We start from the raw sequence: 57,280 nt of genomic DNA, 5'->3' as shown, positions 1-57,280 counted from the left end.
CACCGCTGTGGAATCTTCATAAGCATTCTGTGCCTGGTCGACTGCGTGTGTAATCACGTGTGGATCATCAAGTGCCTCAAACTGGGCGCGTTTTTCTTCAACGTGCTGAGTCAGCGTGTCAACACGAGACGAGTAATCGCCCAGCTGCTGCTCGAGTTGTGTCTTGTGGGCATCGAGCGCTTCGAGTTCACTAAAGGCGCGACGTGATCTGCGCGTGACGTCGAGCAGTTCCTTTAATTCGCTGGCACTGTTGTCGAACGGCGAAGCCGCTTCATCGCGTTCAGCTCGAACCTTGTTGGCCAGTCGCCTGGCACGTTCATATTCGTCCCATGCGGGCCCAATTCTGTGGGCTTCCCTCATACGTTTGACGCGTTTCGCGTACTGCGAGTGCCCTTCGGGGTCGTACTTTCTTTCCACTTCACGGTGCTTGAGAAAATGTTCCGCGTCATCGCGTCTTTGGCGAAGCTCTTCCACACGTGACTCTGCCGTATCTTTACGTGATTGGGCCATGTCATTCACGCGCTGAGCAGTCTGGTATCGACTTTCCTCTTCGATGTACGCGACTGTCGCGGCAGCACCGACATTCGTCAGGGATGGGTGTGTTGAAAGCTGCCGAATGCCTGGCACGTGAGCGTTTTCTAAAAAGCGCGTGATCTTCTCAGCACGTCGCGTTCGAATTTCCGAGGTGCTTTTATTTGCCTCACTTTGCATCCGACTGAGGTTTGCGGCCACCATGCCGAACCGTTCGGTTCCAAAAAGTCGTTCAAGGATGGCTTCCCGCTCCGTGGCATTTGCTCGAAGGAACGCAGAGAAGTCTCCCTGTGGCAACATCATGACGCGCGTGAACTGATCGCCGTTCAGGCCTACGTTCTCGTGAACAATCTGAGCGACTTCCTCGTGCCTACGTGACCGGCCGATCCATTCACCCCCGATGTATTCGTGATAGCTGACACTTGCTGGCTGCGTCGTCATTCCAGTGCCACGCTGTTTGGTGCGTTCATAGGACGGCGATCGCTCGATCTTAAAGCGTTTGCTCCGTACTTCGCAGTCGAGGATTACTCGAGTTGTCGTATGCGGAGACGCGAACTGTGACCGTAGCTGTTTCACCTGGCCCCGGCCTCCCGGAACCTTTCCGTAGAGCGCAAAGCAGATGGCGTCGAGAATACTCGTTTTGCCTGCTCCTGTGGGTCCCGCAATCAGGAAAAGGCCGTCTGATGTCAGCGTTTGGAAATCGATTTCTTCCTTACTTGCGAACGGTCCAAATCCCTCGATCGTGAGGTGCAGAATTCTCATTGTTGTCCACCTCGCAGTGCTTCGTGGAAGAGTTCTAGTTCTTCCGGCGTGGGATCGTGTTGCGTGACATGTTTCATGAACGCACTGAACACGGCAGTATCAGTCGTGCGCTCTGTGTGGACGTGTTCGGCGGGTGAGCGTTGAAGATGCTCGTCCACCCAGCGCAGGTGAATGAGGTTAGGAATTTTCACTTTGAGCTTTTGAAGCGCTTGTGGAACCCGTTTTCTGTCAGTGAGTTCAAGTTCAACGAGAGCATCTTTATCAGACCAGTCGCGAGTCAGGGCTTGCTCAAAACTGCATCGAATGCTGTGGGCTCGCACGAATTGAGGAAGCTTAATCGCGTGGTACTTCACGCCGTCGGCGTCGACCTGCACCTCTTGCACGGTTTTCGGAATACGTGCTTCTTCAAATGAATAAGGGATGGGGGATCCGGAATACACAACTCCTTGAGTGATCTCTTGGGGTCGGTGTAAGTGCCCTAGAGCGGCATACGCGACTTTCGTGAAAACGCCACTGCCAACGTTGCCTACACCGCCCACTCCGATTTCGCGTTCAGACTCTGAAGGAGTCGCACCTGTCACAAACGCATGAGCAACGACAACTACCGGACGACCTGGGAAATGTTGCTCTGCATGCGCATGGATCTCTTGTACGCAATGGGAGATAACGGACTGGTGATTCCGTTGAACGTTCAGAGCCCGATGCACGAGGGCGGGTTCGAGGTAGGGGATCGCATAAATGACACAGTCGCCCATATCAATGGGCCATAGAATATCTTCCACATGTGTACGTAAGTGGATTCCTACGCGGTCCAACTGGTGACGGCTAAAACCCAGCCGATGAAACGAGTCGTGGTTGCCGCTCGATGCGATGACACGAATCCCGGCATCGGCCAAGCGGGTGATCGTGCGGTCAAACAGGTGAAGTGCATCGATAGGAGGCACCGCGCGGTCATACACATCACCGCTCACAACTACTGCATCGTACGAGCCGTCTTGGGCCAACTCGACAAAATGGTCAGCGAAGCGACTTTGCGCATCAGTGAGATCCACGCCGTGGAACGAGCGCCCCAAATGCCAATCCGATGTATGAAGAAACCGCATGCCATAAGCGTATCGAGAGGCACTGACACAGAAAGTCACGTCGCGACACCACGCACAAAGGTGCCCGGTGTCGTGTAGAACACATGTACTTTTGTAAAGTAGAAGCGTAGAAAATGGCGTGGGGCGAATCTGCCTACGTGAAACAAGGAAGGGCCTACATGTTCAAAAAGGTTCTGGTTGCCAACCGCGGTGAAATCGCGGTTCGCGCATTCCGTGCGGCATACGAATTGGGAGCGTCAACCGTCGCAGTTTTCCCATATGAGGACCGCAACTCTGAGCACCGCCTCAAAGCTGACGAAGCGTACCTGATTGGCGAAAAGGGACACCCGGTTCGCGCTTATTTGAGCGTCGAAGAGATTATCCGTGTCGCAAAGGAATCCGGCGCCGACGCGATCTACCCCGGTTACGGTTTCCTTTCCGAGAACCCGGATCTGGCACGCGCATGTGACGCTAATGGAATTACCTTCATTGGGCCCGCAGCCGAAGTTCTCCAAATGGCCGGAAACAAAGTCGACGCTCTCGACGCAGCCCGTCGCGCTGGCATTCCAACGCTTGCTTCGACCCGCCCTTCGGCAGACCTCGACAAATTGCTCGCCGAATCCGAAGAAATGGAGTTTCCGCTCTTCGTCAAGGCAGTCGCCGGTGGTGGTGGACGCGGTATGCGTCGCGTCAACTCGCGCACTGAGCTTGTCGACGCGCTTAAGGCGGCTATGCGAGAAGCTGAAGGTGCGTTTGGCGACCCGACCGTCTTCATTGAACAGGCCGTTCAGCGACCACGCCACATTGAGGTGCAGGTTCTCGCTGACAACGACTCCAATGCTGTTCACCTTTTTGAGCGCGACTGCTCGATTCAGCGTCGCCACCAGAAAGTCGTCGAGATTGCTCCCGCTCCACACCTCGACCCCGAAATCGCACAGGCTCTTCACGAAGATGCTCTGAAGTTCTCCCGGGCCTTGGGTTACCAGAACGCCGGAACGGTCGAATTCCTGCTCGAAACGGAAGGTCCACGTAAGGGCAAACACGCGTTCATCGAGATGAATCCGCGCATCCAGGTGGAACACACGGTGACTGAAGAGATCACCGACGTCGACCTCGTGCAGTCGCAGATGCGGATCGCAGCCGGAGCTTCACTCGATGAACTTGGCCTTACACAAGACAACATCCACATCAAGGGCGCTGCGCTCCAGTGCCGTATCACCACCGAGGACCCGGCGAACTCGTTCCGACCTGACACGGGAACCATCACCGCCTACCGCTCCGCCGGTGGTGCCGGTGTCCGCCTTGACGGCGGAACCGTCTATGCGGGCGCCGAGGTGTCGGCCCACTTTGACTCCATGCTGGTGAAGTGCACCACGCGCGGACGCACCTTTGAGCAGGCGGCTTCACGTGCCAACCGTGCGTTGGCTGAGTTCCGTATTCGCGGTGTAGCTACCAACATTGGGTTCCTGCGTGCCGTCCTGGCTGATCCTGCTTTCCAGGCTGGCGACCTCGCCACGACGTTTATTGATGAACGCCCGTACCTGCTTGAAGCAAAGGTCGGTGCCGACCGTGGTTCGAAGCTTCTTGAGTATCTGGCGAACGTCACCGTGAACCGTCCACACGGATCGTCTCCTGTTGCCTTGCAGCCCCGTGAGAAGCTTCCCCAATTCGACATTTCAGGTGAAGCACCTGCAGGTCACCGCCAGAAGCTACAGGAACTGGGACCTGAAAAGTGGGCACAGGCGCTGCGCCAAGAGAACGCTCTGCGCGTCACCGACACTACGTTCCGCGATGCCCACCAGTCGCTTTTGGCAACCCGTGTGCGTACCCGCGATCTCGTCGATGTCGCACCGTACGTCGCACGCATGACTCCTGAACTTCTCAGTGTCGAAGCATGGGGTGGCGCTACGTACGACGTCGCTCTGCGCTTCCTTGCAGAAGACCCGTGGGAACGTCTCGAGAAGCTGCGCGACGCCATGCCGAACCTCAACCTGCAGATGCTTCTGCGTGGTCGTAACACCGTGGGTTACACCCCGTACCCCACCAAGGTCACGGACGCGTTCGTTGACGAAGCAACACGCACTGGTGTCGACATCTTCCGTATTTTCGACGCACTCAACGACGTCAACCAGATGCGCCCAGCTATCGACGCCGTTCGCAACACGGGAACTGCGGTTGCCGAAGTAGCACTCTGCTACACTTCGGACCTCAACAACCCCAACGAGAAGCTCTACACGCTCGACTACTACCTCAACCTTGCTGAAGAGATCGTCGAGTCTGGCGCCCATGTCCTAGCAATTAAGGACATGGCCGGCCTGTTGCGCCCTGCAGCAGCCAAGAAGCTGGTCTCTGCGCTTCGTTCAAACTTCGACCTGCCGGTTCACGTCCACACCCACGACACTGCAGGTGGTCAGTTGGCGACACTCATCGCCGCTGCTGAAGCAGGGGCAGACGTCGTGGACGCAGCAAGCGCTTCGATGGCAGGAACCACCAGCCAGCCGTCGCTTTCAGCTCTGGTCGCCGCGTTTGAAAACACCGAACGCGACACCGGGCTGAACCTGCGCAACGTTGAGGACCTCGAACCTTACTGGGAGAGTGTGCGCAACGTCTACAAGCCATTCGAATCTGGGCTTCCTGGACCAACCGGACGCGTGTACAAGCACGAAATTCCGGGCGGTCAGCTGTCCAACTTGCGCCAGCAGGCAAACGCTCTAGGACTGGGTGAAAAGTTCGAAGAAATTGAAGACTTCTACGCGGCTGCCGACAAGATTCTGGGCCACCTCGTCAAGGTGACTCCTTCTTCGAAGGTCGTGGGTGACCTCGCACTGCACATGGTCGCAGTGGGAGCGGACCCACAGGACTTCGCTGAGAACCCACAGAACTACGACATCCCAGACTCTGTTGTCGGATTCCTCAGCGGCGACCTCGGGGACCCTCCGGGTGGCTGGCCAGAGCCTTTCCGCACCAAGGCGCTGGAAGGACGCACCCACAAGGCCCCTGCAAGCGAACTTTCGCCTAACGACTCCAAGCTTTTGGACGAACAGGGTGAAGTGCGTCGTGACACTCTGAACCGTCTGCTCTTCCCGCAGCCGGCCAAGGAGTTCCTCAGCATGCGCGATACCTACGGCGATCTTTCGGTCCTCAACACCACCGACTACCTGTACGGTCTGGAAGAGGGCGAAGAGCACGCCGTTGTCATCGACAAGGGTAAGGCGCTTCTTCTGGGCATCCAGGCAATCGGTGCGGCCGATGACCGCGGTATGCGCACCGTGATGTGTACTCTAAATGGTCAGCTGCGCCCGCTGTCGGTACGCGACGAATCCATCAAGGTTGACGTTGCGGCGGCCGAACGTGCCGACACCTCAAACCCTGGTCACGTGGCCAGCCCGTTCGCTGGTGTTGTCACTCTGCAGGTGAAGGAAGGCGACAAGGTCAAGGCAGGCCAGACGGTTGCCACGATCGAAGCGATGAAGATGGAAGCCTCGATCACCTCCCACATCGATGGAACGGTGTCTCGTTTGGCAATTGGCCCAGTCGCGCAGCTTGAAGGTGGCGACCTAGTCGTTGTGATCGATGGCTAATCGCGCGATTCGTACGTTTGGGGATCCGGTTCTGCGTACAACGTGTGAGCCGGTGACCCAGTTCGGAGAGTCCACCGTCGCGCTGGCACAGGATTTGTTGGACACGGCAGCGCCGAAAGGTCGCGCCGCCGTTGCCGCCCCGCAGATCGGTATCGCTGTGCGCGCCTTTGGGTATGACTTGCACGGTCGTAGGGGAGCGGTTTTCAATCCCGAGGTCGTTACAAGTGGCGAGGTTCGGGATATTGACGAGGGTTGCCTGTCAGTCCCGGGACTATTCTTCCCAACTCCTCGCTACGAGTTTGCGACAGTACGCGGGGTCGATGAACACGGTCAGGCCGTTGAGATTTCGGGTGACGGGGTGTTTGCACAGATGTTGCAACACGAAACCGATCACTTGAACGGCGTGGTGTACGTGCAGACCTTACCGTCTGACCGTCGAAAAGAGGCCATGCGCCAGATTCGACAGTCAGACTGGTTTATGAAGTAGCGAGCCCGCTCTACCCTTCGGTACGTTCTGCCACAGCCACCCGAACGCACGCAACGAGCCCCTCAATGGCTACTTCGAGCTCTTCGAGCGTGGGCATCGAAGGCGCAAGGCGAATAATTGAGTCAGTGGGATCCTCACCGTATGGGTGCGTGGACCCCGCTGGCGTGAGTTTGACTCCAGCCTGCGCGGCGAGTTCAACAACGCGGCTAGCCGTGCCTTGCGGCACCGTGAGCGTGATGAAGTAGCCACCGTGGGGCTGTGTCCACGAAACCCCTTCAACACTGCCCAGATCACGGTCCAGCACCTTTTCAACCAGCTCAAACTTGGGCTGGAGAATCGCCGCATGCGCCTGCATGTGGGCGCGCACACCGTCAGCGCTACGGAAGAACCGTGCGTGGCGAAGGTGGTTGATCTTATCGGGCCCAATGCATGTGGGGGAGAGGCACGATTCATACCACTCCATGTTCTGCTGTGAGGAGCCAATAAATGCCACGCCCGCGCCTGCCTGAGTGACCTTAGAAGTCGAGGCAAAGATCCACACGCGGTTGGGGTTGCCGGCCTTGCTGCACACATCCAGGATGTCCAGAACAGGCGCTTGGTTGTTATCACCCAAGTGGTGGAGCGCGTAAGCGTTGTCCCAGAAGAGTTTGAAGTCAGCCGACGCTGGCATCTCAGCCAGCGCTTGAGCGCGTTCAGGCGACACATTGATGCCGGTGGGGTTCGAATATGCGGGGACGACCCACATGCCTTTCACGTCATCGCGGGAAGCGTATTCAGCAACCTGCTCGAGCACAGGCCCTTCGTCGTCCATCTCAATGGGAATCAGTTCAAATCCCAGGCTCTCAGCGAGACCAAAGTGACGGTCATAGCCCGGAACAGGACATAGGATCGCGCGCTTCTTCCCGGCCCATGCGGTGCCGTCTGGTGAGTCGTGCAGTAGGTGGAACTGCAGGACTTGGCTCATGAGCACCAGCGACGAATTGCCCTGCGCGAACAGCTGTTGTGTGGGCACCTGTAGAAGGGGGGAGAAGATCTCACGGAGTTCGGTCAAACCCTTCAATCCACCGTAGTTGCGCGTGTCGGTGCCATCGGCAGCCGTAGCAGTTTCGTTGGTGACGTTCGTCAGCAAATCAGCAGAGAGGTCAAGCTGTTCGACCGATGGCTTTCCGCGTGTAATGTCGAGTGACAGGCCACGTTCTTGGAACGCCGTGTACTCGTTTTGGGCTTGTGCGAGATTCTCCATGAAAAAACCCTGACTTTCGTGATGCTCTGTATTCACTATCCTAAGCATCATGCTTGATGCGTTACGACGCCCCTCAGTGATTTTCGGTGCTGGCTTTGGGGTCCTGATCAGCTTGCTCTGTTTCTTCCCCGAAGTTTTCAGCCTTCACACCGTCACTGGATTCGTTCACTTTACTGCCATGCGACCTTTTGCGCTTGCCGTTGTGGGTGGCGCTACACTGCTGGGTCTTCTTGTGTTGGCGTTCTGGCGATCGCCCATGCTACTTGCCATGTTGGTTGTCGTAGCTCTGTTTACGGGCATCGTTGGCGTTCAGTGGGCGTCAAAAGGTTTGCGTAATTCCGCCGAGGTGGCAGCCCCCTCTGGCGACAAACTCACCGTGGTAAGTGCGAACGTTCTGATCGGTAACGATTCGTACGACAGGCTGTTTAAGCGGATTCACGATACTGATGCAGATATCGTCGCGTTGCAAGAGGCCGCTCACACGACAGTTGAGGACAAGCTTGAGAAGTTCGGGCTGTCGGATGCATATCTGGTCACACCCGAGACGCCCACTGCCTCACCCACAGACGCTGATTCTTTGGTCATGGTCAAGCACGACCTAGAGCCGGAGGTCATCGACGCGCACTCGCTCCCGTTTGCTACGGCTGGTGTACGCACCTCACTCGGCGAGTTCTATTCCATCCACGCTCATGCTCCTGTCCAGAGTGCGGTCGAACAGCGCAATTGGGCACACAGCGTCAAGACAGAGCGTGATATCTGTGAGCGTGCAACCTTGATTGCTGGTGACTTCAACGCGACAACGGATTCGCCACTGATGCGCACTGGCAGGTGCTCAGACTCAGCCGAAGAACTCAATATGGGTTCCCGAGGGAGTTGGCCATCAAAGTGGTCGAGTATGCTTGGTGCGCGCATCGATCACCACCTGTATAACCCCGAGTTGCTCACTCCGTACAAGGGTGAAATGTTCGTGATCGACGGGAGCGATCACCGCGGTCTCGAGTTTTCGTACGCGTTTCAGGACGCTGATGGTTGAACCCAAGATCAGTAACCGCCTTCATGGGCGTCACTTTGGTCAGTCTCCGCAAGCGTATGAGCGTTTTCGGCCCGGATACCCCAGAGAAGCGTTGGATATCTGTGTACACGCCGCACCTGGCCCACGGGTCGCCGATATCGGCGCGGGAACTGGAAAACTCAGCGTCGCCTTGCGCGACCGCGGACTGGACGTCACCGCGGTAGACCCTGACACCTCGGCCCTGGAACATAACCCGTGCCGCTCTTTGGTTGGGACCGCCGAAAACATTCCTTTACCCGCGGGCAGCGTCGATTTGGTGACGTTTGCGCAGTCATGGCACTGGGTCGACGCAGAGGTAACCGTCACGGAATGCGCCAGGGTTCTAACACCTGGGGGAGTAGTGGCAATTCTGATCAACCAGCTAGACGTGTCACACGAATGGGTCATGCGGATCGCACGCATCATTCACGCTGGCGATGTGTACCGGCCGGAGTGGCGTCCAAATTTGGGTGACCCGTTCGGCGAGGTTGAGGCGCATGTGAGCACGTTTACACAGAAGCTCACGTTTGACGATCTGGTGGGGCTGGCGTCGACGCGTTCGTATTGGTTGCGTTCGGGGCAACACCAGCGAGACAGAATCGTGAACAACCTTCGCGACTATCTGTTCACAGAAAATCCCATGGGGGAGACCTTGCAGCTGCCGTACGTGTGCCTTACCTATGTGGCGATGTTGAATGCATAAAAGGTCAGGCACGGAGAGTGTCCCTGCCTGACCTTTTATTGAAGGCTCTTTAGATGTGAGCCAGGTTTTCTTTAGGCCTCAGCGTTGGAGGAGCCTGCCAGTGGCGAATTGTTTGGTTCGGTGGGCGCCGAGGTGGTATTCCCGCCGTGGGAGATCGAGATTTTGCGTGGTTTAGCTTCTTCTGACACTGGGATCGTGAGTGTGAGAACACCGTCGCTGAAGTCAGCAACAATGCGGTCAACGGCGATCCGGTTGCCCAGCGTCAGCTGACGTGCCGCGGTGCCGGTTGGACGTTCGCGAGTGAGCCACTCGACACCTTCACCAGCTTCAACTTCACGTTCAGCGCGGACCGTCAGGGTGCGGTCTTCAACGTCAACGTCGATGCTTTCTGGGCGAACACCTGGCATGTCTATGCGTGCCACGTAGTTCTCTCCGTCACGGAACAGGTCCATGGGGAGTGTGGTGGAGTTGGAGCGAGTGACTTCAGAGATGAAGCGGTCGATGTCACGGATAGGGTCAAAACGAGTAGCCATAGAAGATCACCTTCCTTGTAATGAACTCTGTACATTGAGCCTAACGCACTCAACTTTAGAAAAATTCCGTTCGCACGTTAAATCTATGCAAAATCAGGAAGCACACAGAAGCGCACTTAGAAGGGGACTCAACGCTAAGTGGGGCCCACCCGAAGGTGAGCCCCACTCAACTCTACTTAACATAATGTATATTATCGGCTAATTACCCATAGATGGGCTTAACCAGGCGTGGTCAGTCGCCTTAGAGAACTTCGTACGAAACTGAAATGACACCACTGCTATATCCGCCCACGGCCTTCATAGCCGCTACGGACAGGTCCAGGCAACGTCCACCGATGTACGGACCGCGGTCGTTGATGCGAACAACGGCCGTTTTGCCGTTTGCCTTGTTGGTGACCTTCACACGGCTATTCATGGGAAGTGTCTTGTGCGCCGCGGTCATAGCGTTTGCATTGAAGCGTTCACCGCTCGCCGTTGGTCCGCCATGCGTGCCATCTCCGTTGCCGTACATGGACGCCTTGCACGTTCCGCCTTGGCCAGAAGCCTTCTTGTTGTGCGGCTTATTCGAGTCGTCAGCCGAAGTACCCTTCCCACCGGAAGACTTCGAGGACTTCGACGAGCTTGATGAACCCGCAGAGCTAGACGAACCCGACGCCGACTCCTCAGGTTCTTCCTTTGGAGCGTCCATCTTGACCGATGCCTTCGAGGCCTTGTTCTGCTTCTTGGCTTCTTCTTCGTGCTTCTTGACTTCGGCTACCTGCTCCGATTCGCCCTGTGGCAGAGCGAAATCAGGCTCATAGTAGTCATGAGCATTAGCCTGTGCTTCGACGTCAGCGTTCGACTCCCCCTGACCGTTGTTGACAACACCGGCCACCGCAATTGTCGCGATCGCTGCGGTAGGAATCGCAATAGCTGCCATCACTGGCGCACGACGGCCGGAAGCAAGAACTCCCGCAGCCGATACAGGTTCACCGTGGCGTCCCGCCGAGGCTTTCCGGCGACCAAACAAATCCTTAAGCGACCCGCGAGTCGCTGGCTTTGACGCAGAATGCTTACCCATAAACGTTCCTTAATACTCCTGATACCGCGCTCACATTAAGCGCAGGACCACTGGCCCCAGCCAGCTTTTGCTTGCAGAATTTTTGCGCGCTTGAACTGTTCGCGCGGGTGGGCGTCGATTGGGTTGCCCTTGCCTCCAACTGAGCGCCAGGTCGCCAGCTTGAACTGGAACAGACCAAAGTGCGCACGGTTGGATTTGTTGATTGCACGTGGGTTGAAGGTGGACTCACACTTGGCAATTTTGTACCAGCGCGACCCAGGCCCACCCAGCATGGCTTTGATTTCTGCCGTGGACATTGGGGAAGAATAGTCGCCACTAGCGTCACCGGCGCTCGCATCGGAGGACTCCCCCGACTTCGACGAGCTCTTCTTCTTTGAGCCCTTCTTTGACGAGCTCGAACCACTCGATGACGAACCAGAGGTTGACGAGGATGAAGATGAGGAGGACGACTCGGACGAAGAAGATTCGTCCGTCGACGTTTCAGGCATTGTCACTGAAGCGTTGCCAACAGCCGCGACATTACGCGCCTGCTCTTGGGCCTGCTGAAAGTCATCCTCGTGGTGATTGACACCCGATTCTGGTTGCTCAACGCTGATGGTTTCGGGTTGTGTGAAGGCTTCTGCCGAGGTGTCTCCACTTTGGGGTGCTCCGACAACTCCAGCGACACCGACCGCAATAATTGCGACGGTTGGCACGGCGATTGCCGCCATGACTGGTGCGCGTCGACCCGAACTCAGAACCGTCGAAGCTGACAGCTTTTTAGATTGTGCGTGACGACCCTTTTTCTTGGTACGAGAAAAGAGGTCAAGAACAGATCCCTGTGTACGCGAAGAAGTGTGCTTGCCCATACGTGATGCCTTTACAATCCCGTTACCATTCCGTGACAGTTGTAAAGCATATATAACGAACCGTTACTTTATCAAGCTACGGGGATGTGCGATGCGTTGACTTCAGTGGGCTGTTCCACACACATACGCGTGCGCGCGACCTCAATCACTACTTACGGGAGAAGAACTCCACTCCCCTGCGCGTGAAGTCGGCACCTTTCGTCACGCCAGTCGTTGTGAGGTGAGACAAGAAATCAACACCGTTGTGCAGTGCTTCTCGCACATACTCCACGCCTTCATTTAGGCGCTCTTCCGAACTGTCAACAACCTGGGCAGGCCGTACGTTACTCATGCGGACACGGGTAGCGTGCGCGGTGTTGGCTACACGTTCACGTAGCGTGCGCGAGGTGGCGTCCTGAACTTCTGGCTGAGTCGCATTCGTCATAGTTCTATTCTGTGTGCAGGCTCCGCCAGGGTCAATATGTACAGGGAATAAATGGCCACGGTACGATGTTGTGGTTACATTCCCTTCCGCTACTTTTGAAAGGATCTCGATGAGCGAACGTAGCTTGCGCGGTACACAGCTGGGATCTCGATCGTTAGAGTCTGAAGTCGGTGTTGAGCCGGCACCCCGCCAGCACGTCGAGTACGTATGCGAGGACGGGCACAGGTTCACCGTTCCCTTCTCAGTCGATGCTGAAGTACCCGCTACGTGGGACTCAGGCGCTCACGGAATTGGTGTTCGCAGTGGCGGTGAAGAACCAGACGAAGAACCAGAAAAGGCTGCACGTACCCACTGGGACATGCTTCTGGAACGCCGTAGCTTCGAGGAACTGCAGGTTCTTCTGGACGAACGCTTGGCGATTCGTCGCGGTGAGGCTACTCCGGAGATTTAGCCGACAGACGACTGACAAGAGCCTTCACTTGAGAAGTGCGACGGGCGACGCCCCATTCCGCTACTCGGGTGAAGGCTTCTTTTATGATGTTTCCATCCATCTTCGACTCGCCGAGCTCACGTTCGACAAAGGTGATCGGGACTTCAACGATCGAGAAGCCGGCCAGTGCAACGCGCATGGTCATGTCGATCTGGAAGCAGTAACCCGCCGACTCAACCTGCGAAAGATCGATTGTTTCGAGTACCTCGCGTTTGAACGCACGGAATCCTGCTGTTGCGTCGTGAACACCCAGGCCCAAAGCAACGTTGACATAAACGTTTGCGCCACGCGACAAGAAGTGGCGGTTACGTGGCCAATTGACCACCGCTCCCCCAGGGATCCAGCGTGATCCGATAGCCAAGTCTGCGCCACGCTCCACTTGTGCCAACAGCTGTGGCAAATCACGACCGCGGTGTGACCCGTCGGCATCCATTTCACAAATGACGTCATAGTCGCGCTCTAGCGCCCATGTGAAGCCCGCAATATACGCCGGACCCAGGCCGTTCTTTTCTGCGCGTTGGAGCAAAAACAGGGTCGAGCCATAGTCAGGCGACTGCTTCACCCACTCCCCTGTGCCATCAGGAGAACCGTCGTCGACAACCAGGATGTCGACGGTGTTGTACTTGCGGATCGCCTCAATGGTGATGGGTAACGATTCACGCTCGTTGTACGTGGGGATGACGACTAGTGTTTTCACTCCTGCAATGCTACACGGACTTAGGCGTCGCGTCGTAAGAACGGCCGCCTACCCATGTTGTTCGCGCATGAGGCAAAGTTGCCCCCAAATCAGGCAGGCCTGGCGTTCCCGACCGCGGGTCCGTGCTCCACGCGGCTACCCTGGGATCGGCCACCTGGACCACAAGCGAGGTTGCTGACCACCGAACCATGTCGACAGCACTTCCCGGCGCAAGAACACCACCGTCAAACTGCCCCAGCGCCCGGAACCCGAACCGCGTAGACGCGTTAAATGCCGCGCGTGCCGAAAGGCCGTTTTCAACACCTGCTCGCACGGCCTCCCACGGCTTCCCGGCCAGCGAAAAGCTCACTTGAGCACCTGCGTTGAACAGAGCGTGCAAGTCACGTGGGTAATGCGGGTTCACTGTCAGGGCAAGACCAGAGGTGCCCCACACCTCGGGGTCCACCTGGGTGTCACACGCGATCAGCACGCGCACCCCCGCGCGTTGGGCGACAGTTTTCCAAACGGGGTTGCGTACCAACTTTTCAAGCTCTGCGAGCTCATCGGCTGTGTCGACCAGAATGAAAACAGGACCAGTCAGAGTGTTGGCGTCGCGAGCCTCATCGACCTGGATGGCTCGACGACCTTCGCGCACGTCGGTCGGATAGGCCACGACGTGTGGGCCCGTCACTGCGTCGCACTGTTCCTGTGTTCCTATCACGTGGACGCTCGTAACTCCACAGGACAGATAGTCGTAACCGTCTCCACTGCGTAGATCCAGAGCAGCGTCGACGAAGCCAGGAGCCACGAAATCACCATCAAGGGGTGTTCCGGAACTCACCGCCTCATCGGATCCCACCCACACAACAGTGTCACCGTCGTACGTGATCGCTGTTGCAAACGGGTCTGCAGTCGAATAAACGTCTCCACCAAATAAAGTTTCACTCACGGGCCACACATTAACGCACTTTCAGGCGTTCACATGTAGGGTTTAGTGCGTGACCGGCCTAGTAATCATCGACATGCCCGCGCTTTACTACCGTGCGTTCTATTCCGTCCCCAGCTCACTGACGAGCGCCGACGGAACGCCCGTGAATGCGCTCCGGGGCACGCTCGACGCCATTGCGACACTGGCAAGTCGACTCAGCACAACGCGGATCATCGCAGCGAGTGACGCCGCATGGAGACCCAGCTTCCGCACAAGAATCGTTCCCGAATATAAGGCGCACCGGGAACGCGAAGACAAACCCGGCACCGAGACTCCCGACGATCTCATTCCCCAAATTCCGCTCATCTACGAAGCCTGCACACTCCTAGGTCTCCCCGTAGGGCACATTGAGGACACGGAAGCCGACGACGTGATCGGATCCGTCGTTCACCAGTGGGACGGCCCCATCACCGTCGTCTCCCCCGACCGGGACCTCTTATCACTTCTCAGCCCTGACAAGCAGATCACCCTGCTACGACCTCGGCCGCGGGGGCAGTGGGAAGAAACCACAGTCCACGACCTCCCAGACCTCTACGGAATTCCCACCGGTGAACGGTACCGGGAGCTTGCGGCTCTGCGTGGCGACCCGTCCGATGGTTTATCCGGAGCGAAAGGAATCGGCGAAAAAACCGCTGCAAAACTACTGGCCGGGTATGGCAGCCTTGACAATGTTTTTGACGCCGCGAAACGCGGAGTCAAGGACCACGGCCTGTCACCTAAGCGCAGAGACAACCTGCTCGCAGCCGAACACGCGGTGCGCAAGAACGTACAGGTCATGACCGTCCTCACCGATCTAGACGTGAGTAACCTGATCGAGTCCTCCGCCACAATCACCCCAAACGTTGCCGGTCTTGACGCATTCGCCCAGCGCTACGGGGTTGAACGATCAATCAGCCGACTCACAGAAACCTTCACGTCCCACGCACCGCAAACGGCACCGCCAACGTCCTGGGCAGACGAACCCCTTTTCGCGTTCGACTTAGAAACCACGGGTCGCGACCCCCACACGGCACACATCGTCAGCGCGGCTCTCATCGACATGCGCACCAACGAAACCTGGGAATGGCTGGTCTACCCGGAAGACGACATTCCAGCTGAAGCAACAGCCGTCCACGGGATCACCACCGAATTTGCCCGCGCCCACGGCACGCCACGAGCCCAAGCAATTGCACACATGCACGCTGTCGTCTCGGAACGCACACCTGCGTGCATTGTTGCCCACAACGCGCCGTACGACCTAACTATCTTCGCCCGCGAATGCGCACAGCAGGACCTGCGCATCCCAGACTTATTCGTCATCGACACTCTGGTCATCGACAAACAAGCCGAACAGTATCGCAAGGGACCCCGAACGTTGGACGCCGTGTGTAAGCGCTGGGGCATTTCCTTAGACAACGCGCACGACGCAACTGCCGACGCCCGCGCCTCGGGCTTGGTGGCTTTGGCGATCGCAGACGCGTTCCCCGATATCGCCCAACTGAGTGCGGAACAGATTCACCACGCGCAAAAGGACTGGAAACGCGAACAGGCGGCGCGTCTGCAAGAATATCTTCGGACTCGACGTGACCCCAACGCGGTCGTTGATCATGAGTGGCCCTTTCTAACCCGAGGAGAACGCTGATGGGACTTTTCGACAAACTCGTCAACAAACCCGGTTCGCAAGCCAAGAAGCGTATTGGCTGGTTTGAAAAGGTCCTCAAGGATTTGCCCGAGGCGGACTACGAAGACCTCGAAAACTCAGAGTTTCCGTCCACGGCTGCAAAGATCTTTGAAACCGGTGACAAGCGCGAACAGTTCACCAAGTTCGCAGCCCTGGTTCGGGTGGCTGCCCAGAAGACCCTCGAACAGCGTCCTTACGATGTGCAGCTCCGTGGTCTGGTGGCGCTTCTTGACGGCATGGTGGTCCAGATGGTCACCGGTGAGGGTAAGACCTTGGTGGGTGCCATGGCGGCCGCGGGTTACGCCCTGCAGGGACGTTATGTCCACGTGGTGAGTGTGAATGACTATCTGGCGGCCCGTGACGCTGAGTGGATGCGTCCACTGTTTGAACTCTTGGGCGTGAGTGTTTCCTCTATCCAGGAGTCTGATGATGACGCCACCCGCAGGGAAGCGTACGGCGCCGAGGTCGTCTACGGTTCCGTGCAAGAAATCGGCTTTGATCTGTTGCGCGACAGGTTCGTCGAAGATGACGCGGATACCCGGGTACCGCCTCGGGATGTTGTCATTGTTGACGAAGCCGATTCGGTTCTCATCGACGAAGCGCGAGTTCCCCTGGTTTTGGCCGGGTCCACGAACGTCGAGGAGGCGAACTTCCAGATTGCTCGGTTCGTAGAGAAGCTTGAAGATGGTGTGCATTTTGAGGTGAGCTCGGACCACAAGGCTGTTTCACTCACCGATGAGGGTGTCGATCTTACAGAAAGAACACTCGACGTTGATTTGTTCGGTGAAGATGCTGACACACTCGCTGCGATCAACCTGGCGCTGTATGCACAAGCTCTGGTTCACCGAGACGTCGACTATCTGATTGTCGACGGGGCGGTGAAACTCATTTCGGATTCCCGAGGTCGTGTTGCGCAGCTTCAAAGGTGGCCCGATGGCCTGCAAGCCGCGGTTGAGGCGAAGGAGAAACTCGAGACCAGTGAGTCCGGGGAGATCCTCGACCAGATGACTGTTGAAGAGATGATTCACGGCTACCCCACGGTGTGTGGCATGACGGGAACGGCTCTTGCAGTGGGCGATGATTTGCGCGAGTTCTACGACTTAGAGATCGCAGCGATTGAGCCGAACGTTCCAACGGTGCGTGAAGATGAGCCTGATCGTCTGTACACGTTCCAAGAGTCGAAGGAACGTGCCATCGTTGACGAGGTTCTGGATCAGCACAAGAGGGGTCGCCCCATTTTGATCGGTACCCGGTCGGTTGCGGAATCCGAAAGTTTGGCGTCGCGCCTCAAGGCGCGCGGAATCGACAGCGAAGTCCTCAACGCGAAGGACGATTCGCGAGAAGCCGAAATCATTTCGCGCGCCGGTGCCAAGGGCGCTGTCACCGTGTCTACGCAGATGGCTGGGCGCGGTACCGATATTCGCTTGGCGGATGAAGAAGTCGCTGACCTTGGCGGGCTTTTGGTGATCGGTGCTGGCCGGTATCCGTCTTCGCGGTTGGATGACCAGCTCCGAGGTCGTGCCGGCCGTCAGGGTGACCCCGGCACCTCGGTGTTCTTCACCTCCCTTGAGGACAGCCTGTTGGACCGGGTTCCGGACGCTCAGAGGTTCGTAGAAGACGGTGATGAAACTGGTTTTATCGACTCCAAGCGCGCAGCACAAATGGTCGAGCACGCACAGCGCATTGCCGAAGGTGAGAACACCGCGATCCACCGTGACACGTGGCGTTTCAACGAGCTCATGGCAAAACAGCGCCAGCTCGTTCTTCAGCGACGTGTCAAGGTTCGCGAAGGCCACGGTGTTGACGAAGTGAAGGAATGCCTTGATGAGGAATTCACGAAGCGCCATTCAGATCTCGATGACGCCATTGTGGACCAAGCGATCACCTCGGTGTTGCTGTTTAAGATCGATGAGCGTTGGGTCGACCACTTGGCGTACCTGAATGACCTACGTGAAGGTATCCACTTGCGCACTCTGGCGCGTGAAAAGCCTCACGAAGCGTTCAACTCAGAATCCGTGCGCGTGTTCTCGTCGTTCTGGGACGACGTCGTCGACGGATCGGTTGAGGTTCTCAACGACGTCACGATCACCAAACAAGGTGTGGATCTGAACACGTACGGTTTGAAGCGCCCGTCGTCCACGTGGACCTACTTGGCAGCCGAATCGACGTTCGGTTCCGATGTCGAAAACATCGTTAAGCGCGTGCGCAAGTAGAACTGCGCTGTTCACTTAGCTGTCGAGGACGACACCGCGTCGGATCGACATGGCAGCGCGTTTGATGACTTTGGCAGTGCCTGGTTCGACCACGTTTTCCACTTGGCCCAACAGGTCCAACGTCTGTTTTGCCCACCGCACAAAGTCACCAGCGGAAAACTCGGCACTTCCCATTGCGCTACTGAGTGTTTTGCCTTCGGTCCACGCGAAGATGGCCTTCATCATTCCCGGATCGGGTTCGGGCGTAATGGGCAGACGCGAATCAGTTTCGATGTGAAACAGTTGGCTCCACAGCTGTTGCAGTTCACCAAACGCCTCTTGCAACTGCTTTGACGGCAGACGCGGAACTCCACCCTCTTCGCGGCGTGCCTGATACACCAAGCTCGAGGCCAGGGCGGCGACCTCGGGTTCGGTGAGACGGTCCCATATGCCTGCACGTACCGACATTGCGGTGAGGAGGTCGCGCTCGCCATAGATTCTACGCAGAATCCACGAGTCGTCTGGCAGGAACTTTAGCGTGACAAGAACATTGCACACGCGGTCAAACACGTGGGCGATCGACGATGTGCGCCCCTCAATCTGGTGGGTGAGACTAGACAGCTCTTTTTCCACCTTTGCCGCCCGTTCTGCCCACCGTGCGTGGGTTTCACGATCCGGGCACTCGTGGCACGGGTGATCTCGCAACTGCTGTCGCACGAGCTGGATTTCTTCTTGACCGACTGTGGGCGCTTTGTGCTTGGATCGCGGAACCGCTGCGGGGTCCTTCAAGCGTCCTTCGTCCAGGGCCGTTTCCACGATGGCTTGTACTTGCCTTCGGTGAGCGACCACCCTGTGGTTGAACTTCTTGGGAAGCTTAATACGACCAAGTTTGACCGCCGGTTCGGTGACCTCGTGAGGTCGCAGGTGCCACACTTTCCCCGATTCCGTGAGAACTGTAGGCAAGCGCACCCCGTGATCGTCGTTGCGGAGCGCTTGCAAAACGACGCACGCGCCAAAACCGCGTCGGCTCGGAATGAAGATCGTGTCTCCCATACTTAAGTGCGAGAGCGATTCGATCACATCGCGCTGACGCAACTTACTGCGCTGGTTGCTGGCACGCTTCTCTAACTGCGCAATCGTTCTCCGCAAGCCCGCGTATTCTGAGAAGTCGCCGTAGGAACATTCCATTGCAGACTCGTAGCCAGCGAGCGTTTCTTCTTTCGATCTCACCTTCCGGGCCAGACCCACGACTGCAGCGTCGGCCTGGTACTGGGCAAAGGACGTCTCAAGAACCTTTTTCGCATCTTCACTTGTCATGCGTGCGAGCAGGTTCGCGGCCATGTTGTACGTGGGGGTGAACTGGCTCTTGAGCGCGTATGTGCGCTTGGACGCAAGAGCCGCGATATCGGCAAGCTCAATCTGCGGATTCCACACAGTGACTGCGTGTCCTTCAACGTCGATCCCCCGGCGTCCCGCACGCCCGGTCAGCTGCGTGTACTCCCCCGGGGTGATCTGCACATGGGATTCTCCGTTGAACTTTGTGAGCTTCTCTAACACCACTGTGCGGGCAGGCATGTTGATGCCCAACGCAAGCGTCTCGGTGGCAAACACCACCCGCAGAAGCCCGCGGACAAATAGCTCTTCAACAACCTCTTTGAACTGGGGAATCAATCCAGCGTGGTGAACCCCAATGCCCTGTATGAGGCCGGCGGAGAAGTTGTGAAATCCCAAAACACCTAAGTCTTCCGCAGGGAGCTCTTCGCTCAAGTCATCCAGCCGTAGCGCAATCTCCTGCTTCTCCCGGCTCGAGGTGAGGTCCACTCCCCCGGCTAAGCACTGATCGAGTGCATCGTCACAACCGTTGCGGGAAAAGATAAAGAAGATCGCGGGAAGCAAATTCTCACTGCCCAAAGCTTCAATCACGCTGCTTCTCGCGGGGCGACGGAAGCGGGAGAAATAACGACCTCGGCGGCGGTTTCCCGGGGACGGCTGGAACCGGCGCACATAGCGCTCCAACTCTTTATTCACGTTGAAACCGCGTGGCGCAAACAACGGGAAGATGTCCGTACCCACACACGCGTGATTGTGCAGTGGCACGGGCCGGTGTTCGGACACAATCACGTCTGTGGACCCGCGCACTTCTGCCAGCCACGCTCCAAACTCTTCAGCGTTGGACACAGTTGCCGACAAGCTCACCAACAGCACGTGGATAGGCAGGTGGATAATCACTTCTTCCCACACTGGCCCTCGGAAACGGTCGCCCAGGTAGTGGACCTCGTCCAAAACCACAAACCCCAGGTCGCTTAAATCGGTGCCTGAATAGATCATGTTGCGCAAGACCTCGGTGGTCATCACCATGATCTGGGCGTCTCGCCGGATCGACACGTCACCGGTCAGCAAGCCCACTGACTCTTCACCGTACGCATCGCACAATTCGTTAAACTTCTGATTCGACAGCGCCTTAATGGGTGCGGTGTAGAAAACGCGCACGCCACGGCTTACGGCCAGCTTGACCGCAAACTGGGCGACAATGGTTTTTCCGGCGCCGGTTGGGGCTGCAACCAAAACAGAGCGCCCATCGCTGAGCGCGGAACAGGCCTGGAGCTGAAAGTCGTCGAGTTCAAACGACAGCTCGTTACGAAACTCTGCGAGAGGACCGGTCATGGTTCCTTTTTTAGCTTGGAACTGCGCATAAGCTTGGGCTGGAGTGGGCTGGTCCATATGCTCACTCTAACCGACAGGGCGTTAGTCCTCTTCGACCCACGTGCCCTGGGCAATCATTTTGCGTTTGCGTCGCTTGTCGTTGATTGCGCACACGCCCCATGCCAGGAAGAACATGAACAGCATGGGCACCATCAGGTAGAACATGGAAATAGCGTCGGGTGACGGCGTTGCAATGGCGGCGAAAGTGGCGACCAGCATGATGACCCATCGCCACGAGTGGCGAACTGTTCGTGCGCTGAGCACCCCGATGAAGTTCAGACCCACCAGGATCACGGGCAAGACGAAGGCCACCCCGAACACCACGATGAGCAACATGGTGAACGTCAAGTAGTCCTGTGCCGGGACGATGTATGACGCACCTTGTGGAATGAGCGAACCGAGCGCGTGGATCGCACGTGGAAGCGCGAAGAACGCCAGCCCCGCACCGGCGAAAAACAGCGGAAGGGCAGCGCCTAAAAACCCAAAGACGTACTGCCGTTCCTTTTTTGTGAGCCCTGGAACCACAAATGCGCACAGCTCGTATAGCCACACAGGAGCCGTCACAATAAACCCGATAAACACGGACACCTTGAGTTTGAGGTCAAACGGCGAGGCGATACCCGCGAAGTTGAGTTCAGCTGTGCGTCCCTGCGACTGCGCGACTTCGTCCAAAGGACTCTTCAGCAGCACAATGACAGGGTCATATAAGAACCAGCCCACCGCAGCTCCAATGAGGAGCGCGATGAGCGACACGATCATTCGATTGCGTAGTTCTTTAAAATGCCCCATGAGGGGCATGGTTCTGTCAGGGTTTTTGGAACGTTTCACTTATCGGTGTCACGGGCCGACTGAGTCGAATCGACGTGCGAGCGTGAAGCCTTGTCTGTAGCGTCTTCGGAACGGGAGGACTCAAGTTCGGCCGGGGTTTCGTTCGAGTCGTCGTTCATCGACTTGACTTCGTCGCGGAAGATTTTGGCCGACTTACCCAGGTTTCGCGCCAAGGATGGCAGTTTGGAAGCTCCAAACAGCAGGATAATGATGACCAAAAGTATGATGATGTGGGACGGCTCCGGGCGCATAAAGCATTCTCCTTATTTTCGATCCACACTATTCTAAACGCTCAAGCGCGGCACGTGCATACTCCCGTGGCTCGATCGCTAACACGTGTCGCCCATGCATCATGAGCAGTTGGACGATCCAATCTGCGGAAAACACGGTGAGGTGAACAGTGACCGTTCCGGGCCCGTGCGTGTCAAAACTCACGTCCCGAGGTGTCAGTTCGTCGGCGAGCCACGCACCTTCGGGTGTAAAAGTGATGCGGCAGGGCTGCCCGTTGTTGTGTTCGTCGTTGCCCGTTTGGGCCGGTTCCGAGGTGGTTTCCCAGTTGCGAATGTAGTCGGCACGGAAGGACCGGTGTCCTTGTTTGTCGTGACAGTAGGCGTCTAAATACCACTGGCCGTCCAGGTTGAACGCGATGGGTGAGATGGTGCGGGTGGTAACTTCGTCCCGGCTGCGGACGTAGTAGTCGATCGCGAGGGCAGTGCCCGTCTCCAGCGCGTGGGCCACTGCCGAGCGCAACTCTGGGGACACCTCGGCGGGTTCAAAACTCACCGCGCGCGACTCACCCTCCCCTACAACGCCACGCAACTTCTCAATGACAGTCTGGGCGACCTCGGGGGTGTCCGAACCTGCGGACTCTAACGCCATGAGCAAGAGGTGCGCTTCCAGGCTAGATAAACGAACTGGAACATCCACGCCCTCGGTATTGCTCAAGGATACGATTCCGTCGGTTTCCCACACATCGATCTTGGCGCCATAATCGTCGGGCATGCCACTGACAAGCAGGACGTCGAGGTAGTCGCGCACCGTGCTTTCGCTAAGCCCAAAAACCGCGGCGAGTTCGGCGATGGGCACTTCTTCCTTTTTGGTGATATACGCGACCAGGCTGATCAGCGTTGTCACCACTTGAGGCGTACTACTCACCAGCCAGCTCCTTTAACCGATCCACCGTTTGGCGGTACCCATCCTCGTACGCTCGGACGACCTCGGGCGGTTCGAGAGGTGTGACGAACGACCCCAAACTCAGCATTTCGGATACGAACTCGTGCATGTCTGTGACATCCACAGTCACGCGATCCCAACTGTCGTCAATGCGCGACACGGCATGCGCGCGACTCCGCAGGTTGTCTCCACGCCCATGGGCCAGGGCAGCAGACACGCGCACTGTGGGATCCGAACGCACATAGTCGCTGGCGGAAAAGTCGGACGGAATGTCATATGCGCTTGAACGGTACTTTGGGTGGTGTTTCACCTTCCCAACGATCCGACTGAGTCGGAATACGCGGATGCCCTCGCGGTCCACGTCATAGCCGACCACGTACACGCGCGGACCACGGCTGAGCACGCCATAAGGGAACAGTGTGCGGACTTCAGGTTGACCGCCTGCCTTGCGATACGTAAACGTTTGAGGCCGGCGGTCCTCAACCGCGTCGATAAAACGGCCAGTGAGCTTCGTGTTCGTTGCGATAGCGGGAACAGGAACGTCGTGCTGAATGAGATCTTCACCTAAGCCCGTGAGCTTGGTCATCGCACGCACCGCTGGTCCCGTCTGCGGGAGCCACACCGACGCGGCTCGCAGGACCTCCACCTCGGCAGGGGTGAAGGAGATCTCATCGAGCGCGTAGTCCTCGTCTGTTATGCGGTAGCCGTAGACCACGTCTTCATTTGGCCGGTTGCCCCAGTCGGTACTAGAGATATTGATCCCCATTCCGCGCAGGGTGGCCTTGTCGCGTTCAAACATACGGTTGAACGCGTCGTCACTTAAGTTCTCGTAGCCTTCAACGTGCTCACGAATCTGAGCCTTACTCATCCATGTCCGCGTATTGCGCAGTGCGAAAAGAAGGTTGAGAAGCCTTTCGTACTGCCTGCGAACTGGAGCCGAGACCATTAGCCCACAGCAGACAGGATGTCGACGACGAACACCAGGGTGGCCCCACCAGGGATGTTGGGAGGTGATCCCGCGTCGCCGTATCCCTTGTCGGCGGGGACAATCAACAGAACCTGGGATCCGACCTTCTGGCCCTTCGCGCCTTCGTCCCAACCGGCGATGACTTCACCGGCGCCTGGGGTGAAGGAGAACGGTTGTCCACGATCCCAACTTGAGTCAAATGGCTTGCTGGGGTCGTCCCACAACCATCCGGTGTAGTGAACGCTAACCTTCTGACCTTCTTTGACCTCGGGCCCTGTACCTTCAATCGCAGGCGCGACCGTGAGTTTTTGAGGAGCGTCACCTTCTGGTTTAGAGATCGACGGTTTACCGTCCTTGTCGCGCTTCACTTGAGGCAAATCCCCAGGAATCTCTTTCTCTGTACCTTCAGCCTTGGACAGGACTTCCGGCATCTCTTCGACCTTCACAATGTCCCACACGTAAATGAGAGTCTGGTTGGGCGATTTGCCACCTGGGCTGGCGTTTTGCACCATGAGCACACGGCCACCTTCTTGCACACCCATGACAGCGTCGAAGAGGCTCTTGTTGATCTGCTGGTCGTCCATTGGGAAACCAGACGGTTTGGAATCGTACGACGACTCGATCTCTTCGCCAGACTCACCGGAAATCAGTGTGTAGTTCGCGGTGACTTGAAGGCCTTTGTCGACCTTCTTCCCAGAGCCCTGTTCCAGGGTCTTGTGTGCGTTCTCGGCAGCAAACGGAGTTGTGACTTTGACTTCTGGTTTCTTGTTGGCGTCGCCTGAAACCTGGATGTCGTCAATCGCCCCGTTCTGCTTCTGTTCCTGTTGATCGGGTGATTTGGAGTCCTCGTCTTGGCCACCACAACCGGTCAGGACTAGAGCCGAAACGGCGACCGCGCACACAAGTTTTTTCACTGGTTTCCTCTCTTCTGCCCTAGTTATGCTAGCTCAGAATCATTGAGACACGCGATGAGTTCGTCTGCGTGTTCGCTGGTGGAAACAAACGGGTCTCTCAGCGTCACCGCGCGTTGAGCGTGCGCATTGAGTCGCAAGTGAACCCAATCGACCGTGTAGTCGACGCGGTGTTCCACGGCCGCCTCGACAAACGCGCCACGAATCTTGGCACGAGTGGTCTGAGGAGGCACATCCTTCGCTGTTGCAACCTCGGTGTCGCCCACGGTTCGAGCAATCAGCCCGCCAGCCTCCATCTTCTGGACCAGCCCAACTCCCGGCGTCACGTCGTGATACGCAAGCTCCAGCCTACGAATTCGCGGGTCACTCAGTTCCACTTGAGACCGGGACATGTACCGGTCAAGGATCTTCTTCTTGATCACCCAGTCGATCTCCGTATCGACGCGGGAGAAGTCCTGCGTGCGCACCGCCTCGAGCATGCGCTTCCACAGGTCGAGCACTGCACGCGCAGTCTGGTCATCGCCCACGCTGTGGTCCCCTCTGTCCACGACTGTGGTAGCCGCCTGCAGGTAGATTTCGAGCAGTTCAACAGCCGTGAGCGTGCCACCGGCTTTGAGTTCCAGTGGCGTTGTACCGGTGAGGTCGCGTGCGATCACACGGATATCGTGAATGGGGTCCGACAACGTCAGATCCCGCAACGGCATACCCGTTTCGATCATGTCCAGAATCAGCGCAGCCGATCCCACCTTGAGCTGTGTGGTGGGTTGTGCCATGGACGAATCGCCCACGATCACGTGCAAGCGGCGGTACTTTTCGGCATCCGCGTGGGGTTCGTCGCGCGCGTTGATGATGGGGCGTGACCGCGTAGTCGCGCTGGATACACCTTCCCACATGACATCGGATCGGCCTGATAGACCAAAGACCACGTCCGAGGTGGGAGTCGCCAAAGTCTGTGTGGCGTTGGGGTTGGCGCGGTTTGTCTGGGCAGCGGGCATGGCCGTGGAGACCTGGCGTGGGATGATCGCTCCTGCGCCCACCATGAGTTGTCGTACCACGAGGAACGGCAGGAGCGTACTGGTCAGGTGCGCAAAGTCCATGTTCCTGCGGATGAGGAAGTTTTCGTGGCTTCCGTACGAGTTTCCGGCGGAGTCGGAGTTGTTCTTAAACAGGTGGGGAACGCCGTCGTATCCGTCGGTTTTGAGTGCCTGGTTTGCCTGGCGCAAGAGGTCCTGCATGATGACCGTTCCGGCGCTGTCTTGCGCAATCAAGTCATCGAGGCGGTCGCATTCAGCGGTGGCGTATTCGGGGTGTGATCCCACGTCGAGGTACAGGCGTGAGCCGTTGGGGAGAAACACGTTGGAGGATCGTCCCCATGCCACAACTGGCTTAAACAGGTACCGGGCCACTTCTTCCGGTCCCAGGCGACGGCCACCTATGGGTGCGTATGCAATCCCGAACTCTGTTTCTAAACCGAAAATGCGTTTCATTCGCCGGTCTCTTCCCCATGTGTAGAGTCTGCTTGTCCGCGTGCCGACTGACCGTGTTCGAGTGCCCCGCGCACCTGCTCTTCCGTGAGCCGCACAAAGGTCCTGCGTCCTGGCGCGTTGCGGTCCAAAATTGCGGCTTCAACGTGGGCTGCAACGGGATCTTCTTCTCCAAACAGTGCTCGTACTGCTGTGTTGATTGTGGAGTCGAGGTCTTTGAGCCCTGGCGCGACTTGAATGCGTTGCGCGGTGGCTTCAGCGTTCCCGCCGATCACCACGCAGTCGTTTTCGTCGGCGACCGAACCGTCATAGGACAAACGGTAGAGGCGGTCCTGTGCAGGAGTTTCGCCCAGCTCGGCGACCACCAGTTCAACCTCAAAGGGTTTGGACTCGGTGGTGAACACGCTTGCTAGTGTCTGCGCGTACGCGTTGGTGAGTCCGCGGGCGGTGACATCGGCACGGTCATATGAGAATCCGCGCAAGTCCGCGTATCGCACGCCTGCCTGGCGTAGCGTTTCGAACTCGTTGTACTTGCCCACTGCTGCGAAAGCGATGCGGTCGTAGATTTCCGCAATCTTGTGCAACGTGGACGACGGGTTGTGAGCAACCAACGCAATACCAGCTTCATACCGGCACACAATGACCGAACGACCTCGGGCGATTCCCTTCCGCGCGAACTCCGCGCGGTCTTTCATCAGCTGTTCAGGGGATACGTAAAACGGTGCAGTCATGAGTTGTTCCGTCCAGTCACAATTGAGCGAGCAATCTGAAGCACCTGGTCAGCAGGGACTTCTTTTACACCGTCCCCGTCAACGGTCATCACCTGTGGCGCGATCTTCCGAACCAGGTCCGGGCCACCCGTGGCAGAGTCGTCATCGGCGGCGTCGTAGAGCGTTTGCACGGCGACGCGCACTGCTTCTTCAGCATCCAGCTGTGGTTTCCACAGTTTTTTCAGGGCGCCGCGTGCGAACCCGGCCCCCGAACCGATCGAGTGGAAATCGAGTTCCTGGTATTTCCCACCTGTGACGTCAAAGCAATAGAGCGCTCCCGAGGTGGTTCCTGGCACAGTGCCCGCAAAGAGTGGCACGACTGCCAGACCCTGCAGTGCGAGGCCTAAGTTGCCCCGCAACATCGAGGCCAGCCGGTTCGCTTTACCTTCTAGCGAAAGCGGGGTGCCTTCGATCTTTTCGTAGTGCTCGAGTTCCAGCTGGAACAGCCGAATCAGTTCAAGCGCAAGCCCCGCAGTTCCTGCGATTCCAATGACCGATGCCGAGTCGGCAGCGTGGACTTTCTCAATGGTGTGGCTGGCGATCAGATTGCCCATCGTGGCCCGGCGGTCACCGGCCATGAGCACTCCACGTTCCGTTTTAAAAGCGACAATCGTCGTGCCTACTGGCGCTTCGAGTTGCTGCGAGACCACCTGCGACGGGGCTTGTGGCAACACGTGCGGACGCACGCGAGCCGCGAACTCGACAAACGAGTTAGTGGTCGCATCGAGAAAGTGCTTGTCGAAACCTGAGTTCACTGGCCACCCTTTTGCACGAAGTTCCTTACAAAGTCTTCGGCGTTTGTTTCCAACATGGAGTCGATGTCGTCCAGGATGTCGTCGACACCCTGCGTGTTGATCTGGGCCTGACCGGCTTCAACAAATTCTTCTGAATCGTCGTTGTTACCTTTTCCGCCACCGGCGTGTTTCTGAAATTGGCTCATCTCATTCCCTTTCGTTGTCTGACAGTTTAATAAGTGAGAGCGCTGTGAACAGCGACTGGGCGTCAGTCACGTCAGCAAGTGCCTTTTCCGCGAGCTCTCGCGTACCCAGTTCTGGGTAGCGCATGGGAATGCGTACGTAGTCATGCCCCAGGTTGAGCACGATCGTGTCCCAGCTTGCCGATTCAACAAAGTCACCAAAACGCGACACCAAGGTTCCACGTAGCCATGCACGGGTATCTTCGGGCGGGTTCGTCACCGCACGTTCAACGGCCTCGGGCGTGGTTAGGCGACGGATCCTGCCCGATGCTTCGAGTTTGTAAAACAACCCTTTCTCCGGGCGCACATCGTGGTACTGCACGTCGATGAGCTGGAGCTTGGGGTGATCCCACGGCAGGTTCTGTTTACGCACATAACCCTGGAGCAACTGGTATTTCGCAACCCAGTCGATCGAATCAGCCAAGGACAACGGGTCGGACGCAAGGCCCTCAAGGAACCGCTCCCACTCAGCGACGACCTCGGCGGTGGCCTCACAGTCAGGATCCATGTGAGCCTTCACCGCGTCCAGGTACGCGCGTTGGATTTCCAACGCCGTCATCTCTCCTCCGCCTTCCAGCGGAAGGCCGGCAGACAGCCCGAGGTCGTGCGAGACCGTGTAAAGCGCCTCAACTGGGTCTTTCAACAAGATCTGAGGTGCCAGGCCACGTTCGATCAGCGCAAGTACCAAAGACGTGGCACCAAAGCGCACCAGGGTGGCGGGTTCCGCCAGCGTCGCATCACCAATGATGACGTGCAGACGTCGATATAGCCCGGGTTCAGCGTGTGGTTCGTCGCGCGTGTTAATAATGGGCCTGCGCAAGGTCGTCTCCAGTCCCACGCGCTCTTCGAAAAAGTCGGCGCGTGAAGAGATTTGGAAACCGGGGACGGACGCAGACTGCCCGATACCCACTCGGCCAGATCCGCACAGAATCTGACGGGTGACGAAGAAAGGTGTGAGCCCTTCGACGATCGAGTCGAACTCAACAGCCCGGTCCACCAGGTAGTTTTCGTGGGTGCCGTAGGAGGCACCCTTTGAGTCGGTGTTGTTCTTGTACAGGTTCACCGGCTGGTCGCTGGTGGCCAGATTGCGCACCGCTTCAAGCGCTACAAGGTCACCCGCCCGGTCATAGAGCACCACGTCACGCGGATACAGGCTTTCGGGGCTCGAATACTCCGGGTGCGCGTGGTCCACATAGAGTCGCGCCCCGTTTTCAGTCACTACATTTGCCAGGTACTGCGCTTCAGGTTGTGACTCCGGCAGATGCGTGAGTTGGGAAATGTGCGCGTCGTCGACGCTCATGAGAAAGCCACGGGCGTCGGCAAGGGGGCTTTCGGCGGAGAAGTCCCAGAAGTTCTGGCTAGATTTCAAACCCCGAGGTTGTGCGTACGCATCGACCACGCGCGCCGAATCGCGCATGGGGTTGGCTTTGGGGTTACCCGGTTGCCAGACACCGAACTCGGTCTCGGCACCCATTACACGCCGAACACTAATCACGTGAACCTCCCTGGCTCGCAACTACACTATGAGCGTGTCACGAAAATCAACGTCTCATCTTCTTATCACCCTAGTCACCGATGCCGTGCTCGTGTGTCTTTTTGCCGTCGTGGGCTACTACACACACGCCCAGAACCTGGAGTTCTCTGGGATTCTGCGCACCGCGTGGCCGTTTATGGCAGCGCTCGCGATCGCTTGGTTGGCCAACGCTGTGTGGACTGCTCCTCTTGCGCCACTTCGCACGGGCGTAGGGATCTGGGCGACAACGGTCTTGGTGGGAATGATCATCCGGATCATTCTGGGCGAAGGCACCGCCGGCCCGTTCATTCTGGTCGCCTCGGGCGTCAACCTTTTCACCTTGGTTGGCTGGCGTTTGCTGGCCAGCCAACTCGCGGGGAAAAGCGCCCGGTAGGTATCAGAACATCGACATGTGAGTGATCCGCTCACCCTTCTTTCCGGAAACCCGCGCCCACTCGTCGGGGTTCGACGTGTTGGGCAGGTCTTCGTGTTCACGGAATTCTTCGCGAATAGCCGTGTGGAGGTGCTCCCACGTGATACCGCGTTCGCCCGTTGACAACAGCGACTTAATTGCGTGTTTCTTGGCGCGGTCGACCACGTTGGAAATCATGGCACCGGAGATGAAGTCACCAAAGAACAACGTCTCTTTCTTCCCAGACACGTAGGTCACTTCGACGAATCGGTTTTCATCTGTGCGCGCGTACATGGTTTCTACGCACCGGTCTATGAGATCGTTCACGGCGTCCTGAGCCGTCGTGTCTACCGTGTGAATGGGCAGATCGGGAGTCAGATACTTGCTGAAAATATCCCTCGCGCCGTTTTCGTCAGGACGCTCGATACGGATTTTGACGTCGAGACGCCCTGGACGAAGGATCGCTGGGTCGATGAGGTCTTCGCGGTTCGACGCACCCACCACGATGACATTTTCGAGCTTTTCAACACCGTCGATTTCGGCCAACAGCTGAGGAACAACCGTGGTTTCGACGTCGGAGGACTTACCCGTTCCGCGGGTGCGGAAGAGCGATTCCATTTCGTCGAAGAACACCACGACCGGCGACCCCGCAGTTGCTTTTTCTCGCGCCCGAGCAAAAATCTGGCGGAGCTGACGTTCGGTTTCACCCACGAACTTATCCAGGAGCTCTGGCCCCTTGATGTTCAGGAAGTACGAGCGAGTGGAGGTATCTTTCCGGCGCTTGGCCAAGGAGTTTGCCACGGCCTTTGCAATGAGGGTTTTACCGCACCCAGGAGGGCCGTACAGCAGAATTCCCTTAGGCGGTTTGAGCCCGTGTTCCGTGTAGAGCTCCGGGTGTTCGAACGGCAGTTCAACAGCGTCCTGGATCTCTTCGATCTGGTGGTCCAATCCCCCAATGTCGCTGTAGGAAATATCCGGAACGGTTTCCAGTAGCAACTGGTTCGACTCAGGCTTTTCGATCTGTTCGAACGCGAATTGCGTTTTTGAGTCCACCAGCAGGTGGTCGCCGGGACGGATCGTGATCTCGCGCAGCGGGGTGGCCAGCGTGTAGATCTGTTCTTCGTCGTTCACCCCGCCCACCAGGACACGGTCGCCCAGAACTTCGCGTACGGCGACAACGGTTCCGGCGGCGTGGAAATCCAGCGCTTTGAGAACCACGAGCCCTTCAGACAGCAACACGGTCCGCCCGGGTTGCAGATCATCGGCAACCACCTCGGGCGCTACCGCCACCCGCATTTTGCGGCCGGCATAGTGAACGTCACAACGGAGGTTCTCACCGGGGACGGCCTGAATCACCGTGGCGTATGAGTTAGGCGGTTCCGTGAGAGCGTTCGCTTCTGCGCGAATACGTTCAAGCTCGTCACGCGCTTGGCGCAGGGTCTTCGTCAGGGCTTCATTTCGTTGCGCAGCGTTGAACAGTTGCTGGCGCAGCCCCGCAAGTTCCTTGCGCACTTTGGGCAATTCAGCTTCTGTCATGATTCCTCCTGACCAATAATCCCGGCTCGCTTTCCCGCTTCTCGCGCGGCTCTGCGGAGCTTCTTACCAGTAGTGTTAGGGATTCCCAGTGCCTCGTCGGTCACTTCGCCAGACTGCCACGCGTCAATGTCTTCTTGTGACGGCTGTTGTCCCTGCGGGCGCTTCTTCTTTTCAAGCGGCGTAGTGCCAGGTGCCAGACGGCGCGCGAATACCAGGAATCCTGTGTGCCCGATCATGCGGTGCTCAGGGCGAACGGCCAGCCCTTCTACGTGCCAATCACGCACTGTGCTCTCGAGCGCTCGCGGTTCGGTGTAGAGGCCGCTTTCTTTCAGAGCTTCCACCGTGCGCGACACCTGTGGCACCGTGGCCACGTAACACACGATTACACCTCCAGGGCGCAAAGCGTGCGAAACCGCGTCGATACACTCCCACGGTGCGAGCATGTCCAAGACAATCCGGTCGACTTCTCCGGTTTGGTAAGCATTGGGCAATTCGTGGGCGAGGTCGCCAATGCTGAGTTTCCATGCTGGGTGGGGACCGGCGAAAAAGTCTTCGATATTTCCCCGGGCGATTTGAGCGAACTCCTCGCGACGTTCAAAACTGTGAACCACGCCGGAGTCTCCCACAGCGCGCAAAAGAGCCAACGTGAGGGCACCAGAGCCCACTCCGGCTTCAACCACAGTGGCACCTGGGAAGATGTCACCAAGGGTGACAATGAGTGCTGCGTCTTTAGGGTAGATCACCGCTGCACCGCGAGGCATCGACAGCACAAAGTCCTCATACACAGGGCGGACTACTTGGTAGTCGACGCCTGCCGTGTTGGCGATGACCGTGCCTTCTGGCTGGCCAATCAGGTCGTCGTGAAAAAGTTGCCCCTTATGAGTGTGGAAAACATGGCCCGGTTGCAACATGATCGTGTGGAGCCGACCTTTGGGGTCGGTCAATTGCACTTTGTCGCCGGCACGTAAGTTTCCCCGGCGGTCTTGGGCTCCTGTCGCTTGTTCTGAAGTCACCCCATCAACTCTAGCGTGTCCTAGCAAGCGACCGCTGAGCTGTTCTATACGTGGAGCAATTCGTCGAAGAACTCCTGGAGGTCAATAACACCGGTAAGTGTGCTGTCTTTCATGACGAGGCAAAATTGTGCTTTGGGGCGGTGCGTGAGTGACTCCAGCAAGTGCGGAGCGGTAATGTCCCCCGGAACACCGATCCATCCGCCCAGCGGGTGGGCGTAGCTGTGTACCAGGTCATCGGAGGCGTTCTTGGTCACGATCGCTTGCGTTGCGGCGTGACGGTCGAGCAGTCCGTACGGCAGTCCCCGTTCGTTGAGGATCACCACAATCGTGGACGGACCGGCGACCGAATCTGCATATTCCAGGGTGGCATCGATGCTGGCGTTCCAAGAAGCCGCGATTGCAGGTTGGATGACCTTCTTCAGGTCGTAGGTTTCCATGCGCCGTGCGCGTTGCGCGTGTTTGGCAGCGTCAGCAGCGGAGAACCACAGCATGATGGCAATCGCCGAGGTCCAAATAATGGTGACGATGTCCGGTTTCCGGCCGGCGATCAGGGGTCCCACGAACGCACCCACGATGAAGAGCACTGCGATGACCCGACCGATGAGGGCGGCCATGATGGTGCCGGTGAACTGGGACCTCGTGATGCGCCAGATGAGAGCTTGGAGGGCCCAACCTCCGTCCAAAGGGATTCCGGGGAGGAGGTTGATGAAACCGAGTGCTGCGTTTGCGAACGTAAACGCTAAAAGCAAAAGCCACACGACCGAGCCCTGCTGGGTTGAAGTCATTCCCCACCAGCCCAGCGCAGCCAACCCGATGTTCACAAAGGGGCCAACGATCGAAATGATGAAACTGTGCGTGGCAGCCCTGGACGAGTTGTCGTCTGTACGAGGTTCAAAACGCGTGAACCCACCCCAAATGTTGAGTTCGATCGCAGCCACCTTCTGCCCAGTGAGCGTTCCTGCAATCGCGTGTGCGAGTTCGTGTAGGAACACTGAACTAAACAGCAGAACCGCATAGGTGAACGCGACAAACCATGCACCGATTCCCAAGTCGGGGCTAAAGTGACGCACCCACGGCGTGAACAGCATGGTGATGACGGCTGCAGCAACGAACCACGACCACGCCAGAATAATTGGGGTGCCTAAAAAACGGCCGATGATCAGGCCGTTCGATGCTCCCTGTTGTTTGGCGTGTGGCATGGCTTTATCCTAACGGCCCAACGGTCGCTGGGCGTGCTATTTCAGACCTGCGTGGCTCGATGTGGTTATTGTGGTTTTATGGCTGAACTCATTGCGCTTTCCCCCTCGCGGGCAAACGATTTTGTGTCGTGTCCCCTGAAGTTCCGCTTGCGAAGCGTGGACAAGATTCCAGAACCGCCGTCGGCAGTCGCGTTCAAAGGAACCCTTGTTCACGCGGTTCTTGAACAGCTATTCGATGTGCAGCCACATGAACGCACGCTCGATCACGCTAACACTCTCATCGAGCCCACGTATGCGTCACTTGCGCAGAAAAATTCCGACGTTTCAGATCTTTTCCCTCAGCAAACTGACCGCGACAAGCTCTTTACGGAGGCCGCGTCGCTTGTCCGCGCCTATTTCACGCTAGAGCTCCCTCAAAACCTCGAACCTGACGCTCGGGAAAAGTTCGTGCAAACAGAACTCCCGGGTGGCTTGAAGTTGCGCGGATTTATCGACCGAGTCGACCGCGCGTCTGGCGGTGAGGTACGTCTGGTGGACTACAAGACTGGCAAAGCTCCCAGACCGCAGTACTCTGGGGAAGCCGATTTTCAAATGCGCTTCTACGCGCTTGTCCACTACATGCTCACCGGTGAGATCGTTCACACACTTCAACTCATGTATCTAGGTTCCGGGCATGTGAAAGAACTCAAGCCCACTATGCAGGACATCGAGCGCACGTTTTTTCAAGTTGCAGATGTCTGGAACGACATCACCAACTGCGCTGAGTCGGGCAACTGGCGCCCCAAAAAGTCACCGTTGTGCAACTGGTGCTATTTCAAAACCATGTGCCCGGCCTGGGGCAATGAAGCACCTGAAGCGCCCCAGATTACGAACGTTGCAGTGGTTGAACCAGATTTCCCAAGGACTGCGCGTTAAGCCCGTTTAATGTTTGCACTAGAACGGCTCCGGGCTGTTCTTCCAAGGGCACGTGATTTGGGATGCCCACAGTCAAAGTGCCCGCTGCGATGGCGCTGGCCATTCCCGGTACCGAATCTTCCAACGCGATACACGCAGAGGGTGCCACGTCGAGAGCCGAGGCACCCGTCAGATAAGGCTCCGGGTCTGGTTTCCCTTTGGTGACCTCGTCGCCCGTAATCAGCGTTCGGAAAGTGCCTTCCGGCAGTCCGTCGACCACCGCCTGAGCCAGCGGGCGGTACGACATGGTCACAAGTGCCATGGGTACGTGCGCGTCCGCAAGTGAACCGATCAGTTCTTGTGCTCCCGGCCGAAACGGAATGCTTTCCCGTACCCGTTCTATAACACCGCGCAAAAGCGTCTTTACGACCTCGTCGGTGGCAAGTGGCAACCCGAATGACCGCATGATGTCGGCCGATGTGGTGAGTTCATTGCCCACCATGAGCATCGCTTGTTCATGCGTCCATTCGAGTCCGTGAGCCGCCATGAGTTCAGTCTCGGCAGCCATCCAGTACGGCTCTGTGTCGACAAGCGTTCCGTCCATGTCCCACAGAACAGCGTCGTAGTTGAGGCTCATACCAGTTTGATTCCTAGCAACGCATCGATCGCTTTCACAACGGCCTCCGATTCGCTTTCTGACGTGTTCTGGTCGCGTGCCGCCGCCCAGTCGTCGATGAGGGAAAGCGCGGTGGGGGTGTCTAGGTCATCGGCCAGGCATTCGCGGAGCTCGCGGATGACATCCTTCGAGACCACGTGGCTACCGCATTCGGCGGCGCGCTTCCACTGTTCTAAGCGTTCGGTCGCTTTAGCCAGGGCAGCGTCGTCGTACATCCAGTCGGACCGGTAGTGGTGGTCCAGAATCGTGAGTCGAATCGCCATGGGGTCAACACCCTGTTTGCGCAACTGTGACACCAGCACCAGGTTGCCCAGCGACTTGCTCATTTTTTCGCCTTCGTATCCCACCATTCCGGTGTGCATGTACGAATGCGAAAGTGGGGTGTCTAACCACGCGGCAGCGTGAGCCGCACCCATTTCGTGGTGCGGAAACACCAGGTCGTTGCCCCCACCTTGAACGTGCAGCGGCAGGCCCGCGTACTCCTGAGCGATAGCGGTACATTCGATGTGCCACCCTGGGCGTCCGGCTGGCAATCCGACCGGGGTCCACGACGGTTCGCCTTCGCGTTTTGCGCGCCACAGCAGTGGGTCTAGTGGGTTTTCTTTTCCTGGAACATCAGGGTCTCCCCCGCGTTCGGCGAAGTATTTGGCCATGGTGGCTTCGTCATAATGCGACACTGACCCGAAAGGTGGCGTGTACTTTGAATCGACCCTGAAGTACACGTCTCCGTTGTCCAAGCTGTATGCGAAACCCTTGTCAAGCAGTTCCACAACACTGCGCGCAACCAAGTCCATGGCTTCGACTGCACCGATGTAGTGCGTGGGCGGAATAACCCGCAATGCTTCCATGTCTGTGCGGAAGAGGTCAATCTGTTCGAGTGCGAGTTCTTGCCAGTCAACACCCGTTGCCTGGGCACGTTCCAACAGTGGGTCGTCAACGTCGGTGATGTTTTGCACGTAGGTGACAGTGTATCCCGCGTCGATCCACATTCGGTGAAGAATGTCGAACGCGACGTACGTAGATGCGTGGCCCAAGTGGGTGGCGTCATACGGGGTAATACCGCATACGTACAGTTTGGCTTCGTCTCCACGAACCAACTTGCGTAGTGGTCCTCGCGCGCTTGTGCAGTACACGGTAGGTGGATCGCATGATCGCACGAGGGCAGGAACATGTGGTGGCGTCCAAGATTTCACACAGCCAGCATAACGTTCGATCGAACTCCGTGCTCACCCGCAAGTTTTTTAGAGATTTTAGAGGGGTGGCCAGGGAATCGGCGTGCGGTTAACCGGCGGATACGGAAACGTCCCGGCGGACAACAAAGCGCGTGCTCGTTCGTGCAACGCATGTGTTTCGGTTTGGGTTGTTCCCAAGTCTTCCGCGGTAAGTTCCAGCGTGCGTTCGCACGCCTGAAGATGCCGAGGTGCCAGCCGGGTTCCAGCGAAACCCCATAGGACTGTGCGGAGTTTGGGTTCGGGGTGGAAGCTCAGACCGTTGTCGATAGCCCACAGAGTCGCTTCCTGCTCACCTGGCAGATACCCGTCTATCACGTGGCTTCCCTTACGGTCGGCGTTATTGGCCATAACATCGAACACAGCGATGTCGAAAAGGCGGTCGCGTAAATCGTGGCCCACAACGACCTCGGCGCCGTCAGTGTTGTACCCCCTAAAAACCGGGGCAACGTTATCAGGCACGTGGTCACTGGGCCACGCGTCGACAACCGGATCATCCCCTGCCGAATCTACAAACAGCTGAACCGATCCGGGGCCGTGAGGCAGATCCGAGCGCATGATGGTTTCGGGAACACAGCTAAGACCGCTCAGGTGGCTCAACCGGTAGGCGGCGACTTCGCGTCGGGCGAGCTCAGAAAAATCCTGCAAGAACGCCTCACCCTGGCTGGGTTTATAGACCGCTTTCAGTGCCACTCCCGTGGGCGGGGTGAGCACGATGAGGTACGTGTCGTTACTCGCCTCGGGAATCAGACCCAGAACCGTGGCCGGGCACGTGGCGATGTCTTGTTGGGCGCTCACTCAGCGAGCGACCCCGTTTGCGCGCGGACACACGTGGCCCTCGGGATCCAACGGAAGTGAACAGAACGGGCAGTCGGCACGGCCGGCGTTCACAACGAGTTCGGCGTGCCGGGCAAATTCACGAGCCTGGACAGCATCCAAGGTGACACGCAGAACGTCACGCTCGGTGTCTTCGTGAGGTTCCGCGCTAATCCCTGCTTCGCGGTCTGCTTCCGAAAGTTCGAAGCATTCGACCACCAGACGGTGAATGCGCGTGTCCCACCCCAGGCTCATGGTGCCGACGCGGAATTCCGCGTCAACGGGCATGGTCAGCCCCGAGTTGTCTACGTAGTCCGGAAGCGCAGAGACCGGGATGTTACTTTCGCCCACGCTTTTGGAACGCACCGTGTCAAGAAGTTCGTTGATGCGCTCCCCGAGCATCTCCACCTGCTCTTTTTCAAGCAAGACCGAGGTGATGGTGGAGTCGGAAACCGCTTGGAGATAAAAAGTACGACCCCCGGGCATGCCGACTGTGCCGGGAATGAAACGGTCGGGAGAATCGTGCTCAAATACGTGGCCGGACATATTCCTAGCCTACCGTTTTCGCGTATAAGATGGAGCCATGAGCCTCGAACCGGAAGTTGCATTAGAAGAGTTCCTCTCAGCAGTCCGCGCACACTTCTCTGCCGCAGCGCACCGCACCTCTGACACCGACGCCCGCGTCGAGGCCACGTACATGGCGCTCGCCGACGCTTTTGAAGTGTACGAAGACGCCTTGTACAACGCATTCGACGAAGTCACTCCACTTGAACTGTTCGACGACATAGAAGACGCAATCGCCGATGACGACGACGCGTACGACATGGACGACTTCGATGACGACCTCGACGATGATGACGACGACTACGACGAAGACGATGAGGATGACGACGAGGACGACCGCCGCTGACCTGTAGTCGCTCGGCGGTAGTCGCTTAGCTCGAAATCTGCGAAAGCGCGTCCCGAATTTCTGGTTCCAGAACTAGATCGGACTCCAGTAGCTCCGTTAACTGTCGAACCGCCCGTGGGGCCACGATCGAGCTGGACACGCCCAGTCCACGGTTCCACGCCAACGCAATATCGACGGGTCGCACGCCCAGCGCCTCGGCCGCTTTGCTCACCCCTTTGAGAATCGGCTCGTAATCCGGTCCCAGGTATGCGCCAACGTACTGTCGCAGATCGTGGGCTGCGCGGGAATCTGCGGGCGTTCCCGTTGCGTACCGGCCCGTGAGAACACCGCGCCCCAGGGCAGCCCCGGCGATAACGCCCATACCCATGTAGTCGCACGCCGGCACAATGTCGTCTTCAGCCGAACGGTTCACCAACGAAAGTTCGGTAAACGCGCACACAACGTCCACCTCGGCGCGCATGAGCGCAACCTGCCACGCTGTGTGGTGAGCAACAGCAACATAGCCGATCTCACCTCGGGCCTGTAGGTCACGCAAGGTCAGCGCGGTTTCAGTCAGCGGTGTGTGCGGATCGAAGGCGTCTACGATCACCAGGTCCACGCAGTCACGCCCCAGCGTCTGGCGCAGCCGTGCGACCTGCTCCGTGATGACGGCGCGGGAGTTGCTGATCTGCAGTTCGCCACCGATTGACTCGATCCCGACACGAGCAGCCACACGCAACGTGGAGGGAACTTTCATGGAACCGACAAGAGCGTGGGCGCTCGACGTACACGCAGACAGTTCAAGCAGCGTCCCACCAGCATCAACGTAGGCTGACATGAGCTCAAATGCCGTTTCCTGATCGACCCTGCTCCCCCACTCAAACGTCCCAAGAGTGAGGTCCGAAACAGTGAAACCAGACTGACCAACACGGTTGTGCAACATAAGTGTTGAGGTTACCGGAATTTTCGGAGTAGTGTAACGCCTGGTCGTGTAAGAAAAGGGGTGTTCATGGACTGGCTCGTCGCCATCATTATGGGAATTGTGCAGGGACTCACGGAGTTCCTACCCATCTCCTCGTCCGCGCACTTGCGTATAGTGGGCGAGTTCCTCATGCCGGGTCGCGAACCGGGTGCCTTCTTCACTGCGATCATCCAGATCGGTACTGAAACCGCTGTTCTGGTGTACTTCTGGAAAGACATCGTTCGGATCATTTCCAAGTGGTTCAAAGCCCTGGTGGGCAAGCACGACCGACGTGACCCCGACGTTCGCCTGGGCTGGCTCGTCATCATCGGGTCGATCCCAATTGGCGTGCTGGGCCTTCTGTTCCAGGACATGATCGAGACGACGTTCCGAAGCCTGTGGATCGTGGGCAGTATGCTCATCATCTTTGGTCTGCTGTTGGGCCTTGCCGACCGCGTGGGTCGCAAGGAGTACACGCTCGACAAAATGTCCTGGGGACAAGGTTTGCTCTACGGTGGCGCCCAAGCGTTGGCGCTCATTCCCGGCGTGTCGCGTTCGGGTGGAACGATCATGGCCGGGCGTTTCATGGGCTTTACGCGTGAAGCTGCCGCTCGCTATTCGTTCTTGCTTGCGATCCCAGCAGTGATGGCCTCCGGTCTGTACTCGCTGGCCAAGGCTGCCAACGAACCGCTCACCTTGGGATGGGGCCCCACGGCCGTTGCGACGATCGTGAGCTTTGGTGTGGGTTACGCGGTGATCGTTGGATTCCTCAAGTTCATTCAGACCAAGTCGTTCGCAGTGTTCGTGTGGTACCGCGTGGCCTTGGGTATCCTGATCTTCGTCCTGTTGGGCACAGGAGTTCTGAGCGCTTAAACGCCCGTGCTTTTAGCACTCGCCACCCAAAGTGGTGCCAGATATTCTGCTTCCGCCCAGGCTCAGCGTCATCGTCTGTCCCTGTACATGAAGCACGCAAAACTGGGCAGGCTGCACCCCAAAGCGTTGAAAGTTACTCAGTCCCGCGCCAACCGCATGAGCGACCATCGCTTTTATGACATCGCCGTGGGACACGATGAGTCCAGTTTGTCCCGGCCTGAGGTCGTTGATGAGTGACGTGAGTCCGTCCACTGCCCGGTTAAGGACGTGGGTCATCGCTTCACCGCCAGGGAACTCGAATGTGTGAGGTGACTGCTGGACCCGCTCCCAGTGTGCGCGTGTGCGCAGATCATCGAGGGCTAGACCGGACCATTCGCCGTAGTCGACTTCGTCGAACCGGCTGTCTGCTTCAATAGTGACGTCACTGCTCTGGGCGATTATTCGGTTTGAAGCAACAATGCGCGCAGTGTCCACGCACCGGTCGATCGTAGAGTGCCGGATCACATCGATGCCCGGGAGCTCTTGAGCTACCTTGGCCACCTGCTCACGACCTCGGTCAGTGAGCTCAACACCCGCAAGGCGACCAGCAAGAACGCGTTGCACGTTCGCTGTGCTTTCACCGTGGCGCAACAGTATGATCGTCACCATGGCTTAAGACTACGGAGGTTACACAGTGAGGGGCAACAGTTGGTTGGCTGTGAGCGGCGCGTTCATGGTCGGTGCAACGATCGCTGTGCAGGGCTTAGTCAACGGTGCTTTGGCCTCGAAAGTGGGAATCGGCGTTCTGGCCGCTACGGCGTCGTTCTCGATCGGCTTGGTTTTGATCTCGATCATCACGGCGTGTAGTCGTACTGCCCGCCGAGGTGTCGTCACCGTTGTGGGTTACCTGTTCTCGGGTTTGATTCCCTTTTGGTTGTTCTTGGGTGGTGTCGCAGGTGGCACCGTGGTCATCTCGCAAGCAGTCTCGGTCCCTGTCATTGGGGTGACGATTTTTACGACTTCCATCACTGCTGGTCAGTTGGTGGGTGGTCTGCTGGTCGATGCCACCCGGGTTCCCCCTGGCGGGAAGAAGAAGATTACCGTCCAACGAGTTGCAGGCGTACTCATTGTCATGGCCGGAGTCGCTGCCTCGGCGACCGGTTCCGCATCGTTGGGGTTCGCGTGGTGGTGGCCCCTCTTTCCCTTTGGAGTGGGCACCCTGGTTGCGCTTCAGCAGGCCGTCAACGGGCGCATCCGAGTCATTAGTGGATCCACCCTGGCGGCGACGTTTATTAACTTCGCGGTGGGTACGTCGTACTTGGGCCTGTTTTCAATCGCGCTAGTGTCGATTGGTTATTCGTGGACTGCTCTGCCGCAGACGCACGAAATGTGGATGCTCACCGGCGGGATCCTGGGTGTTTTTGTGATCGGAATGTCGGCGTTTGTGGTCCAGGGTTTAGGTGTGCTCACCATGACCATCATTACCCTTCTTGGGAATATGACGGCATCGGTTGTCATCGATATTGCGACGGGACACGCCCAAACTGCCTTAAGCCCGCTTACCCTGCTGTCGCTGGGTTTAGTGACTACCGGCAGTCTGGTCGTGTCTACTGCACGGACTAAGCCGAAACCATAAACCTCACAAGAGTACGTGCGCCGAAGTCCAAGGCTTCCAGGGGAACGCGCTCGTCGACACCGTGGAACATAGCTGGGAAGTCCAAGTCGCCTGTCAGTTTGAGCGGAGCAAAGCCATAGCCCGTAATGCCAAGTTCGGACAATGCCTTGTTGTCGGTTCCACCAGACAGCGTGTACGGCAAAACCGTGGCGCCAGGATCTTCGGCTTCAATCGCCTCTTTCATCCGATCGACCAAGTCACCCTCAAACGGCGTTTCAAGCGACACACCCGAAATGACTTGCTCGACCACAACATCGGGTCCAGCCAGTTCCTTCAAGGTCAAAAGTGCGTCTTCATTGCGCCCGGGCAAAGGACGGCAGTCGATGAGTGCCGATGCCTGACCAGGAATCACGTTGTGCTTGTACCCAGCGTCAAGCGCAGTAGGGTTTGCTGTGGTCTGAAAGGTCGCCCCAACGAACTTCAAAGCTGAGCCCAGCTCTGCAAGAAGCTTGTCGCGGTTAGCTTCCGTGTTCTCAATGCCTGTCAGTTCGGATACACCAGCAAGAAGTTCACGGGTTGCGGCAGGGGGTTCGGTAGGCCACTCGTGCTCACCGATACGGGCAACCGCGGCCGCCAACTTCACCACCGGGTTGTCGTTGTTAATCTGCGAACCGTGCCCCGCATTACCGTGGGCTGTCAGGCGGACCCACTCCATTCCCTTCTCGGCAGTTTGTACTAAGTACGCACGCTGCCCGCGAATATCAACCGAGTATCCACCCACCTCGGAGATGGCTTCAGAGGCACCTTCAAACACCTCGGGGTGGTTCTTCACAACCCAGTGCGAACCGTAAGTGGAACCAGCTTCTTCATCAGCGAAGAACGCGATGATCAGATCGCGGTCCGGCTGAACGTTGTTACGCACCAGAGCGCGAACACCGGCAACGATCATGGCGTCCATATCCTTCATGTCAACCGCACCGCGACCCCACACGCACCCGTCTTTAATGACCGCTTCGAACGGGTCGACGCTCCATTCGGACGCGTCAGCAGGAACAACGTCTGTGTGGCCGTGGACAACCAACGCCGGGCGGTCCGGGTTCTTCCCCGGGATTCTCGCAAACAGGTTGGCCCGCCCCCGAGCGGACTCGAAAATCTGGGACTCGACGCCCACCTCGGCGAGCTTTTCGGCAATATAGTCCGCGGCAATGCGTTCAGGGTTCGCCTTTCCTTCGCCCCAGTTCTGGGTGTCAAAACGGATCAGGTCCTGGCACAGCTGCACGACCTCTGACGCCGCCTCATCGCACACTTTGTCTAACGCGCTCATAAAAACTCCTTTCCCCAAATCAGTGTAGGAGCGTAACGCCAAACACGTTGATGTGTTCGTGGTTTGAACAAACTTCATGTTCTCTTCACCCCAGTTCACCTGTCACCAGCGATGACACAAGCGCGCAAACGCTAAGCTGAAAGAACGCGTATTTTGCCAAAGGAGAATCCGAGTGAAGATTATCGTTTTCGGTGGAGACGGCTTCTGTGGCTGGCCCACCGTTTTGCACCTGTCTCAGCGTGGCCACGACGTCATGATTGTCGACAATCTGTCTCGTCGCAGAATTGACGATGAACTCGGAGCACAGTCCCTCACCCCTATTGCTTCGATTGACGAACGCATCGACGCGTGGGAAGAAATCTCTGGCAACAAGCTTCAGTTCCGCAACTTCAACGTAGCAACCCAGCCGGATCAGCTGCTGGAGACGCTGGTTGAGTTTGCGCCGGACACGGTCATTCACTTTGCACAACAGCGGTCCGCCCCTTATTCCATGAAGCGGCCTGAAAACAAGCGTTACACGGTGGACAACAACGTGAACGCCACCAACAACTTGCTCACCGCGATTGTCGAATCGGGTCTGGACATCCACCTGGTACACCTGGGAACCATGGGCGTGTACGGTTACGGAACCGCCGGCATGAAGATCCCGGAAGGTTACCTCGACGTGGAGGTACCCAACGAAGAAACCGGTGAGAACGTTCACCAGCAGATCCTCTACCCCACGAACCCTGGCTCCATCTACCACATGACCAAGGTTCTGGATCAGCACTTGTTCGCGTACTACGCCAAGAACGACGCGCTGCGTATCACCGACCTCCACCAGGGAATTGTGTGGGGCACCAATACGGAAGAAACGCGTAGCGACGAACGTCTCATCAACCGGTTCGACTACGACGGAGACTACGGGACCGTCCTCAACCGGTTCCTCATGCAAGCGGCCGTCGGCTACCCGCTCACGGTCCACGGAACCGGGGGCCAGACGCGCGCGTTCATCCACATCCAAGACACCGTGCGTTGCATTGAAATCGCAGTCAACAACCCACCGGCATCTGGCGATCGCGTCAAGATCTTCAACCAGATGACCGAAACGCACCGCGTGCGCGACCTCGCCAAGCTCATTTGCTCGATCACCGACGCCCGCATGGAGCTCGTGAACAACCCGCGCCACGAGTCCGCCGAGAACGACTTGCACGTCAAGAACGACACGTTCTTAGACCTCGGTCTGGAGCCCACCACGTTGTCAGAAGGCCTTCTGCTGGAGGTTGAAGAAACCGCCAAGCGTTACGCAGACCGCGCTGATATGTCGAAGATTCCAGCCCGGTCGCTGTGGACCAAGAATCAGTCCGCCGGAGTGCCCACCGACGCTCCTGTAGTCGGCTAACTGTCACGGGTCATGCGGATCGCAATATTCACCGAGGTTTTTCTTCCAAAAATCGACGGTGTAGTCACGCGGTTGCTGGGCACTTTGGACCAGCTTCACGACATGGGGCACGAGGCGGTCGTGTTCGCTCCGGGACACCCGCCTGCACGTTATGCGGGGTTCCGGGTAGAACCCGTCCGGTCGATTTCGTTTAAGCCGTGGTATCCCGAGCTTAAGCTCGGATTGCCCACCGAGCGGATCGCAACCACTATGGAACGGTTCGAACCGCACGTGGTTCACGCGGTGAATCCGGTGTGGCTGGCCGCGTGGGGAACCATGGCGGCCACACGACGCAATCTGCCACTGCTCGCGTCGTTCCACACTGATGTTCCAGAGTACGCCACCCGCTTGGGGCTCGAATGGATCACCGACACGTCTACGCGCTGGGTGCGGTACATGCACAACCGTGCCGAGGTGAACCTATGTACGTCCGGCCCCATGGTGAAGCGCGCACAAGAGGCGGGCATTCGCAACGTTGGGTTGTGGCCGCGGGCGGTCGACACGCAGACGTACTCGCCTGAGAATTATTCGCAGAGCATGCGTGAGCGGCTCACGGGTGGCAACCCTGACGACCCGCTGGTGTTGTATGTGGGAAGACTGTCCAAGGAAAAGGACCTCGACGTGTGCCGAGGCATGCTGGAACACCTGCCGGCGAACACGCGACTAGCTATGGTGGGGTCAGGGCCGCACAAGGCGCAGTTGGAGGCGATGTTCGCAGGGACGAACACGGTTTTCACTGGCTACATGTCGGGCCAGGATCTGGCGGCGGCGTACGCGAGTGCGGATGCGTTTGTGTTCCCGTCGACAACCGAGACGTTGGGGCTCGTGGCACTTGAGTCGTTGGCGTCCGGTGTGCCGGTGGTGGGGGCACGTGCCGGGGGGATTCCGTACGCAGTTGCTGACGAGCGTACGGGCTTTCTGTTTGAGCCGGGGAATTCCGCCGAGGCTGCCCACAAGATTTCGTTGCTGTTGGACAACCGCTCACTGCGGGAGAAGATGGCGCGTGCTGGTCGCGAGCAGGCTCAGGAGTGGGGTTGGCGAACTGCAACCGAGGCCTTAGTGGGCTTTTATGAATCCGCGATTGATTTGCACCGGTATGCGCCCAAGTCGCTGGTGGGCCGATTGCGGTCGTAGGTTCATTCCGCGGCCAGGCGCATGGCTTCACTCCACGTGCCGAACGTGTTGCGCACTGTAGCTCCTGCAGGGCGTTCCCGCCCTTGGGCTCGCTCTGCTTTGACCCATTCTTCGTATGCCTTATACGAACGGTTGTCACTGGCTTTGCTGAAGTCGGTCATGGCCTTGCGGAAATCGTCGTGACTAAACCTGCTACTTCCCCGAGCTCGCCCGGTTTTTGCGGTAGGGATCCCAACGGCGTCGAGTGCGTCGTTCCATGCGCCCCCGCCCAGGTGAGCGCGCACGGTTTGGCTGGTGGGTGGCCACAGGCGCACGCCTGCGTTTCCGCTTCGAGGCATGCAGGCGACGATCTGCGACCGCGCCTTGTCGTATGCCGCTGCGCTGAGTGTTTTTGCTCCTGTGCGGCCCACCACGACTTTCGCCGCGGTGGCGAGTTGCAGAATGGGTGTAGCGTCAAGCTCGTGTGCCTTTTGCTTTGTGAGCAGGTCAGTGATTTGCGCGTGGAGGTCCGCGTCGATGCCAGCATCGGAAGCGGATTCGATGTCGTGCACCAGGGCATATATGTAGAGAGTGGCTACTTCAGTGAGCTGGTGCTCAGGATGTGACATGCGTCCTCCGTGTTTACGGTGCGTTTTCCGGGTCTGATCATCTCATATCGAACGGTTGTGGCCCTCCGCTTTGACCTGCAACGGCATCGAGAATGACATTAAGATAGAGCGACTGAGTGATATCAGTCACATAGTCTATGCGATGACTCCCGCGCTGGAAGGTGAACCGATGTTAAAGCCGTCATTCCGTCAGATCCTTGACAACTCAACGCGTCCGTGCGTTGGCCTGTGGAACTCTTCGGCAAGCCCAGTGGCCATGGAAGTTCTGGCCATGTCCGGCGCGGATTTTATTGTGATCGACGGCGAGCACGGGCCCATCGAATTGCGTGAGATTTTGGCACTTCTGCAGGCGTGCGAGCCATATCCGGCGACGGCTGTTGTCCGTGTTCCGTGGAATGACGAAGTCAGGATCAAACAGGTTCTCGACCTCGGTGCGCAGAACCTCGTGGTTCCTATGGTGTCAAGTGCCAACGAAGCGCAGCGAGCGGTGGAAGCGACCCGGTATCCCGCGCCTCACCGTCCGGGAAGGCGAGGCATGGGTGCGGTGTTAGCGCGGTCCGCACGGTGGGGTGCGGTTACCGACTACAGCGAGTCCGCAGACTCAACAGTCAGCCTGACTGTGCAGGTTGAAACGGCCCAGGGTGTAAGCAATGTGGAGGAAATCATTGCGACCGAAGGGGTCGACGCTCTGTTTGTTGGTCCGGCAGACTTGGCTGCTCACATGGGGCACGTGGGTGATTCTTCCCACGCCGAGGTCGTCGCAGCTGTCGATCATGTGGTGAGTGTCGCTGTGGCGGCTGGAATTCCCGTGGGCGTGAACGCATTTTCGCCACGTGACGCGGACCGGGTTTTGGATGCGGGTGCTGACTTCGTTGTCACCAGTGCCGATGTCCTGCTCATTGCTCAGGGCGCACAAGAGCAGGTGGCCCGAATCCGCGCACGAGACTCACGATCATAAGCTCAGTTACACGATTAGCCCACCTTGGACAGCCAGCGAACTGCTGCGCCCTCGCCTGCGTGGCGGAATGGTTCCAGCTCGTTGTCCCAGTCCTGGCCCAGGAGTGCGTCCATGCGTTCCGCGAACAGGTCGGGGCGACCGGAAGCAATTTCCATGACTGAACGGATGCGGTCTTCGGGGACGACGATGTTGCCGAAAGCATCGGTGATGGCGTGGTAGATGCCCAGTTCGGGCGTATGGCTCCACCGGCCACCGTCGTGGCCTTCTGACGGTTCTTCGGTGACTTCGTAGCGAACGTTGTCCCAACCACGAAGCGCAGAGGCGATCTTGGCACCTGAACCAGCTGGGCCACGCCAGCAGATTTCGGCACGCAGAAGTCCTGGTGCCGCCGGTTGGTCGGACCAGTCAAACTTAGCTTGTGCGCCAAGAGCACCGCCTGCTGCCCATTCGATGTGTGGGCACAGTGCACGCGGTGCAGAGTGGACGAACAGTACGCCCTGAGTATTCATTGTTTCCTCCTTTGTGAATACGTCTTCCCCTACGATCCACAACGGAGGTCAGTTCATAGTTTACGGCACGACTCGCACGAACAAAAACAGGCTGAGCCGTAAGCTTTGCTAATCTTGTCTTTGCGCCCCTGTAGCTCAGCTGGTTAGAGCAGAGGACTCATAATCCTTTGGTCGTCGGTTCAAGTCCGACCGGGGGCACTTTTGATGCCTAAACGTTTCTGCGTGAAGCAAGCCGGCTCAGAACGGCACGGGCACCGTCCACGCACGCAAAACGGTCGGTGGTGAAGTACGTTTCAAAGTCGGTTCTCCTTTCTGCCCCAGGCCGTGCAAGCCGGTGCGCAGTAATCATGGCAGACCAATCTGAGCTCACCACGACCACTCCGTATTCGTTGCGTAACGGATCCGATGAGTCCAACGGCCCAGTCATGATGTTCGGCAGGGTGGTCGCGACCGACTCCCCTGACACGGACGCCAGGACTCCCACCGCGGGAGCGATACTACGGATGAGGTCACCAATGGTCGGATCCAGGCACTCGTCAGAAGAGTGAACTACCACGACAACCGCGGACGGTCCTGCGTGTTTAGCTCGTTCAAGCAGAGACCGGATCTCTTCGAGCAGAAGGTCTTGGGAGGTAATCAGTGGGTCGCGCCCCAGTGACTGGCTGATGGAGTACGGGGTTCCCTGCACTTGCTTGTTGCGCGTGTAGTGGTCTGCCAGGTAGTCTTCGGCGGCCATTTCGAGGGGTTCGGGAGTTTCGGTTCCCGGCCCGAAGAATGGTCCGCTGATGAGGCGGACTCCCATTTGCTCGGCAAGGTCAACGTCGCGTTCGTCGCGGACGCCGCGTGCAAAGATTACGCCCGAGGTGCGTTCGATGTGGGATTGAAGGAGCCACGTGAGTTTGGAGAGGTATGCGCGGTCTTCGATGCGCAAGACATCCGGGTGGAGTCCCACAATTGACGGGTTGATGAGCGGGATGAAGGAAAGCGACTCCAGGTCCAGACCCACGTTGCGGATTCCGATCCCCCAGCCCATCTGACGGGCCGAGCGGATTGAGCGCAATACGGCAGCCGGATTGTCGCGCACGCTTGTGTGATCGAGTTTCAGGATCATGGAGCGCGCGTGGGAGTCAGGGCGTTCTTCTAGCGTGACGAGGGATTCAGGTTCGGCTGAGAAGAAGAGGCGCGTGTTTTGTGTAATGCCCGTATTCTCGGCATCCCGCAACGCGATGCCACGGATCGATGAGTCGTAGTCACCGGTGTGGTCAGACAACTGGATCGATTCACGTAAGCGGTCGCTGTCACAATCGTCGATATCGCGACGGAACGGTGTAACCACATAGCCTGCAGGAGATCCCGTTACGTTGTCGTGGACGGGTTCAAATTTGGTGCCAATGAGCCCGTGCCGGATCACATGTTCGAGGTCGTCAGAATCCACCGAACGTCTCCTCACAGTATTGCTTAAGTGTGTAGGACTTGCGCAGGTTGTGGCGCAGGGCTCCCAAAGAAACTCTCCATGGGAACCGTTCTTATTCTTCCACAGCTTAGTTGCTAACGCGTGCGACGTCCCTTCACCATGTCATAAACGCCCACACACCCGGCCAGAGCAACAATGACCGAAATGATGGCAAATGACAGCGCAAAGGTTCCATCCCAGCCCACCGCTTGTTCAAACCCAAAGAAGACGCCCGTGATACTGGCAATACCAACTGCGGTTCCCAAACGTTGCCCGGCCTGGATGACACCTCCGGCTGAACCCGCGTACGCCACGGGCACGTCGTTTAAGGAAAGTGTTTGATTGGGGCTAATCACGACGCCTTGAGCGCCACCGACAAATGTCAGCGGAATCATCATCCACCACACGCTCACATCAAACGACCGGTTGAGGAGGGCGACGCTAGCCGTGCCAATCAGTCCCACAAGCACCACCACGATACCCATGACGACCAGCTTGCGACCGTACGTAAAAACCCGGGTGCCCGACCAGCGAGAGGTAAAAATTGACAACACGGCGGCAGGGAGTCCGATCATGCCAGCCTCGAAGGCAGTGAAGTCGTGCCCCTGCTGAAGGAATACCGCAACGATCACCCACACGCTTGTCACGCCGGTGAACTGTAGCGTGATGAGTAAGGTTCCGTTCGCGAAACTGGGAGTACGAAAAAGCGCCAAATCTACCATGGGTTGGCGACCTCGTTTGGTGTAGTGGCGTTCCCACAGGGCCCAGGCAGCAAACATCATGAGTCCCACTGGCAAGAGCAGATACGCCAGTCCGCTTTCGTGCTGAAGGAATGGCAGCATGACGAACAGAATTGCCAGGGTAAAAATAATTGTCCCCACGGGGTCGATGTCAGGTACGCCGGATTTGAGCGCACGCCACGCACCTTGCGGGAACCACAGGAATGCCAAGATGATCGCGAACACAACAATGGGAACGTTGACCAAGAACGAGGATCGCCAGCCCCACTCAGGGCCCAACAATGCGATCAAAACACCGCCCAGAACCGGGCCAATGGCAACCGAAACACCTACTGTCGCACCAAACAAACCGAAAGCAACGCCACGTTGCTTACCGGTGAAAAACTGTTGGATCAGCCCCACTGTTTGGGGGTTCAGAAGGCCGGAGCCCAGCCCCATGCCCACACGCGCGAGGTTCAACACCAACGTATTTGGGGCAAGCCCCGCGACCAACGATCCCGCACCAAACAGGACCAGACCGGCGATAAATAAACGACCTCGGCCGTAGACGTCCCCTGCGCGACCGGCCGGCACCAGCAGAACACCGAACGCCAGCGTGTACCCCGCAAGTACCCACTGAAGAGCTGAATTGGTGGCACCAATTGTCGACTGCACAGACGGCAGAACCACGTTGACGATCGAAACGCTGAGCAACGCCGAAAGCAACGGCACGAGCGCGACTCCAAGGAGTCTGCGCTGCTCAAGTGTCATCTCACCTGAGCTCATGACTTCTGTGCGATGACGGCCCGGTATATGTCTTCGAATGTGCTCACGGTGTGGCTGATGTCGTGTTGGCGGGCAATCGTCTGGGAAACTTCACTCATGTGGCCGAGGTCGTCCTCCCCTGCCGTCGCGAGGCGGGTGAACGCGGTTGCGAGTTCGTCTACGTTGCGAGGTTCGAAAAGGTAGCCGTTCTCGCCGTGACGGACCAGGTGGGGAAGGGCAACGGCGTCGGCGAGGACAACGGGCTTGCCGGATGCCAACGCTTCAAGTGTGGCGATCGACTGCAGTTCCGCGGTAGATGGCATACAGAAGAAGGTAGCGTCTTTGTACGCCTGCACAAGTTGTTCTTGGCTGACTTTGCCGGGAATGTTGACGCGGTCCGCAATGCCGAGGTCCTGCGCCTGTTGTTTCAGTGCCTGAAGTTGTTCACCTGCCCCGATGATCGTGGCGTGGAGGTTCAGTTCTGGTGAGGTGCGTGCAACTGCTGCCAGCAGGTCCTCGATGTGTTTTTCGCTTGAGAGGCGGCCCACGAACAGAACTGAAGGTGGCTTGTCCCCCGCGGGTTCGTCGCTGGGCGCGAACTCCGACAAGTCGATTCCGCACGACACTGGGCGGACGTGGCGTGTGAAGCCGTTTTCGGTGAGGAGATCGGCGGCGAGCTGGGTGGGAACGGTGAGATAGTCCGCTTGCTCGAACTGGTTCTTCAAATCCCGCCAAGCCATGCGGGTGCCGACCGAACGAACCGGGCCAGGGGCAAGGATGTAAGGTTCCACGTTGTTGGGCATGAAGTGGTTAGTGGCCACCAGCGGGATGTTCCGGGTGGTTGCTTCAGCGATTGCATACCGGCCAATCACAAAGTGAGCTTGCGTGTGAATAACGTCCGGCTTAATCGTGTCAATCAAGTTCTTGACGGCAGGTTTGACCCACCACGGCATGCAGATCATCCATGTGGGGTGCCACGGCCAGTGCCAGGACCTGATGTAGTGAACCCACACATCGCCTGCGCGTTCACTGCGTTCGTATCCCGAAGGTGACGGGCAAATGACATGAACTGAGTGCCCTTTGCTCGCTAAACCATTGGCGAGTCGCTCCGCAAAAACTGCTGCGCCATTCACTTCGGGCGCGTAGGTTTCGGCGGCCAAACAAATCGTCAAGGGCTCTGAAGCGGCGTGGTGCTCTTTCAGTGTTACTCCCAGTTCGGTCGTCATGGTCGGATTTCAATCTACCGCACTTGGGTCGAGGTTCGTCCAATGTACGTGTCAGACGTGTCGTTACGCACGTGTTCTTACGTGCTGGTTTGTGCTTTGAGTTCGGCTCTGCGCAGTACGTCTGGATGGTACTTGGACAGAATAAAGACTGCGCCGCATGCGCTCAAACCGATAAGGCTCATCACGATCACAACCCACACGGGAGCGTCTGTTGCTTCTCCCAGGATCACGGCACCAAGAAACACAGCGACGATAGGGTCGATCACGGTTAGTCCTGCGATGACGAGTTCTGGCGGACCGGACGCATAGGCGGACTGAACAAAAATGGATCCGGCTAGTCCGGCCAACACGATGGCGGCGACGTTCAGCCACGTGATGCCACCAAGTCCGTAGGTCAGAAACTGCACGGAAACCACGTGGGTGTTGGTGGCAACGCACGCGAACAAGATTCCGCCTGCAATGACGTATACCAACTGTGGTGGGGCTTTTATGATCAGCTTCACTAACGTGAAAACGGCGATAGATACGCCGGTGGCCCACACAAGGGGCAGCGTCTCGGCACCCTGCTGAACTTGAGGTTTCGCCACCATGGCCGACATAAACACGAAAAGCCCCACACCCACGGTGCACCACGCGACAGAGGCGATGATGCGTTTTGTGAGTTTGAGGTTTCGAGTTCGTTGGGCGATGAGGACTGAAATGACGAGTGAGATCGCACCTACTGGCTGTACAACCATCACGGCTGCAAGAGCCAGGGACAGCGTGCCGCAGATAACCCCGACAACGGTGATCGACATTCCCAGTACCCACGTGCGGTTTGAGAACATCCCTAGGAAAGACTTCACACCGAACTTGGTGCCGGTGGCATGGGACTCATTGACACCTCGGTGTTGGAATACCGCCCCGAACGCCAAAGCCACGGCCGATACGACGGCGAGGCATAGTGCGATAGGAGTAGTATTCACAACGATTATCTTAAAGGGGAGATTCTGAACGTTTGGTGACTGCCACGGGGGCGTGGGCCACTATTTGATGCCCATCACGCCACATAGGGGCACGGACCAGTCCAGTTGCTGGGCCTTTTCAAACAGTGGGAGGGCTTTTTCGCGTACGTGGGCGGGGATTTCGACGGCTTTGCGTGCGTCCATGTCCACGTGAAGTAGCACGGTTTCGAAAATCATTGCGAGCTGGTCGCGTTCGCGGTCCAGGACGAGCACTACGAGGTGGACACCTTTTGAACCGAGCTTCACCGGGTACACGTGTCCCGTGAGGCGTTCACCGAGTGTCATTTCCGCCAGGTAGCGCAGGTGATGTTCGACTGTGAATAGCGAGAGGCGGTGTTCGTCACGGTATGTGCTGTCGAAACCGGCTTCCTCCATGAGGGTCAGGGAGGCCAGTGACGCCACGTCGATGTAGTGGCGAATGTTCATGTGTTCGTTGTGGTCGATCCACTCTGGTGGCACGCGTAGGTCTGCGTGAGCGGGAAGTTCCATGACTTGGTCGAAAGTGGGGAGCGTCATTACTTTTCCTTTCGAGGTCCGAGGTTCTTGAACGAGAATAACCTACGGGCGGATTCCACGGATATACGCGTCGATGAGCCATTCGTGGAGATCTGGGATTTGTTGCTCTACAAACGCTGGAAGAGGACGGGTGGCGGCAGCGACTCCGACGATGAGTCGCATGGCGTCAATGTCACCGATCAGGCCCGCTTCACGGGCTCGGACGAGGATGGGGTCGAAACGCGCAAGGCGGTCTGCGCGGGCGGACGACACTCTTTCCGAGGTCGCGAATTCTGGATCCTCTTCAGCCACTGCAACGAGCTGGGCGCTCAAATGCGTCTGGGCGAGCTCGATGATGAAAGTGCGCCAGGCCGCCTCCGGGCCAGCGTCCCACTGCTCTAAAGCGCGGTCCATGGCGGCGAGTCCCTCGGAGCTCATCTGCATAACCAGGGCGAGGAAGAGATCGCCACGTGTAGGGAAGTGCCGATAAAGTGTCGCAATTCCAACACCGGCCTCCGCTGCAATGGCCCGCAACGAAACACCCGCGCCTTGTTCTGCGATCAAGGTGCGGGCAACGCTTAGTAGTGCCTCTCGGCTCTGTTGAGCATCTGACCTCATGTGACCTCCCGTGTTTGCACCCCATGTTTGCACCAGTATAACCGGAGCGCTATGCTTCTTTTATATCCGGAGCGCCGTGTTCCGTTTAGTGAGGAGTTGTCATGTCAGAAACCGCACAAAAGACAAAAGAGACATCGGAGACGAGGAAGCGTCGCCAACTTGGTCCGGTCGCCATCACCGGGCTTGTAAGTGTCATCATCGCCCTTATGTTGCTGGCCTTCCTTACGCCAGCTATTCACTCAGGCGCGCACGACATTCCTTTGGCCGTGTCAGCACCGGAACCTGCCAAGGCCGCATTGACGCAAAAGATCGAGGCATCTGGCGCATTCAAGGTTGTTGACGCTTCTGGCCCAGAGGACGCCGTAGAGAAGGTGAAGAACCGCGAGACGGTTGGCGCAATCTCTGCCACCCCGACTGGGACTGAGGTCACCATCGCCAGCGGCGCTGGAGCACCATATGTGGCGGCGCTGAAAGGCGTTGCGTCACAGATGAAAGCCGGCGGGCAGGAAGTCACTGTCAACGATGTTGCGCCTATGACGGAGCAAGATCCGCAGGGCATGGGCTTGGCTTCAGCGCTGTTGCCACTGATCTTCGGAGGTATGGCTTCGTCGGTGTTGCTCGCTACGCAGCTGAAGTCCGCAAGCAAGAGGACTCTAGGCGCTGTTGGCGTGGCAGTGCTAGGTGGACTCGTCGCCGCCGCGATTTTGCAGCCGTGGTTTAACGCCGTAGCTGGTAGCTTCTGGTTGCTTTGGGCTGGGCTGTCGCTTGGAATTCTTGCGATCTCGAGCACCGTGCTGGGCTTGTTTTCGGTCATGGGATTCGGAGGAGTTGGCATTGGTGCTGTTCTCATGCTGTTTGTCTCCAATCCGCTGTCAGGCTTTACTGCTGGCCCCCACTGGCTCCCTGCTGGTTGGGGTGCGTTGGGGCAGTGGATGCCAGTCGGCGCGGCCGGCACTTTCCTTCGTTCGGCTGCCTATTTCGACGGTCGCGGCTTAGGTGCCTCTCCTTGGGTGCTCGTAGCCTGGATTGTCGCTGGCTTGTTCCTGATCGCGATCGGAGCTCGCCGACGGAAGGACTGAGCTAGAACGGCTCTGGTTAGAACGACCTCGATTAAAGGGTGACAGCCAGCACTGCCGCTCGACTAAGCCACCACCGGCCGGGTTTGCCAGATCAGCTTCAATCAGAAAGGTGGTGGCGAATCAGAATGGTGGTGGTTCTTTGCTGGGTTCCCATGGTCGGGCGTCGCCGTTAAACACCTCCCCTGCGTTTGCGTACTCGTCAGCGACCGCGCGGTCATACCCGCTCACCGCCCCGTCAGTTCGCCCGTCAGCCTGGCCGACAGTTCTTCCGTCATCTGACCCGGCAGTTTGCCCACCAGTGCCCCTGTCCGTTTGTACGGGTGTTCTCCGGCTGGGCGCCTGGCTATGAGCGCTTGTTTGTTCTGTTGCTAGGTAGTTGTTGATGGTGTGGCTGATGTCTTGGTCACCGGTATCGAAGTACTCGATTAACCGCTCATAGTGAAGTTGGTTGATCCTCGATTCTGGTGGGTAGACCAGCATGGCACCAATCCTGGGCAGCACCCACGCCAGGGAACCGTCATCCATCTTGTCGACGCGGAGTCGTTTCTGGGTTTTCTCTTGATGATGCCGTTTACACAACGGGTGCAAATTCTCCATCACAGTCAACCCACCATTCTCGGGGTCCTGATGGTTGAACGGTTCGATATGGTCCTTCTCACACACCCTGGCAGGGACCGCGCACCACGGGACACTGCAATCAGGGTGCCTAGCTTCGACCATGCGTTTCAAAGCTGCTGGTATGTAGTACTTCGTCGGCGTAGACTCCAGGACTACCCCGGTTTGCGGGTCGGTGAACATCCGGTACACCCACTTCGCCTGAGCAATCACCTCATCAGCAGTCTTAGCATCTAACGGCACCCGACCATTCATCATCACCGGAACCCGCACATCTGGGTCCACATTGACCGGTAGCCCAAAATCAAGCTCACTGCCCGCAGCACTATCAGCACCTGGCGAGCCTCCGGCACCCGGTGGCACATCAGTCCCTAGTGGCGCACTACTCCCCTGGTTCTGGGATGTTTGTTCTTTGGTTTCGTGTCTTCCAGAATCTTGTTGTTCGGGTCTGTGTTCACCTGGCCCGGGGTCTTTTCCGGATCTTTGTCTTTTCGGTCTGCGTTTCTCGAATCGGTGCTTTTCGTTTTCGTATTCTCTTGGTCTGTGTTCTTCGTTTCCGTCGGGACTTCGCTCTTGTCCAATGTTTGGTGGTGGGTTGTTCATGAGGAAGTGCAGTACCGGGACTGTGAGAGTAATGCTGGCTTGGGATTTCAACCATTCTTCTTTTTCAGGCATCGACACGCACAACTCAAGCTCACAAACCTGCTCAGCCTGCTTAGCTTCACACCTGTCAGCCCACACAGAACCGTCCGCATCGCCCGGACCGGGCCCATCAGCACCAGGCCCGTCAGTTGCGGAACCGCCGTTTGCATCAGCACCGTTAGCGTCAGCAGCGGGAATCCCCGCCTCGAAAGCACTGTTTGTACCCTTGGCAGTAGCGTTCCCGCCCTGAGCTTGTGTGCCGTTTTGGAGGATCACTTCAGCCCCATCCGTACTCGGGCTATCTGGCCCGGTGTAGGTGACTCTGATCGGTGCTTGTTTACCTGTCCGGGTCACTCGGACACGCAGCGTGGTTGAGGGTTTAGCCCCTGTGATCAAGTCCAGGGTGAGTTGGTCCATGAGCCGGTCATCATCAACCTCAACCCGACCTAGATCACCAACCCGCACTTCAGAAACTTCACCGTTGTCTTCGGTGACGAAAAGGGCTTGTTGTTCATCCGTCAACGTGGCAGTGAAAGGTTCTACGTGGTTCGCCATGATTGCCCTGGCAGTCCCGCGTACACGCTGATAAAACGCTTCCATCTCCAACACCGGTCCAGTCAGACTCAACGTGGCTGTACCGTCATCATTGACCCAGTACGACACTGACCGGTTACGTTTCGCGTTCTCCGCCCGGGTTTCTGGGGTCGTGAGCATGGCAAGCACTTCAGTGACATGCCGTTTAAAGGTTTTCCATGACACGTCCACCCGTTTACTGGTGAGCATGTCATCAAACACGGGGATACACACCCCAGCACGACCAACCCTGCCAGCGGTATACAACACCCGGTCGAACCCGATCACAGGGCTTGTCAAGTTGTTTGTGTCTGAGTGTTATAGGTATTTGTTGATTCGGTCGGGGTAGGCCGTGGCGAGTTGGGCCAGGGCTTGTTTCCAGTTCGTGGTTTGTCGTCCTTCTATAAGCC

General features: G+C 57.8%; 55 protein-coding genes and 1 tRNA gene (1 of these 56 cut by a window edge). 17 read left to right on the top strand and 39 right to left on the bottom strand.

Going from position 1 to position 57,280, the window contains the following annotated elements:
- Positions 1–1,293 carry the beginning of an SMC family ATPase gene (locus tag MHX53_RS08360; protein ID WP_239272170.1) on the bottom strand. Its footprint begins 1,683 nt before the window's first position, so only the first 1,293 of its 2,976 coding nucleotides appear in the window; its start codon is at positions 1,291–1,293; the stop codon falls past the left edge of the window.
- Positions 1,290–2,396: an exonuclease SbcCD subunit D gene (locus tag MHX53_RS08355; RefSeq protein ID WP_239272168.1), complete on the bottom strand. Its 1,107-nt coding sequence runs from the start codon at positions 2,394–2,396 to the stop codon at positions 1,290–1,292. The genes MHX53_RS08360 and MHX53_RS08355 overlap by 4 nt, the downstream gene beginning before the upstream one ends.
- A 158-nt stretch (positions 2,397–2,554) precedes the next feature.
- On the opposite strand from MHX53_RS08355, the gene MHX53_RS08350 reads away from it, so the two are divergent.
- On the top strand, positions 2,555–5,956 hold the full coding sequence (locus MHX53_RS08350) for a pyruvate carboxylase (protein WP_239272166.1): 3,402 nt from the start codon (positions 2,555–2,557) through the stop codon (positions 5,954–5,956).
- The gene (locus MHX53_RS08345; RefSeq protein WP_239272164.1) at positions 5,949–6,443 is read left to right on the top strand and encodes a peptide deformylase; all 495 of its coding nucleotides are present in this window, start codon (positions 5,949–5,951) and stop codon (positions 6,441–6,443) included. The genes MHX53_RS08350 and MHX53_RS08345 overlap by 8 nt, the downstream gene beginning before the upstream one ends.
- Positions 6,444–6,453: 10 nt before the next feature.
- Here MHX53_RS08345 and MHX53_RS08340 read toward each other — a convergent pair whose 3' ends face one another.
- Positions 6,454–7,686, bottom strand: a complete 1,233-nt coding sequence (locus MHX53_RS08340) for an aminotransferase class I/II-fold pyridoxal phosphate-dependent enzyme (RefSeq protein WP_239272162.1) — start codon at positions 7,684–7,686, stop codon at positions 6,454–6,456.
- A gap of 49 nt (positions 7,687–7,735) precedes the next feature.
- Here MHX53_RS08340 and MHX53_RS08335 point away from each other — a divergent pair, with 49 nt between their 5' ends.
- Entirely contained in the window at positions 7,736–8,719 is a 984-nt protein-coding gene (locus MHX53_RS08335) for an endonuclease/exonuclease/phosphatase family protein (protein ID WP_239272160.1), read from the top strand.
- Entirely contained in the window at positions 8,712–9,440 is a 729-nt protein-coding gene (locus tag MHX53_RS08330; RefSeq protein ID WP_239272158.1) for a class I SAM-dependent methyltransferase, read from the top strand. Before MHX53_RS08335 ends, MHX53_RS08330 begins: the two co-directional genes overlap by 8 nt.
- A 71-nt stretch (positions 9,441–9,511) precedes the next feature.
- Here the strand turns inward: MHX53_RS08330 and MHX53_RS08325 are convergent, their stop codons facing one another.
- From MHX53_RS08325 to MHX53_RS08310, 4 genes are all read right to left on the bottom strand, one after another.
- A complete protein-coding gene (locus MHX53_RS08325; RefSeq protein ID WP_239272156.1) occupies positions 9,512–9,973 on the bottom strand; it encodes an Hsp20/alpha crystallin family protein in 462 nt (153 codons plus the stop codon).
- Positions 9,974–10,214: 241 nt separating this feature from the next.
- Complete coding sequence (locus MHX53_RS11625) at positions 10,215–11,033, bottom strand: septal ring lytic transglycosylase RlpA family protein (RefSeq protein WP_275433677.1); 819 nt, start codon at positions 11,031–11,033, stop codon at positions 10,215–10,217.
- 35 nt (positions 11,034–11,068) lie between these two features.
- Positions 11,069–11,881, bottom strand: coding sequence for a transglycosylase family protein (locus tag MHX53_RS08315; RefSeq protein WP_239272155.1), 813 nt, complete (start codon positions 11,879–11,881; stop codon positions 11,069–11,071).
- 148 nt (positions 11,882–12,029) lie between these two features.
- Positions 12,030–12,305 carry a hypothetical protein gene (locus MHX53_RS08310; protein WP_239272154.1) on the bottom strand — a complete coding sequence of 92 codons (276 nt, stop codon included), beginning with the start codon at positions 12,303–12,305 and terminating at the stop codon, positions 12,030–12,032.
- A gap of 109 nt (positions 12,306–12,414) precedes the next feature.
- On the opposite strand from MHX53_RS08310, the gene MHX53_RS08305 reads away from it, so the two are divergent.
- On the top strand, positions 12,415–12,756 hold the full coding sequence (locus MHX53_RS08305) for an RNA polymerase-binding protein RbpA (RefSeq protein ID WP_102237920.1): 342 nt from the start codon (positions 12,415–12,417) through the stop codon (positions 12,754–12,756).
- On the opposite strand, the gene MHX53_RS08300 is transcribed toward MHX53_RS08305, so the two are convergent.
- Together MHX53_RS08300 and MHX53_RS08295 are read right to left on the bottom strand one after the other, a co-directional pair.
- Complete coding sequence (locus tag MHX53_RS08300) at positions 12,740–13,492, bottom strand: polyprenol monophosphomannose synthase (protein ID WP_239272153.1); 753 nt, start codon at positions 13,490–13,492, stop codon at positions 12,740–12,742. The two genes, MHX53_RS08305 and MHX53_RS08300, sit on opposite strands and share 17 nt — an antisense overlap.
- A 10-nt stretch (positions 13,493–13,502) precedes the next feature.
- Entirely contained in the window at positions 13,503–14,420 is a 918-nt protein-coding gene (locus MHX53_RS08295; protein ID WP_239272151.1) for a metal-dependent hydrolase, read from the bottom strand.
- Between the two features lie 49 nt (positions 14,421–14,469).
- Between MHX53_RS08295 and MHX53_RS08290 the strand changes: the two genes are divergently transcribed.
- Together MHX53_RS08290 and secA2 are read left to right on the top strand one after the other, a co-directional pair.
- A complete protein-coding gene (locus MHX53_RS08290; RefSeq protein WP_239272149.1) occupies positions 14,470–16,080 on the top strand; it encodes an exonuclease domain-containing protein in 1,611 nt (536 codons plus the stop codon).
- Positions 16,080–18,332 carry an accessory Sec system translocase SecA2 gene (gene secA2, locus MHX53_RS08285; protein WP_239272147.1) on the top strand — a complete coding sequence of 751 codons (2,253 nt, stop codon included), beginning with the start codon at positions 16,080–16,082 and terminating at the stop codon, positions 18,330–18,332. Before MHX53_RS08290 ends, secA2 begins: the two co-directional genes overlap by 1 nt.
- A 15-nt stretch (positions 18,333–18,347) precedes the next feature.
- Here secA2 and MHX53_RS08280 read toward each other — a convergent pair whose 3' ends face one another.
- From MHX53_RS08280 to dop, 11 genes are read right to left on the bottom strand one after another with little or no spacing between them, the layout of a single operon-like run.
- Entirely contained in the window at positions 18,348–21,032 is a 2,685-nt protein-coding gene (locus MHX53_RS08280; protein WP_239272145.1) for a DEAD/DEAH box helicase, read from the bottom strand.
- A 24-nt stretch (positions 21,033–21,056) separates the two neighbouring features.
- Positions 21,057–21,803: a twin-arginine translocase subunit TatC gene (tatC, locus tag MHX53_RS08275; protein ID WP_239272143.1), complete on the bottom strand. Its 747-nt coding sequence runs from the start codon at positions 21,801–21,803 to the stop codon at positions 21,057–21,059.
- 35 nt (positions 21,804–21,838) lie between these two features.
- Positions 21,839–22,093, bottom strand: a complete 255-nt coding sequence (tatA, locus tag MHX53_RS08270; protein ID WP_239272141.1) for a Sec-independent protein translocase subunit TatA — start codon at positions 22,091–22,093, stop codon at positions 21,839–21,841.
- 28 nt (positions 22,094–22,121) lie between these two features.
- Positions 22,122–22,997 (bottom strand): WYL domain-containing protein, encoded by an 876-nt coding sequence (locus tag MHX53_RS08265; RefSeq protein WP_239272139.1) that lies wholly within the window; start codon positions 22,995–22,997, stop codon positions 22,122–22,124.
- Positions 22,990–23,961, bottom strand: a complete 972-nt coding sequence (locus tag MHX53_RS08260) for a WYL domain-containing protein (protein WP_239272137.1) — start codon at positions 23,959–23,961, stop codon at positions 22,990–22,992. The genes MHX53_RS08265 and MHX53_RS08260 overlap by 8 nt, the downstream gene beginning before the upstream one ends.
- A complete protein-coding gene (locus MHX53_RS08255; RefSeq protein WP_239272135.1) occupies positions 23,961–24,896 on the bottom strand; it encodes an FKBP-type peptidyl-prolyl cis-trans isomerase in 936 nt (311 codons plus the stop codon). The genes MHX53_RS08260 and MHX53_RS08255 overlap by 1 nt, the downstream gene beginning before the upstream one ends.
- Before the next feature lie 23 nt (positions 24,897–24,919).
- Positions 24,920–26,380, bottom strand: a complete 1,461-nt coding sequence (gene pafA / locus MHX53_RS08250; protein ID WP_239272133.1) for a Pup--protein ligase — start codon at positions 26,378–26,380, stop codon at positions 24,920–24,922.
- Positions 26,377–27,108 carry a proteasome subunit alpha gene (prcA, locus tag MHX53_RS08245; protein ID WP_239272131.1) on the bottom strand — a complete coding sequence of 244 codons (732 nt, stop codon included), beginning with the start codon at positions 27,106–27,108 and terminating at the stop codon, positions 26,377–26,379. Before prcA ends, pafA begins: the two co-directional genes overlap by 4 nt.
- Positions 27,105–27,902, bottom strand: a complete 798-nt coding sequence (gene prcB, locus MHX53_RS08240) for a proteasome subunit beta (protein WP_239272129.1) — start codon at positions 27,900–27,902, stop codon at positions 27,105–27,107. Before prcB ends, prcA begins: the two co-directional genes overlap by 4 nt.
- Positions 27,899–28,087, bottom strand: a complete 189-nt coding sequence (locus MHX53_RS08235) for a ubiquitin-like protein Pup (RefSeq protein ID WP_239272127.1) — start codon at positions 28,085–28,087, stop codon at positions 27,899–27,901. The genes prcB and MHX53_RS08235 overlap by 4 nt, the downstream gene beginning before the upstream one ends.
- 1 nt (position 28,088) lies before the next feature.
- A complete protein-coding gene (gene dop, locus MHX53_RS08230; protein ID WP_239272125.1) occupies positions 28,089–29,618 on the bottom strand; it encodes a depupylase/deamidase Dop in 1,530 nt (509 codons plus the stop codon).
- A gap of 28 nt (positions 29,619–29,646) precedes the next feature.
- Between dop and MHX53_RS08225 the strand changes: the two genes are divergently transcribed.
- A complete protein-coding gene (locus tag MHX53_RS08225) occupies positions 29,647–30,030 on the top strand; it encodes a DUF3054 domain-containing protein (protein WP_239272123.1) in 384 nt (127 codons plus the stop codon).
- A 3-nt stretch (positions 30,031–30,033) separates the two neighbouring features.
- Here MHX53_RS08225 and arc read toward each other — a convergent pair whose 3' ends face one another.
- Genes arc through MHX53_RS08210 form a run of 3 tightly spaced genes read right to left on the bottom strand, consistent with a single transcriptional unit; the run spans position 30,034 to position 33,796 of the window.
- The gene (gene arc, locus MHX53_RS08220) at positions 30,034–31,584 is read right to left on the bottom strand and encodes a proteasome ATPase (protein ID WP_239272121.1); all 1,551 of its coding nucleotides are present in this window, start codon (positions 31,582–31,584) and stop codon (positions 30,034–30,036) included.
- Positions 31,581–32,597 carry a tRNA (adenine-N1)-methyltransferase gene (locus tag MHX53_RS08215; RefSeq protein ID WP_239272119.1) on the bottom strand — a complete coding sequence of 339 codons (1,017 nt, stop codon included), beginning with the start codon at positions 32,595–32,597 and terminating at the stop codon, positions 31,581–31,583. Before MHX53_RS08215 ends, arc begins: the two co-directional genes overlap by 4 nt.
- A 44-nt stretch (positions 32,598–32,641) precedes the next feature.
- On the bottom strand, positions 32,642–33,796 hold the full coding sequence (locus tag MHX53_RS08210) for a site-2 protease family protein (RefSeq protein WP_204514371.1): 1,155 nt from the start codon (positions 33,794–33,796) through the stop codon (positions 32,642–32,644).
- 78 nt (positions 33,797–33,874) lie between these two features.
- Between MHX53_RS08210 and MHX53_RS08205 the strand changes: the two genes are divergently transcribed.
- Positions 33,875–34,711, top strand: a complete 837-nt coding sequence (locus MHX53_RS08205) for a PD-(D/E)XK nuclease family protein (RefSeq protein ID WP_239272117.1) — start codon at positions 33,875–33,877, stop codon at positions 34,709–34,711.
- Here the strand turns inward: MHX53_RS08205 and MHX53_RS08200 are convergent.
- The 4 genes from MHX53_RS08200 to MHX53_RS08185 are packed head-to-tail and all read right to left on the bottom strand — an operon-like array spanning position 34,662 to position 37,957.
- On the bottom strand, positions 34,662–35,327 hold the full coding sequence (locus tag MHX53_RS08200) for an HAD family phosphatase (RefSeq protein ID WP_239272115.1): 666 nt from the start codon (positions 35,325–35,327) through the stop codon (positions 34,662–34,664). The genes MHX53_RS08205 and MHX53_RS08200 overlap by 50 nt on opposite strands.
- Positions 35,324–36,559 (bottom strand): cysteine--1-D-myo-inosityl 2-amino-2-deoxy-alpha-D-glucopyranoside ligase, encoded by a 1,236-nt coding sequence (gene mshC, locus MHX53_RS08195; protein ID WP_239272113.1) that lies wholly within the window; start codon positions 36,557–36,559, stop codon positions 35,324–35,326. Before mshC ends, MHX53_RS08200 begins: the two co-directional genes overlap by 4 nt.
- 57 nt (positions 36,560–36,616) lie before the next feature.
- Complete coding sequence (locus MHX53_RS08190; protein ID WP_239272111.1) at positions 36,617–37,393, bottom strand: SCO1664 family protein; 777 nt, start codon at positions 37,391–37,393, stop codon at positions 36,617–36,619.
- Positions 37,394–37,957, bottom strand: coding sequence for a DUF3090 domain-containing protein (locus MHX53_RS08185; protein ID WP_204514376.1), 564 nt, complete (start codon positions 37,955–37,957; stop codon positions 37,394–37,396).
- Between the two features lie 37 nt (positions 37,958–37,994).
- On the opposite strand from MHX53_RS08185, the gene MHX53_RS08180 reads away from it, so the two are divergent.
- Positions 37,995–38,321, top strand: coding sequence for a hypothetical protein (locus tag MHX53_RS08180; protein WP_239272109.1), 327 nt, complete (start codon positions 37,995–37,997; stop codon positions 38,319–38,321).
- A gap of 25 nt (positions 38,322–38,346) precedes the next feature.
- On the opposite strand, the gene MHX53_RS08175 is transcribed toward MHX53_RS08180, so the two are convergent.
- Positions 38,347–39,243, bottom strand: a complete 897-nt coding sequence (locus MHX53_RS08175) for an aldo/keto reductase (RefSeq protein ID WP_239272107.1) — start codon at positions 39,241–39,243, stop codon at positions 38,347–38,349.
- A 66-nt stretch (positions 39,244–39,309) separates the two neighbouring features.
- On the opposite strand from MHX53_RS08175, the gene MHX53_RS08170 reads away from it, so the two are divergent.
- Positions 39,310–40,134, top strand: a complete 825-nt coding sequence (locus MHX53_RS08170; protein WP_005884699.1) for an undecaprenyl-diphosphate phosphatase — start codon at positions 39,310–39,312, stop codon at positions 40,132–40,134.
- A 12-nt stretch (positions 40,135–40,146) separates the two neighbouring features.
- On the opposite strand, the gene MHX53_RS08165 is transcribed toward MHX53_RS08170, so the two are convergent.
- Positions 40,147–40,782, bottom strand: coding sequence for a histidine phosphatase family protein (locus MHX53_RS08165; RefSeq protein ID WP_239272105.1), 636 nt, complete (start codon positions 40,780–40,782; stop codon positions 40,147–40,149).
- Between the two features lie 49 nt (positions 40,783–40,831).
- Between MHX53_RS08165 and MHX53_RS08160 the strand changes: the two genes are divergently transcribed.
- Entirely contained in the window at positions 40,832–41,749 is a 918-nt protein-coding gene (locus MHX53_RS08160) for a DMT family transporter (protein ID WP_239272103.1), read from the top strand.
- On the opposite strand, the gene MHX53_RS08155 is transcribed toward MHX53_RS08160, so the two are convergent.
- Positions 41,733–43,052, bottom strand: a complete 1,320-nt coding sequence (locus MHX53_RS08155) for a M20/M25/M40 family metallo-hydrolase (protein ID WP_239272101.1) — start codon at positions 43,050–43,052, stop codon at positions 41,733–41,735. The genes MHX53_RS08160 and MHX53_RS08155 overlap by 17 nt on opposite strands.
- 172 nt (positions 43,053–43,224) lie before the next feature.
- On the opposite strand from MHX53_RS08155, the gene MHX53_RS08150 reads away from it, so the two are divergent.
- Positions 43,225–44,433 carry an NAD-dependent epimerase/dehydratase family protein gene (locus MHX53_RS08150; protein WP_239272099.1) on the top strand — a complete coding sequence of 403 codons (1,209 nt, stop codon included), beginning with the start codon at positions 43,225–43,227 and terminating at the stop codon, positions 44,431–44,433.
- A 12-nt stretch (positions 44,434–44,445) separates the two neighbouring features.
- A complete protein-coding gene (locus tag MHX53_RS08145; protein WP_239272097.1) occupies positions 44,446–45,606 on the top strand; it encodes a glycosyltransferase in 1,161 nt (386 codons plus the stop codon).
- A 2-nt stretch (positions 45,607–45,608) separates the two neighbouring features.
- Here MHX53_RS08145 and MHX53_RS08140 read toward each other — a convergent pair whose 3' ends face one another.
- Positions 45,609–46,214 carry a hypothetical protein gene (locus MHX53_RS08140; protein ID WP_239272095.1) on the bottom strand — a complete coding sequence of 202 codons (606 nt, stop codon included), beginning with the start codon at positions 46,212–46,214 and terminating at the stop codon, positions 45,609–45,611.
- A 169-nt stretch (positions 46,215–46,383) separates the two neighbouring features.
- On the opposite strand from MHX53_RS08140, the gene MHX53_RS08135 reads away from it, so the two are divergent.
- Positions 46,384–47,172, top strand: coding sequence for an HpcH/HpaI aldolase/citrate lyase family protein (locus MHX53_RS08135; protein WP_239272093.1), 789 nt, complete (start codon positions 46,384–46,386; stop codon positions 47,170–47,172).
- Between the two features lie 14 nt (positions 47,173–47,186).
- On the opposite strand, the gene MHX53_RS08130 is transcribed toward MHX53_RS08135, so the two are convergent.
- A complete protein-coding gene (locus MHX53_RS08130; protein ID WP_239272091.1) occupies positions 47,187–47,681 on the bottom strand; it encodes a DUF3145 domain-containing protein in 495 nt (164 codons plus the stop codon).
- A gap of 124 nt (positions 47,682–47,805) precedes the next feature.
- Here MHX53_RS08130 and MHX53_RS08125 point away from each other — a divergent pair.
- A tRNA-Ile gene (locus MHX53_RS08125) sits at positions 47,806–47,879 on the top strand.
- 10 nt (positions 47,880–47,889) lie between these two features.
- On the opposite strand, the gene MHX53_RS08120 is transcribed toward MHX53_RS08125, so the two are convergent.
- The 6 genes from MHX53_RS08120 to MHX53_RS08095 form a co-directional block, all read right to left on the bottom strand.
- Positions 47,890–49,116 carry a hypothetical protein gene (locus MHX53_RS08120; protein WP_239272089.1) on the bottom strand — a complete coding sequence of 409 codons (1,227 nt, stop codon included), beginning with the start codon at positions 49,114–49,116 and terminating at the stop codon, positions 47,890–47,892.
- A 113-nt stretch (positions 49,117–49,229) separates the two neighbouring features.
- The gene (locus MHX53_RS08115; RefSeq protein WP_343212361.1) at positions 49,230–50,624 is read right to left on the bottom strand and encodes an MFS transporter; all 1,395 of its coding nucleotides are present in this window, start codon (positions 50,622–50,624) and stop codon (positions 49,230–49,232) included.
- A gap of 11 nt (positions 50,625–50,635) precedes the next feature.
- Positions 50,636–51,844 (bottom strand): glycosyltransferase, encoded by a 1,209-nt coding sequence (locus MHX53_RS08110; RefSeq protein ID WP_239272085.1) that lies wholly within the window; start codon positions 51,842–51,844, stop codon positions 50,636–50,638.
- Between the two features lie 77 nt (positions 51,845–51,921).
- Positions 51,922–52,809, bottom strand: a complete 888-nt coding sequence (locus tag MHX53_RS08105; RefSeq protein WP_239272083.1) for a multidrug transporter — start codon at positions 52,807–52,809, stop codon at positions 51,922–51,924.
- A gap of 60 nt (positions 52,810–52,869) precedes the next feature.
- Positions 52,870–53,364: a thioesterase family protein gene (locus MHX53_RS08100; protein WP_005884675.1), complete on the bottom strand. Its 495-nt coding sequence runs from the start codon at positions 53,362–53,364 to the stop codon at positions 52,870–52,872.
- A gap of 42 nt (positions 53,365–53,406) precedes the next feature.
- Positions 53,407–53,961 carry a TetR/AcrR family transcriptional regulator gene (locus MHX53_RS08095; RefSeq protein ID WP_239272081.1) on the bottom strand — a complete coding sequence of 185 codons (555 nt, stop codon included), beginning with the start codon at positions 53,959–53,961 and terminating at the stop codon, positions 53,407–53,409.
- A 101-nt stretch (positions 53,962–54,062) separates the two neighbouring features.
- Between MHX53_RS08095 and MHX53_RS08090 the strand changes: the two genes are divergently transcribed.
- Positions 54,063–55,040: a hypothetical protein gene (locus MHX53_RS08090; RefSeq protein WP_005884671.1), complete on the top strand. Its 978-nt coding sequence runs from the start codon at positions 54,063–54,065 to the stop codon at positions 55,038–55,040.
- 120 nt (positions 55,041–55,160) lie between these two features.
- Here the strand turns inward: MHX53_RS08090 and MHX53_RS08085 are convergent, their stop codons facing one another.
- The gene (locus MHX53_RS08085) at positions 55,161–57,170 is read right to left on the bottom strand and encodes an HNH endonuclease signature motif containing protein (protein ID WP_239272079.1); all 2,010 of its coding nucleotides are present in this window, start codon (positions 57,168–57,170) and stop codon (positions 55,161–55,163) included.
- Positions 57,171–57,280: the final 110 nt, after the last annotated feature.

This window comes from Brevibacterium sp. ACRRH, assembly GCF_022346365.1.
Classification (GTDB): Bacteria; Actinomycetota; Actinomycetes; order Actinomycetales; family Brevibacteriaceae; genus Brevibacterium; species Brevibacterium paucivorans.
The sequence above is the reverse complement of the archived record's forward strand: the minus strand, read 5'-3'. Positions and strand labels throughout refer to the sequence as shown.

Excerpts from the sequence above, each read along its gene's own strand:
- MHX53_RS08355 (WP_239272168.1), bottom strand. The coding sequence starts at position 2,396 with ATGCGGTTTCTTCATACATCGGATTGGCATTTGGGGCGCTCGTTCCAC.
- MHX53_RS08350 (WP_239272166.1), top strand. The coding sequence starts at position 2,555 with ATGTTCAAAAAGGTTCTGGTTGCCAACCGCGGTGAAATCGCGGTTCGC.
- MHX53_RS08345 (WP_239272164.1), top strand. The coding sequence starts at position 5,949 with ATGGCTAATCGCGCGATTCGTACGTTTGGGGATCCGGTTCTGCGTACA.
- MHX53_RS08340 (WP_239272162.1), bottom strand. The coding sequence starts at position 7,686 with ATGGAGAATCTCGCACAAGCCCAAAACGAGTACACGGCGTTCCAAGAA.
- MHX53_RS08335 (WP_239272160.1), top strand. The coding sequence starts at position 7,736 with ATGCTTGATGCGTTACGACGCCCCTCAGTGATTTTCGGTGCTGGCTTT.
- MHX53_RS08330 (WP_239272158.1), top strand. The coding sequence starts at position 8,712 with ATGGTTGAACCCAAGATCAGTAACCGCCTTCATGGGCGTCACTTTGGT.
- MHX53_RS08325 (WP_239272156.1), bottom strand. The coding sequence starts at position 9,973 with ATGGCTACTCGTTTTGACCCTATCCGTGACATCGACCGCTTCATCTCT.
- MHX53_RS11625 (WP_275433677.1), bottom strand. The coding sequence starts at position 11,033 with ATGGGTAAGCATTCTGCGTCAAAGCCAGCGACTCGCGGGTCGCTTAAG.
- MHX53_RS08315 (WP_239272155.1), bottom strand. The coding sequence starts at position 11,881 with ATGGGCAAGCACACTTCTTCGCGTACACAGGGATCTGTTCTTGACCTC.
- MHX53_RS08310 (WP_239272154.1), bottom strand. The coding sequence starts at position 12,305 with ATGACGAATGCGACTCAGCCAGAAGTTCAGGACGCCACCTCGCGCACG.
- MHX53_RS08305 (WP_102237920.1), top strand. The coding sequence starts at position 12,415 with ATGAGCGAACGTAGCTTGCGCGGTACACAGCTGGGATCTCGATCGTTA.
- secA2 (WP_239272147.1), top strand. The coding sequence starts at position 16,080 with ATGGGACTTTTCGACAAACTCGTCAACAAACCCGGTTCGCAAGCCAAG.
- MHX53_RS08280 (WP_239272145.1), bottom strand. The coding sequence starts at position 21,032 with ATGGACCAGCCCACTCCAGCCCAAGCTTATGCGCAGTTCCAAGCTAAA.
- tatC (WP_239272143.1), bottom strand. The coding sequence starts at position 21,803 with ATGGGGCATTTTAAAGAACTACGCAATCGAATGATCGTGTCGCTCATC.
- tatA (WP_239272141.1), bottom strand. The coding sequence starts at position 22,093 with ATGCGCCCGGAGCCGTCCCACATCATCATACTTTTGGTCATCATTATC.
- MHX53_RS08260 (WP_239272137.1), bottom strand. The coding sequence starts at position 23,961 with ATGGTCTCGGCTCCAGTTCGCAGGCAGTACGAAAGGCTTCTCAACCTT.
- pafA (WP_239272133.1), bottom strand. The coding sequence starts at position 26,380 with ATGAAACGCATTTTCGGTTTAGAAACAGAGTTCGGGATTGCATACGCA.
- prcA (WP_239272131.1), bottom strand. The coding sequence starts at position 27,108 with ATGACTGCACCGTTTTACGTATCCCCTGAACAGCTGATGAAAGACCGC.
- MHX53_RS08235 (WP_239272127.1), bottom strand. The coding sequence starts at position 28,087 with ATGAGCCAATTTCAGAAACACGCCGGTGGCGGAAAAGGTAACAACGAC.
- MHX53_RS08225 (WP_239272123.1), top strand. The coding sequence starts at position 29,647 with ATGAGCGTGTCACGAAAATCAACGTCTCATCTTCTTATCACCCTAGTC.
- arc (WP_239272121.1), bottom strand. The coding sequence starts at position 31,584 with ATGACAGAAGCTGAATTGCCCAAAGTGCGCAAGGAACTTGCGGGGCTG.
- MHX53_RS08210 (WP_204514371.1), bottom strand. The coding sequence starts at position 33,796 with ATGCCACACGCCAAACAACAGGGAGCATCGAACGGCCTGATCATCGGC.
- MHX53_RS08205 (WP_239272117.1), top strand. The coding sequence starts at position 33,875 with ATGGCTGAACTCATTGCGCTTTCCCCCTCGCGGGCAAACGATTTTGTG.
- MHX53_RS08200 (WP_239272115.1), bottom strand. The coding sequence starts at position 35,327 with ATGAGCCTCAACTACGACGCTGTTCTGTGGGACATGGACGGAACGCTT.
- MHX53_RS08185 (WP_204514376.1), bottom strand. The coding sequence starts at position 37,957 with ATGTCCGGCCACGTATTTGAGCACGATTCTCCCGACCGTTTCATTCCC.
- MHX53_RS08180 (WP_239272109.1), top strand. The coding sequence starts at position 37,995 with ATGAGCCTCGAACCGGAAGTTGCATTAGAAGAGTTCCTCTCAGCAGTC.
- MHX53_RS08175 (WP_239272107.1), bottom strand. The coding sequence starts at position 39,243 with ATGTTGCACAACCGTGTTGGTCAGTCTGGTTTCACTGTTTCGGACCTC.
- MHX53_RS08170 (WP_005884699.1), top strand. The coding sequence starts at position 39,310 with ATGGACTGGCTCGTCGCCATCATTATGGGAATTGTGCAGGGACTCACG.
- MHX53_RS08165 (WP_239272105.1), bottom strand. The coding sequence starts at position 40,782 with ATGGTGACGATCATACTGTTGCGCCACGGTGAAAGCACAGCGAACGTG.
- MHX53_RS08155 (WP_239272101.1), bottom strand. The coding sequence starts at position 43,052 with ATGAGCGCGTTAGACAAAGTGTGCGATGAGGCGGCGTCAGAGGTCGTG.
- MHX53_RS08145 (WP_239272097.1), top strand. The coding sequence starts at position 44,446 with ATGCGGATCGCAATATTCACCGAGGTTTTTCTTCCAAAAATCGACGGT.
- MHX53_RS08140 (WP_239272095.1), bottom strand. The coding sequence starts at position 46,214 with ATGTCACATCCTGAGCACCAGCTCACTGAAGTAGCCACTCTCTACATA.
- MHX53_RS08135 (WP_239272093.1), top strand. The coding sequence starts at position 46,384 with ATGTTAAAGCCGTCATTCCGTCAGATCCTTGACAACTCAACGCGTCCG.
- MHX53_RS08130 (WP_239272091.1), bottom strand. The coding sequence starts at position 47,681 with ATGAATACTCAGGGCGTACTGTTCGTCCACTCTGCACCGCGTGCACTG.
- MHX53_RS08115 (WP_343212361.1), bottom strand. The coding sequence starts at position 50,624 with ATGACACTTGAGCAGCGCAGACTCCTTGGAGTCGCGCTCGTGCCGTTG.
- MHX53_RS08110 (WP_239272085.1), bottom strand. The coding sequence starts at position 51,844 with ATGACGACCGAACTGGGAGTAACACTGAAAGAGCACCACGCCGCTTCA.
- MHX53_RS08100 (WP_005884675.1), bottom strand. The coding sequence starts at position 53,364 with ATGACGCTCCCCACTTTCGACCAAGTCATGGAACTTCCCGCTCACGCA.
- MHX53_RS08095 (WP_239272081.1), bottom strand. The coding sequence starts at position 53,961 with ATGAGGTCAGATGCTCAACAGAGCCGAGAGGCACTACTAAGCGTTGCC.
- MHX53_RS08090 (WP_005884671.1), top strand. The coding sequence starts at position 54,063 with ATGTCAGAAACCGCACAAAAGACAAAAGAGACATCGGAGACGAGGAAG.